At 66.1% G+C, this 57,671-nt stretch carries 43 protein-coding genes (2 of these 43 cut by a window edge); 16 read left to right on the top strand and 27 right to left on the bottom strand.

Translation table 11 applies throughout. From position 1 onward, the window contains the following. The 3 genes from KF886_17470 to KF886_17460 all read left to right on the top strand — a co-directional run. Positions 1-83, top strand: partial view of a Do family serine endopeptidase gene (locus KF886_17470; GenBank protein MBX3179148.1) — the 3' portion only. It extends 1,384 nt beyond the left edge of the window; 83 of the gene's 1,467 nt are visible here — the last part of the coding sequence; its start codon lies off the left edge, out of view; it ends in the stop codon at positions 81-83. 456 nt (positions 84-539) lie between these two features. After that, complete coding sequence (locus KF886_17465; GenBank protein ID MBX3179147.1) at positions 540-6,182, top strand: hypothetical protein; 5,643 nt, start codon at positions 540-542, stop codon at positions 6,180-6,182. Positions 6,183-6,816: 634 nt separating this feature from the next. Further along, a complete protein-coding gene (locus KF886_17460) occupies positions 6,817-7,470 on the top strand; it encodes a hypothetical protein (protein ID MBX3179146.1) in 654 nt (217 codons plus the stop codon). A gap of 87 nt (positions 7,471-7,557) precedes the next feature. Here the strand turns inward: KF886_17460 and KF886_17455 are convergent, their stop codons facing one another. The 3 genes from KF886_17455 to KF886_17445 all read right to left on the bottom strand — a co-directional run bounded on the left by KF886_17455 (position 7,558) and on the right by KF886_17445 (position 13,267). Beyond that, positions 7,558-9,030, bottom strand: a complete 1,473-nt coding sequence (locus KF886_17455) for a DUF1501 domain-containing protein (GenBank protein ID MBX3179145.1) — start codon at positions 9,028-9,030, stop codon at positions 7,558-7,560. A gap of 85 nt (positions 9,031-9,115) precedes the next feature. Continuing rightward, on the bottom strand, positions 9,116-12,028 hold the full coding sequence (locus KF886_17450) for a DUF1553 domain-containing protein (protein ID MBX3179144.1): 2,913 nt from the start codon (positions 12,026-12,028) through the stop codon (positions 9,116-9,118). A 222-nt stretch (positions 12,029-12,250) separates the two neighbouring features. Beyond that, positions 12,251-13,267 (bottom strand): prepilin-type N-terminal cleavage/methylation domain-containing protein, encoded by a 1,017-nt coding sequence (locus KF886_17445; GenBank protein ID MBX3179143.1) that lies wholly within the window; start codon positions 13,265-13,267, stop codon positions 12,251-12,253. Between the two features lie 391 nt (positions 13,268-13,658). On the opposite strand from KF886_17445, the gene KF886_17440 reads away from it, so the two are divergent. Further along, on the top strand, positions 13,659-14,726 hold the full coding sequence (locus tag KF886_17440) for a LacI family DNA-binding transcriptional regulator (GenBank protein MBX3179142.1): 1,068 nt from the start codon (positions 13,659-13,661) through the stop codon (positions 14,724-14,726). Between the two features lie 68 nt (positions 14,727-14,794). Beyond that, a complete protein-coding gene (locus KF886_17435) occupies positions 14,795-15,598 on the top strand; it encodes an acyltransferase (protein ID MBX3179141.1) in 804 nt (267 codons plus the stop codon). A gap of 28 nt (positions 15,599-15,626) precedes the next feature. Here KF886_17435 and KF886_17430 read toward each other — a convergent pair whose 3' ends face one another. The 3 genes from KF886_17430 to KF886_17420 form a co-directional block, all read right to left on the bottom strand. Then, a complete protein-coding gene (locus KF886_17430) occupies positions 15,627-16,901 on the bottom strand; it encodes a hypothetical protein (protein ID MBX3179140.1) in 1,275 nt (424 codons plus the stop codon). 156 nt (positions 16,902-17,057) lie between these two features. Then, entirely contained in the window at positions 17,058-19,427 is a 2,370-nt protein-coding gene (locus tag KF886_17425; GenBank protein ID MBX3179139.1) for a DNA internalization-related competence protein ComEC/Rec2, read from the bottom strand. A gap of 50 nt (positions 19,428-19,477) precedes the next feature. Then, positions 19,478-19,624 (bottom strand): hypothetical protein, encoded by a 147-nt coding sequence (locus KF886_17420; GenBank protein ID MBX3179138.1) that lies wholly within the window; start codon positions 19,622-19,624, stop codon positions 19,478-19,480. Positions 19,625-19,930: 306 nt separating this feature from the next. On the opposite strand from KF886_17420, the gene KF886_17415 reads away from it, so the two are divergent. Both KF886_17415 and KF886_17410 read left to right on the top strand, forming a co-directional pair. Next, the gene (locus tag KF886_17415) at positions 19,931-20,587 is read left to right on the top strand and encodes a PTS sugar transporter subunit IIA (protein MBX3179137.1); all 657 of its coding nucleotides are present in this window, start codon (positions 19,931-19,933) and stop codon (positions 20,585-20,587) included. A gap of 28 nt (positions 20,588-20,615) precedes the next feature. Then, on the top strand, positions 20,616-21,017 hold the full coding sequence (locus KF886_17410; protein ID MBX3179136.1) for a DUF2007 domain-containing protein: 402 nt from the start codon (positions 20,616-20,618) through the stop codon (positions 21,015-21,017). Positions 21,018-21,031: 14 nt separating this feature from the next. Here the strand turns inward: KF886_17410 and KF886_17405 are convergent, their stop codons facing one another. Continuing rightward, positions 21,032-22,357 carry an MFS transporter gene (locus tag KF886_17405; GenBank protein ID MBX3179135.1) on the bottom strand — a complete coding sequence of 442 codons (1,326 nt, stop codon included), beginning with the start codon at positions 22,355-22,357 and terminating at the stop codon, positions 21,032-21,034. Between the two features lie 22 nt (positions 22,358-22,379). Then, positions 22,380-23,264 (bottom strand): SDR family oxidoreductase, encoded by an 885-nt coding sequence (locus KF886_17400; protein MBX3179134.1) that lies wholly within the window; start codon positions 23,262-23,264, stop codon positions 22,380-22,382. A 284-nt stretch (positions 23,265-23,548) separates the two neighbouring features. On the opposite strand from KF886_17400, the gene KF886_17395 reads away from it, so the two are divergent. From KF886_17395 to KF886_17385, 3 genes are all read left to right on the top strand, one after another. Further along, positions 23,549-24,937, top strand: coding sequence for a sulfatase (locus KF886_17395; GenBank protein ID MBX3179133.1), 1,389 nt, complete (start codon positions 23,549-23,551; stop codon positions 24,935-24,937). 171 nt (positions 24,938-25,108) lie between these two features. Beyond that, on the top strand, positions 25,109-26,581 hold the full coding sequence (locus KF886_17390) for an arylsulfatase (protein MBX3179132.1): 1,473 nt from the start codon (positions 25,109-25,111) through the stop codon (positions 26,579-26,581). A gap of 116 nt (positions 26,582-26,697) precedes the next feature. Further along, positions 26,698-27,879 (top strand): alanine--glyoxylate aminotransferase family protein, encoded by a 1,182-nt coding sequence (locus KF886_17385; GenBank protein MBX3179131.1) that lies wholly within the window; start codon positions 26,698-26,700, stop codon positions 27,877-27,879. Positions 27,880-28,017: 138 nt separating this feature from the next. Here KF886_17385 and KF886_17380 read toward each other — a convergent pair whose 3' ends face one another. Continuing rightward, the gene (locus tag KF886_17380) at positions 28,018-29,607 is read right to left on the bottom strand and encodes a PQQ-binding-like beta-propeller repeat protein (protein MBX3179130.1); all 1,590 of its coding nucleotides are present in this window, start codon (positions 29,605-29,607) and stop codon (positions 28,018-28,020) included. A gap of 395 nt (positions 29,608-30,002) precedes the next feature. Continuing rightward, positions 30,003-31,643, bottom strand: coding sequence for a PQQ-binding-like beta-propeller repeat protein (locus KF886_17375; protein MBX3179129.1), 1,641 nt, complete (start codon positions 31,641-31,643; stop codon positions 30,003-30,005). A gap of 320 nt (positions 31,644-31,963) precedes the next feature. Here KF886_17375 and KF886_17370 point away from each other — a divergent pair, with 320 nt between their 5' ends. The 3 genes from KF886_17370 (at position 31,964) to KF886_17360 (ending at position 35,906) form a co-directional block, all read left to right on the top strand. Beyond that, entirely contained in the window at positions 31,964-33,499 is a 1,536-nt protein-coding gene (locus KF886_17370; protein ID MBX3179128.1) for an MFS transporter, read from the top strand. A gap of 302 nt (positions 33,500-33,801) precedes the next feature. Then, a complete protein-coding gene (locus KF886_17365; protein MBX3179127.1) occupies positions 33,802-34,851 on the top strand; it encodes an alpha/beta hydrolase in 1,050 nt (349 codons plus the stop codon). After that, positions 34,848-35,906, top strand: a complete 1,059-nt coding sequence (locus KF886_17360) for an alpha/beta hydrolase (GenBank protein MBX3179126.1) — start codon at positions 34,848-34,850, stop codon at positions 35,904-35,906. Before KF886_17365 ends, KF886_17360 begins: the two co-directional genes overlap by 4 nt. 15 nt (positions 35,907-35,921) lie before the next feature. Here the strand turns inward: KF886_17360 and KF886_17355 are convergent, their stop codons facing one another. The 12 genes from KF886_17355 to KF886_17300 are packed head-to-tail and all read right to left on the bottom strand — an operon-like array spanning position 35,922 to position 50,125. Continuing rightward, entirely contained in the window at positions 35,922-37,262 is a 1,341-nt protein-coding gene (locus KF886_17355; protein ID MBX3179125.1) for a diguanylate cyclase, read from the bottom strand. A 40-nt stretch (positions 37,263-37,302) separates the two neighbouring features. After that, the gene (locus tag KF886_17350; protein ID MBX3179124.1) at positions 37,303-38,700 is read right to left on the bottom strand and encodes a trypsin-like peptidase domain-containing protein; all 1,398 of its coding nucleotides are present in this window, start codon (positions 38,698-38,700) and stop codon (positions 37,303-37,305) included. A gap of 13 nt (positions 38,701-38,713) precedes the next feature. Then, positions 38,714-41,407: a [protein-PII] uridylyltransferase gene (glnD, locus tag KF886_17345; GenBank protein MBX3179123.1), complete on the bottom strand. Its 2,694-nt coding sequence runs from the start codon at positions 41,405-41,407 to the stop codon at positions 38,714-38,716. Next, positions 41,404-42,174, bottom strand: coding sequence for an SH3 domain-containing protein (locus tag KF886_17340; protein ID MBX3179122.1), 771 nt, complete (start codon positions 42,172-42,174; stop codon positions 41,404-41,406). Before KF886_17340 ends, glnD begins: the two co-directional genes overlap by 4 nt. Beyond that, entirely contained in the window at positions 42,171-43,625 is a 1,455-nt protein-coding gene (locus KF886_17335) for a BatD family protein (GenBank protein ID MBX3179121.1), read from the bottom strand. The genes KF886_17340 and KF886_17335 overlap by 4 nt, the downstream gene beginning before the upstream one ends. Beyond that, positions 43,625-44,485 (bottom strand): hypothetical protein, encoded by an 861-nt coding sequence (locus tag KF886_17330; GenBank protein ID MBX3179120.1) that lies wholly within the window; start codon positions 44,483-44,485, stop codon positions 43,625-43,627. Before KF886_17330 ends, KF886_17335 begins: the two co-directional genes overlap by 1 nt. Beyond that, positions 44,482-45,165 (bottom strand): hypothetical protein, encoded by a 684-nt coding sequence (locus KF886_17325; GenBank protein MBX3179119.1) that lies wholly within the window; start codon positions 45,163-45,165, stop codon positions 44,482-44,484. The genes KF886_17330 and KF886_17325 overlap by 4 nt, the downstream gene beginning before the upstream one ends. Next, positions 45,152-46,243: a VWA domain-containing protein gene (locus KF886_17320; protein ID MBX3179118.1), complete on the bottom strand. Its 1,092-nt coding sequence runs from the start codon at positions 46,241-46,243 to the stop codon at positions 45,152-45,154. The genes KF886_17325 and KF886_17320 overlap by 14 nt, the downstream gene beginning before the upstream one ends. Then, positions 46,240-47,289: a VWA domain-containing protein gene (locus tag KF886_17315; GenBank protein MBX3179117.1), complete on the bottom strand. Its 1,050-nt coding sequence runs from the start codon at positions 47,287-47,289 to the stop codon at positions 46,240-46,242. Before KF886_17315 ends, KF886_17320 begins: the two co-directional genes overlap by 4 nt. Then, positions 47,289-48,209: a hypothetical protein gene (locus KF886_17310; GenBank protein MBX3179116.1), complete on the bottom strand. Its 921-nt coding sequence runs from the start codon at positions 48,207-48,209 to the stop codon at positions 47,289-47,291. Before KF886_17310 ends, KF886_17315 begins: the two co-directional genes overlap by 1 nt. Before the next feature lie 30 nt (positions 48,210-48,239). Next, complete coding sequence (locus KF886_17305; protein MBX3179115.1) at positions 48,240-49,121, bottom strand: DUF58 domain-containing protein; 882 nt, start codon at positions 49,119-49,121, stop codon at positions 48,240-48,242. A gap of 17 nt (positions 49,122-49,138) precedes the next feature. Next, positions 49,139-50,125, bottom strand: a complete 987-nt coding sequence (locus tag KF886_17300) for an AAA family ATPase (protein ID MBX3179114.1) — start codon at positions 50,123-50,125, stop codon at positions 49,139-49,141. Positions 50,126-50,534: 409 nt separating this feature from the next. Here KF886_17300 and KF886_17295 point away from each other — a divergent pair, with 409 nt between their 5' ends. Further along, entirely contained in the window at positions 50,535-51,671 is a 1,137-nt protein-coding gene (locus KF886_17295; protein MBX3179113.1) for a response regulator, read from the top strand. Positions 51,672-51,677: 6 nt separating this feature from the next. Here the strand turns inward: KF886_17295 and KF886_17290 are convergent, their stop codons facing one another. The 5 genes from KF886_17290 to KF886_17270 form a co-directional block, all read right to left on the bottom strand. Continuing rightward, on the bottom strand, positions 51,678-53,390 hold the full coding sequence (locus tag KF886_17290; GenBank protein ID MBX3179112.1) for a hypothetical protein: 1,713 nt from the start codon (positions 53,388-53,390) through the stop codon (positions 51,678-51,680). After that, positions 53,390-54,757, bottom strand: coding sequence for a hypothetical protein (locus KF886_17285; protein MBX3179111.1), 1,368 nt, complete (start codon positions 54,755-54,757; stop codon positions 53,390-53,392). Before KF886_17285 ends, KF886_17290 begins: the two co-directional genes overlap by 1 nt. A 2-nt stretch (positions 54,758-54,759) precedes the next feature. Then, positions 54,760-55,047 carry a hypothetical protein gene (locus KF886_17280; GenBank protein MBX3179110.1) on the bottom strand — a complete coding sequence of 96 codons (288 nt, stop codon included), beginning with the start codon at positions 55,045-55,047 and terminating at the stop codon, positions 54,760-54,762. Positions 55,048-55,078: 31 nt separating this feature from the next. Further along, complete coding sequence (locus KF886_17275; protein MBX3179109.1) at positions 55,079-55,570, bottom strand: hypothetical protein; 492 nt, start codon at positions 55,568-55,570, stop codon at positions 55,079-55,081. A 67-nt stretch (positions 55,571-55,637) separates the two neighbouring features. Further along, entirely contained in the window at positions 55,638-56,096 is a 459-nt protein-coding gene (locus KF886_17270; GenBank protein MBX3179108.1) for a hypothetical protein, read from the bottom strand. Positions 56,097-56,252: 156 nt separating this feature from the next. Between KF886_17270 and trkA the strand changes: the two genes are divergently transcribed. Together trkA and KF886_17260 are read left to right on the top strand one after the other, a co-directional pair. Beyond that, positions 56,253-57,596 carry a Trk system potassium transporter TrkA gene (trkA, locus tag KF886_17265; protein ID MBX3179107.1) on the top strand — a complete coding sequence of 448 codons (1,344 nt, stop codon included), beginning with the start codon at positions 56,253-56,255 and terminating at the stop codon, positions 57,594-57,596. Next, positions 57,593-57,671: the 5' end (the start) of a TrkH family potassium uptake protein gene (locus KF886_17260; GenBank protein MBX3179106.1), read on the top strand. It continues 1,409 nt past the right edge of the window; 79 of the gene's 1,488 nt are visible here — the first part of the coding sequence; it begins with the start codon at positions 57,593-57,595; its stop codon lies beyond the right edge, outside the window. Before trkA ends, KF886_17260 begins: the two co-directional genes overlap by 4 nt.

Here is a 57,671-nt window from a genome sequence, read left to right as displayed (position 1 = left end):
AGGCCAAGACCGAGCGCAGCGTATTGCTTCGCGTCCGCATCGACAGCGTTTCGAGCTACGTGGCGGTGAAGATCAACCGTTAAGCCGCCCCCGATACCCATCAAGCCTGCGCGCCCCCGGGATCCCCCCCGGGGGCGCGTTTTTTCAAGATCTTCCCGGTCGCGTGGTACAGCCGCTCATTGGGCGGCGCGTTACCCATTAAGGATGAAAATGGACGGCGGCTTCGCCGCCTGGCAGGCGGGGACGCCTGCGCTCCCAGCCTTTGCCGATTCCTTGTTCGGGTGTGCTGTAATCTGGTTTGTGTGAGGCCGTTGTGGTGACGCTGAACCTTAAGTTTTCGGAACAGGCTGTTCGACGCCCGCCCGCCCATGCAACCGAGTGTCCCGCCCGCGGTATAGGAGCACTATATGCCTTGTCCAAGCGTGGGCCGCCGCCGGGCGCATGATCGAAAATTTCTCGGTGACGGGGCTGGCTTCATGTGCATATAATGGTAGTCGCGGTACGTATCTGACCCTTTTACCCCTGGAGCTGTCCGACCCATGAAACCGTATCCCTCTCTTTTCCGCGCGCTGCTTCCCGCAATCCTTATCGCGGTGGCCTGCACTGCGCCGGTCGGGGCGCAAGATGCGCCCGCGGGCCCGAGGCTCGTGGGGACCTATCCCCTCCCCGGCGAACTCTTCACGGACCGGATTGTCTTCTATTTCGACGCGCCCCTGGCGCCCGTCGAGGCGGCGGACACGCTGATCGGCCTCGATCCCCCGCTCCCCGGCGAATGGTCGCAGGGAACCCACCACGTCGCGCTGGCGGTGCGGGCGGATCAGAATCGGAAGCCCGGGCGCTATCGCGCGGTGTTCCTGCCGGCGCTCCGGGGGACGGACGGCGCGCCCGCGCCACAGCCCGCCGATCCGGTGCAGTTCACGGACTTCGCGCTCGCCCTGGACAATGTCTCATACGGCCCGATTACCCCACAAACCGCCACCATTCAACTGCGCTTTTCCGCGCCCGTGGCGTGGGAGCAGGTCCAGGACCACCTGACGGTGACGGATGTGAACGGCGCAAACGTGGACTTCACGAGCCCGCGACGCGCAACCTCGTCCGCTCACCTGGTGTCCGTTCCCGCGCTGGAAACCGCGCCCTACACCGTCTCGCTGTCCCCGGGCCTGACCGATCACACTGGCCGCTTCCAGACGCGGGCGGCGCTCGAAGCGACCCTCCCCGCGCTGGGTAATTTCGCGCTGAGCAATGTCACCTGGGAGCACGTCGACGAGGAGACCGACCGGATCGCGCTTAAGGTGTCCTACCCGGTCGACGCCTCGCGCTTTCTCGACCATTTTAAGGTAGTCCCGGAAGGTGAAACGGATCCCCTGCCGCTGACCCGGGCCTCCTCGGACGAAAAGGATGTACTTGTCTATCACTTCCCGCGTACCGCGCCGGCCCACAAGGCGCTGCGCTACACATACACGCCGGGCCTCACCCTGGCGCCGCCGCTCTACCCCCAGACCGCCATTACGGGCACGCTCGCATTGAAGCGGGACGCGCTCCGTATCGACTATCACAACTGGGAGTCGCGCGGCGTCGAGTCCCCCCGGCTGACGCTCTACTTTAACGCCCAGGTTGACCCGGAAGACATGAAGGGACATGTCACTGTCACCCCGGCGGTGAACGGCCTGGAAATACGGCCGGGTACCTACGGCGGCGTGGATCTCGTGGCGGAGTGGGTGGAGAAGCAAGCCTATCGGATTACGATCGCCGCCGGCCTCGTGGACCGGGATGACCGGATGGGCGTCGCGCAACCCATACACTGGAATGCGGGCCGGGCCCCGGAACGCAGCGGTATCGGATTTACCCACGAGGGCTTCTACTACTTCCCGCGCCGTCAGGCGGGCCCGCTGACGATTCAGGCGCGCAATGTGAAAAAGGCCAAGGTGACGCTGTATCAACTGTTCCCCTCGAACCTGCCGCGCGCGCTGGAGGATTTCCAGGAGGGCAAGGCGCCGGGGTCCTTCGGCTACAACTTCGGTCGCAAGGTGGACGAGCGGGAAGTCCAGTTTCCCAACGCGCCGGGCGCAACCGTCGACACGACCCTGCCGGTGGCGGACTTTATGCCGGAAGGCCTCAAGGGCATCTTCGGCTTGTCGCTTTCGCCGGGCTACGACTACTACAACACGAAGATCGTCGTCTGGACGGATATCGGCGTGCTGGCGCACTGGCAGGACGGCCAATTCCTCGTGTACGCGCACAATCTCTGGGACCTGACGCCGCTGGCCGGCGCGAAGGTGACGCTGTATTCCGCGAAACACCAGTCCCTCGGCGAAACGCAAACCGGCGAGGACGGCGTGGCGCGCATCGACGGGCTGGACCCCGAACTGGGCCGCCCGCGCGCCGTGATCGTGGAGACGGACGACGACTATACCTTCCTGGCGCTCAATGAGCGCGGCGAGGATTCCGTGGGTTTCGATTACGCCATGCCGGGATACACGGGGGACGGCTACGACGCATTCCTCTACGCCGATCGCAATCTCTATCGCCCCGGCGAGCCGATGCACGTGCGCTGGCTGGTGCGGCAGGCGGATGGGTCCATGCTGGCGGGGGCGCCGCTGAAGCTCCGCGTGGTGGATCCGAAGGACAAGGTGCGCGAGTTTACGCACACCCTCTCGGCCTGGGGCAGCGGGACCGCGGATGTGGAAACCGCGCGCGACTGGCTCACGGGCGCCTACCGCCTGGAGCTGTGGGTCCCGGGGGCGGACACCGCCCTGGCGACGCAAACCGTGAACGTGGAGGACTTCGTGCCCAACCGGATCAGCGTGGCGGTGCAGCCGGGGTCGCCCTTCTGGCTCCCCGGCGACCAGCACGCGGTCACGGTGACGGGGACGCAGCTTTCGGGTGGCCCGGCGCGCGAACGGAAGGCCAGCGCGGCCGCCATCCTCGCGAAGGCGCCCTGGAAACCCGAGGGATGGGCCGAATACACCTTCACGAACGACGCGCCCTATAGCGGCGACGTGCGCGAACTGGGCGAAGCCCAGACGGACGGCCTCGGCAACGCGACCTTCTCCTTCACCTGGCAGCCCGCAAAGGATATGAGTTTCCCGGTCGAAGCCACGCTCCGCGGGGAAGTCTTTGAGGCGGGCGGGCGCAGTGTCGCGTCGCGAACAAAGGCCTTTGTCTTCCCGGCGCCCGAAGCGCTCGGCCTGGCGGTGGCCAGCGGCGCCTCCCCGAACACCGTCGATGTCGCGGTGGCGGCCGTACGCCCGGACGGGACCCCGTCGGACGCGGGGGCGGCCACCGTCACCCTGGAGAAGAAACAGTGGAGCTATTACCTCCGCCGCTATGCCGATCGGAACGAGCCCAACTGGAGCGACAACTTTGCGGCGCTGCAGACGGAGACGGTTTCGCTCCGTGACGGCAAGGGCTCGGTCACGCTGAAGATTCCCGATGGCTATGGCACGTACCGGGTGAAAGTGACGCGCGAAGGATCCTCGCAATACGCCACGCAGAGCTTCTGGGCCTACCGCGGGCAGGCCTACCTGTCGGACGCGAGCCGCCCGTCGCTGATTACACTGACGGCGGACGCAACGGCCTACAACATCGGCGACACGGCCACGGTGCGCGTGGATTCACCTTTTGATGGCGTGGCGATCGTGGTGGTGCAGGGCACGGCCATCGAAAAGGCCTTCACCGTGCCGATCAGCGGCGGCGCGGGCCGCTTCGAGTTGCCGTTGGAAGCCGGTTACCACCCCAATGTATGGGTGGAGACGACCGTGATCCACCCCGTGGAGCCCGGCGCGCCACTGACCCACCCCTATTCGAGCTTCGCCATGCTGAACCTCCCCGTGCGCGACCCGTCGAAAACGCTTCAGGTGTCCTTCCCCGGCCTGCCCGAGGAAATTCGCCCGCTGACGCAACTCGACGTGGCGGTGAACGTGGCGGGACCGGACGGGGCGCCGCTCGCCTCGGAAATCACGCTCGCGCTCGTGGACGAAGGCATCCACCAGATTCTGCAATACCAGAATCCCGATCCGGCGGCCTGGTTCCAGCGGGATCGCCGCCCGGAATACCGCCGCGCGCACTACTACGATCAGGTCGCCTACGATTTCACGGGCGCGAAGATCGGCGGCGGCGAACTCCTCAGGAAAAGGCTCGGCGAAGACGACGCGACCGTGGACGACAACTGGATTAAGCCGCTCGCGCTCTGGTCGGGCGCGGTGGAGACGGACGCCTCGGGTAACGCGACCATCGCTATGGACATTCCCGAGTTCGCGGGCAAGGTGCGCCTGGTCGCGGTGGCCACCACGGGCACGAAGGCGGGCAGCCAGGCCGCGAACGTGACCATTCGGCGTCCGGTCATCCTGCAGGCGACCCTCCCCCGCTTCGCCGGACCGGGCGATACGTTCGAAGCGACCGTTCTGGTTCAGAACAAGCGGGACTTCCCCGTGGTTGCAGCCCTGGAAGCGACGGCCACCGCGCCGCTGGCGATGGATCCGTATTCGCAGCGCTGGGAACTCCCGGCGAATGGCGAGGCCCTCGTGCGCATCCCCATGCGGGCCGAGGACATGACGGGGTCCGGCACGGTCCACTGGCGCATGGTCTCGACCGGCCCCGATGGCGCCACGCAGGATGAATACGCGGAAGACATGCCGCTCAAGATTCAGGCCCCCACGATCTACCAGGTCCGGAGCGAGATGGTCATTCTGGAGCCGGGCGAGCAGCGGGTTTTCCAGAACACCGAATTCCGCGAGGACGCCCTGCTGACGTCGCGCATCACGGCGACGCCCAACCCCCTCGTGCGTGTACGGAAGGCGCTCGACTATGTCGTGGGCTACCCCTACGGCTGCGCGGAACAGACCGTCTCCCGTTGCATGCCGCTCTTCCTGCTGGGCCAGGCCGCTGCGCGCACGGGCGACGGCTGGGAGGCCACGTACTTCCAGCAATTCTTGCAGGCCGGTATTGACCGGTTGGTGGCGATGCAAGCAGGGAGCGGCGGTATCGGCTACTGGCCGGGCGCGCGGGAACCGTACACCTACGGTTCGATCTACGCCGCGCATTTCCTCACGCTGGCGAAACAGGACCCGGCGCTCGCCGTGCCGGATGACGCCTACGAGAAGCTCATGCGCTTCCTGCGCGAGCGGATCCCGCTGGATCCGGCGGCGGGCAGCGGCAGCCTCTACAACTACAGCTACGCGTGCTATGTGCGCGCGCTGGCAAAAGATACGTCGGTGATGGAAGACATCGGCAGCCTGGACACCATCCCGACGCCGACGGCGGCGCGGCAGTGGCTTGCCCTGGCCATGCTTTCGATCAGCGGCGCGGAAGACCAGGTGCAGCAGTATCTAATGCGATGCCCGAGCGCACCGCACGACGCCCGCGAACAGGGCGGCACGCTGAACTCGGCGATCCGGAATGACGCGATCACCCTGATGACGCAGATCGCACTGGACCTGGATCAGTCGCTGGTGCACCCGCAGGCCGAGAGGCTTCTCCGCTATCTGGAGCAGCGCCCCTGGTCCACCCAGGAAGCGTCCTTCCTCATCACCGCGCTGGCGGAATACCTCAAGAAATACGCCGGCGACGTGACCCAGGCGCGCGCGACCATCGCGGCCCCGGACGGGACCACCGAGCAATCGGGCGACTTCCAGTACAACAGCAAGCACGCGGGGCCCGGCGGCGCCTATACCGTCACCAACAGCGGGCCCGCGCCCATTTACATTCATTTTGCAACGGAAGGCATCCTGCGGAACCCGGACGTCCCCGCGGCCTCCAACGGGATTGCCCTGGCCCGCGGCTTCACCGGCAAGTCGGGCGCCGTGGCGCCGGACGCCCTGAAGCACGGCGAGAACTACCTGGTGACCGTGACGATCACCTGCGACGAGGACTTCGAGAACGTCGTGCTGGCGGACCTGCTCCCCGGCGGCCTGGAAATCGAAAATCCGCGGCTGGACGGGACCGCCATGGCGGCCTGGAAGCTGTCCGGCGGCGTCATCCCGTCCTTCCTCGAAATGCGGGACGACCGGCTGATCGCCGCCTTCGACCGGCTCGCCCGCGGAACGCACCGGTTCCACTACGCGGTGCGCGCCGTGACCGCCGGCGCCTTCCACCATCCCGGCGCAAGCGCGGAGTGTATGTATGACGTGAAGTTCAACGGCCGCACGGCGGGGAGCTCGGTAACCATCGCCCCGCCGGATTGATGCACGGAACGGCCTTTGGCCGCAACCAAACAGTCTTGAACCGCGAATGAACGCATAGGAACGCGAATAGGGCTTGCGCCGTGGAAAGCGTCCGGTTCTATAGCCACGCAGTGGCGGGATACCATAGCCCAGGCGCGAGCGAAGCGAGCCCTGGGTTAGCCGCTCTCAATAGTGAAGCCCCAGAGGGGCGGCATAGAAAGATTCTCGCAATTTCCGTTGGCGCAACGACCACTCTCAACGCCATCGTAAATACGCATAGCATCTTATCGAATCGGAGACTCCGGGACCCAAGGCGTCGCCTCGGGAACGTTGGCGCTCTTTGAATTCGCCTGAAAGGGTCGAAGATGCGCCGAAGGCGGGCAGCACAGCCGGACGGGGATGCGTAATTCGGGCGAGGAAGAAATGAACCTTCTGCACTCGACGGGCGTATAGGTGGAAAATAGCATGCCGAAACCGAAAGGACCGCAAAATGTCCGCCACGATACCGCCGGATCGGCGAATGCCCAGCTGCAAGTACTCGTATGGACGGCTCGCCGTGCTTTTCGCAGTTATTGTCCCGTGCCTGCTGGTTCTGGTCGCGCAACTACTGACTTTCGGCAGATGGATTTATCCAACGCCGTCCACTCCGAACCGCATGAAGCAGATGGGTCTGGTGTTCAAAATGTACGCGAGCATGTCCGAGGGGGAGCGCTGGCCGCAACTCGCCCGGAATACCGAAATCTGGGCGCCGGATATTGCCCAGATTTTCCCGGAGTTCCTTTCGGATCCCACAACGCTGGTTGCGCGAGAACATCCGGCGTACGATGCCATTGTTTCATGCCTGAATCTCGCTCTTGCGGAGCCGCGTCCGGACTTCGAGACCGCCGCCGGCCTGATGGCCATGAGCTTCGCATACCTGGATTGTTCGGTCATTGACGAGCCGGGTTTCCGCGCGATGGCCACCGCGCGGCGGCAGGGATTGCTCGATGGGTCGATAGCGACCGTGACGATTCCGGACAGCGCGCAGGCCGTCTTCCCCATGCGTGAGGAAATCGGGTGCGACTTCCTCGGCAGGGCGCCGCAAGACCCCGGCCCCAAACTGCCGGGAACGCAGTCGGCGCGACCGGTGCTGATCGAAACGTGGGGGTGGAAAAACAAGAGTTCTCCCCGGGGGTTCAACGGCGCGCACGTGCTGTACATGGACGGCCACGTTGAGTTCGTCAAACTGGGGACCTTTCCCGTGGTTCCGGAGGTGATGGATGTGCTGAGCGGTATTGCGGGCACTCAGAACGAACTACTTCGACCGTAACATCCTGGGGGGTACAGGCACCCTCGCTTGCAGGCCACTTTTCACGCTTGCGCGACCGAACTCACTGCGGCTTGGGAGCCAGTCCCCCTACGCGATAATCTCCCGGATGGGGTCCGCGCCCTCTACGCCCACGAGCTTCTGGTCCAGGCCGTTGTAGAAGTAGCTGAGGTTGTTCGGATCCAGCCCCAGCTGGTGCAGCACCGTGGCATGCAGGCGCTTGACGTGCAGCCGGTCCTTCACCGCCGCGCTGCCGAGTTCGTCGGTCTCTCCGTAGCTGACGCCCCCCTTGATGCCGCCGCCGGCCATCCACATCGTGAACCCCATCGAATTGTGGTCGCGGCCGGTCCCCTTTTCATATTCCGCCGTGGGCTGGCGCCCGAACTCCCCGCCCCAGATAACGAGCGTCTCGTCGAGCAGGCCCCGCTGCTTCAGGTCCTTGAGCAGGCCCGCGATCGGCTTGTCCGTGTTCCCCGCGTGGTAATTGTGGTTGTCCTGCAGGTCCGCGTGGGCGTCCCAGTTGTCGTCGTTGTGCGCGCCGCCGGAGTAGAGCTGGACAAAGCGCACGCCGCGCTCGACGAGCCGCCGGGCCAGCAGGCATTTGCGCCCGAAGTCTTCCGTGCGCGGGTGGTCCATGCCGTAGAGCCGCTTCACGTGCTCCGGTTCCTGGTCCAGTTCCACCGCTTCCGGCGCGGTGACCTGCATGTTGTAGGCCAGCTCGTAGCTCGCGATGCGCGCCGCGAGATCCGTGTTGTCGACGCGATCGGAAAGGTGCTGGTTATTGAAGTGGTGCAGGTGCTTCAGGAGCGTGCGCTGTTCATCGCGCGACATGCCGCGCACGTTGGAAAGGTTCAGGATGGGATCGCCCTGGGGGCGGAACACCGTCGCCTCGTAGTTCGCCGGCATGTAGCCGCTCGTCCAGTTCTGCGCGCCGCTGATCGGGCCGCCGGTCTTGTCCAGCATGACGACGTAGCCGGGCAGGTTTTCGTTCACCGAACCTAGGCCGTAATTCACCCAGGAGCCGAGTGACGGATTGCCGCTGAGAATGCGCCCGGAATTCATCATGAGCATGGCCGACCCGTGGATAGGCGAGTCCGCGGTCATCGATTTCAGGAACGTGATATCGTCCACGCAGGTGGAAAGGTGCGGGAACAGCTCCGACACCCACGCGCCCGATTCGCCGTACTGCTTGAAGCGCCATTTCGGGCCCACAATGCGGCCCTCGTTCTTGCGGCCGCCCCGCCCCGCCGTCTTCACCTGCACCGTCTTCCCGTCGAGTTTGAAGAGCTCCGGCTTGTAGTCGAAGGTATCGACGTGGCTCGGCCCCCCGTACATGAACAGAAAGATGACGCTCTTCGCCTTTGCCATCGCCATCGCGGGCTTCGGCGCGAGCGGGTTCTGAAACGCGGACACGCCGTCCGCCGCGACCGCCTGGCTGCCGAAGAATCCATCCCGCGCGAGCAGGCCGGTCAATGCGAGCGACGTAAAACCGCCGCCCATGGTGCTGAGGAATTCGCGGCGTGTGCGCCCGCAGAAGGAACCCCGAGGCTTGTCGTTGGCCATTGTTCTCTACTCCTGTGCCTGTCGCATCATCCCGGGGCCGGTGCGCACCGGGGCGATTGGAGGCTGCGGTAGCGCCGCCTTCCGGTCAATCAAGATACATGAATTCGTTCAGGTTGATCGCAAGCAGGCAGAACCGCTCGAAGGCCGCCTGCTCGCCGTGCCCGTGCTTCTCCACCATCTCCGCAATAAACGCGAGGCCCCGGTCCACTTCGGTGTTCGCCGGGGCGCGCTGCGTGACGCGGTTCAGCGCGAGCCAGACTTTTGTCTCCAGGTTCGCGGCGCCCTCCGCCTCGATGCTCGCCGCCAGCGCCTCGGCCTGCGCGTTCACGAATTCGCTGTTCAGCAGGTTCAGCGCTTGCGTCGGCTGCGTCGTGGCGAAACGCACCGCACAACTCGACTCCGTGTCCGCCATATCGAAATCGGAGAGCAGCGGGTCCTTCAGCGACCGCTTCACGTGCGTATAGATGCTGCGCCGTGTGTGGTCCTCGGGGGGCGACGTTCCCCAAACCTTGTCCGGGGTGGAGGAGGTCGCCAGGACGGCGGCCGGCATTGGCGGGTATACATGCGGCCCGCCCATCTTGAGGTTCAGCGTGCGATTCGCCGCGAGCATGCTGTCCCGGATCTCCTCCGCTTCGAGGCGCCGCATGTCGAAGCGCCAGAAGAGGTTGTTGTCCGGATCCGCCGCCAGGGCCTTCGCGTCTCCCTCCGACGACATGCGGTAGGTGTTCGACAGCATGATCAGGCGGTGCATGGCCTTCATGGACCAGCCCTGCGCGATAAACTCGCTCGCGAGCCAGTCCAACAGCTCGGGGTGGGTCGGCGGCGCGCCCAGCGCCCCGAAATCGTTTGAGGTGCGGACAATCCCGCGGCCGAAGTGGTACTGCCAGATCCGGTTCGCCATGACCCGCGCGGTCAGCGGGTTTTCCGGACTGGCCAGCCATTCCGCGAGCACCCGCCGGCGCCCGGGAGTCTTCGCGTCCGGGTCGGGGCTGGGCAACTCGGGCGCACCGGCGGCGAGCACAATGGGAAAGCGCGGGGCGACCTCGTCCCCGGGCACATGCGGGTTCCCCCGCAGCAGGATGTGCGTCGGCGGCACATTCGGTCCCGTGGAGGTGACGGTGGTGGCGTACTTCCCCGGGATCTCGCGCTTCTTCGCCGCGTCGATCGTCTTCTCCAGTTCAAGATAGCGCGACACCTCCGCTTCCGCGAGGATTTCGCGGCCCGTGTCCTTGATCAAGCGGTTGACGTTCAACGCATCGGCGGGGGGCTGCGCCAGCGCCAGCGGTTGCGCCTTAATACCCGGGCCGGACCACGCAATTTCGAGCACGGGCTCGCCGTAGGTGTGGAAATAATCGACCCGGAAGGTGTGGAATCCCGGTTCCAGGGTTATCCGCGCCTCCCCGCTGGTTTCGCCGGTTCCCGCCTGATCGTAAATGCGCTGTCCGTTGACCGTAAGCCGCAGGCCGTCCTTCGCGCGCACGTGGAATTCATACTCGCCCGCGGCGCCCGCGCGCAGCTTCCCCTCGAAAACGAGACCCATCGCGTCCTGGCGGCTCGCCGCCGCCAGGGTCACAAAGTTGTGCTTCAGTTTGCCCTCGTCCTCCGGGCGCAGGGTGTCGAAGTCCGGCAGCGACGCCCAGGTGTCCCGGTAGAAACGGAACGTAAGGTCCGTCAGGTCCGATCGGACGATGCCCGCGGTGTCCCCGCCGCGCGATTCCGCCAGGCGCGCGAGGTAGCCCCGCTCTAAGTCGTATATTTCGCCCCGCAATGCGGAGATCTCCGCTTCTTTCTGGCGCGCCGCGGCGTCGTGGGCCGCCTGCTCCTCCGCATCCATCACATTGGTCAGTTCGGACTGCCGCTGCGAGGACTTAACGTCCTGAATAAACGCGATCATGCTGTAGTAGTCGGAGGCGGGAAAGGGATCGATCTTGTGATCGTGGCACCGCGCGCAGCCGAGCGTACTCCCCAGAAACGCGGCGCTGATGGTCTGCACCATGCCGTCCAGTTCGTCGTAGCGGCCGAGCAGCGGGTCCGCCGGCTCGTCGTCCCAGATTCCCAGGCGATAGAGGCCGGTGGCGATCAGCGCGTCGGGCCCCCCGCCGGGAAGCTCGTCGCCCGCGATTTGCTCGCGGATGAACTGATCGTAGGGCTTATCCTCATTGAGGGCCCGGATCACGTAATCGCGATAGCGCCACATGAACGGCTTCTGGAAATCCCGCTCGAAGCCGTGGGTCTCCGCGTACCCGGCCACATCCAGCCAGTGCCGCGCCCAGCGCTCCCCATAGTGCGGGCTCGCCAGGAGCTCTTCCACGAGCCGCTCGTAGGCGTCGGGCGAATCGTCGCGCTGAAAGGCCTCCACGGCCTCCGGGCTGGGCGGCAGCCCGGTCAGATCGTAGTACGCGCGGCGGATCAGCGCACCGCGGGGTGATGGTGGCGCGGGCGCCAGTCCGGCTTCGTCCAGCTTCGCCTTGATGAACGCGTCGATCGGGTTTGTGGACCAGGCCGGCTCCACAGCGGGCGGTTCCGGGCGCGCCAGCGGCTGGTAGGCCCAGTGATCGGCGCCGCCGCGCGGCCCGTGCTCCTCCTCGGCGGGCGGAACACCGAAATCCGCCCCCTCGGGGTCCCAGGGCGCGCCCAGGCGCACCCACGCGGCCAGTGTCTCGATGTCCTGCTCCGCCAGCTTCCCCGATGGCGGCATCTGGTGGTGCTCGTCCTTGTAGCTGATCATTGCGAGCAGCGAACTGGCATCGGGGTTCTGAAGATCGACCGCCGGGCCCCGCGCCGCGCCGCGAAGCAGCCCTTCCCGGCTCGTCAGGCGGAATTCCCCCTTCACCGTGGGCCGCCCGCCATGGCACGGGAAGCAGTTCGCTTCGAGAATCGGCCGGACTTTTTCGGTGAAGTAACGGCGGCCCTCATCCTCCGCGCCGTGCGCGCTGGATGCGCCCGCAACTATTCCCGCAGAAAGCGCCGCGCGCGCCAACCGCCTCGACCAGACCATAACAGAACTCCAGTGCTCTCCAGATGCGCAAGGACCACAGCGCCGCCGGAACAATAGAACGGGATTAACTCACGCCTGTTAGCATACCCCAGTGTGCGGGCCCCGGCCAAGCCCGAAGCGACGGCCGAGATGCCGGGCCGGCGGGATCGCGGAACGGAAATGGAACGCTCCCCGGCGCGGTCAACGCCGGGGAGCGCAATCAACCCGAGATGGGAGAAATCATCAGCCGGGGTCTATCGAACCATCGATCCACGCCGCCGGCGGATTCACCATGACACTTTCCGGGTACTTGTTGAACGACGCGTGGCCGTCCATCCAGAGCACATTGGATCCACCCGGAATGTGGTTGTAGTGCGACGGCACCGTGGACATCCGGTCCCACATGACCGGCACTTCGCTCTGGGCCTGGGCCGACGCGCCCGGATTGTTGATATCCGTGATGGTAAAGCGTTCGATACCCTCGCGCAGGCGAAGCACCTTCGTGCCGCCGCTGTTCCCGTACGCGTCCACGTTGATGTCATTCTCCGTAACCGCGTTGAATTGGGTGGGATTGGTCCCGCCGCTGCCCAGAAACGCCACATAACCGGCATACAGCGCGGTGAACTGCCCTTCCAGAGCCTCGGACCACTGGCCATTAACGATCACATTCGCGGGGTTCGCGATCGCCACGCCAAAGGGAGCCAGCGCCGCCGCCAAATCCTCCGCCGTCTTGGTCGGATCATTGGGCCCGACGAGGTCCAGGAGGTAGCCAAAGTAGCCGTAGCTGACATCGACCGCGCCCATGCAAGACCCGCCGTGATTACAGCCTCTGCCATTGGCCGTGGTGCCGCCGCCCTGTGATGGCCGGCGGGCGTCCAACAACAGGCTGGTCCCGTCGGCGGCGAAGATATCGCCCACGTTGCTGTCCGAATCGGACGGGCACATCAGAATGGACGGATCGGTGAGATACTCTGGATAGATGGCGATGGTGTAAGGGCCCATATCCCAACGCAGCGATGCCGGCGTGTCGCCATTGGGCGGCAGGACCAATTTCGCCTGCTGCGGCGGCCAGGTCTCGCCTTTGCTCTCATTTGCGTACATCTTGTACACGAGCCCCCACTGCTTGAGGTTGTTCTGGCAGCTGGCGCGCCGGGCGGCTTCGCGCGCCCGCGCCAGGGCCGGCAGCAGGATTGCCGCCAGGATGCCGATGATGGCGATAACCACCAGCAGCTCGATCAGGGTAAAACCTTTCTTGTTCATGATGGCTTTTTCCTTTCCAAGTCCTCGGTTGGTGGACGTACAATCGGCGTATCGGAGCGGCCCGACACAGCCCGTCGCGCCCGTGCGGAACCGCCGCCAGGCGCCCATGCGGTATGCGCAAACACGTGATCGATAACGTGTCTGACTTCAATGTAACAGAAATCTGACATCCCGTCAAGAGCGAATCGCGATTCACATCATCGCGGGAAGAGACTGCTTAATTCCGGCGGGGAGCGGGTACTTACTTGGAAAAAAATGCGTCAAAATTCCAGAAAAACGTGTATGATAAGGTCAGGGAAGGCTAGGGGGGACTTGCCTTTTGGCTAGGTTATCGATAATTATACCGTGGGAGGCGCGCCACCCGAGCGACGTTGGGAAGAGGTGAAAGTGCATGGGAACTACAAGTAAACGGCCCACGATCTACGATGTCGCCCGCGAAGCGGGCGTCTCGGCCAATACCGTAAGCCGTGTAATCAACGGCAAGTCCGGCGTGGGCGACGCCACCCGGCTGCGTATTCATCAGGTGATCGACGCGCTGGGATACCATCCGCACATGGGCGCGCGCGCGCTGCGGGGCCACCAGGGCCGCTGCGTCGGGGTGGTGCAGGCGGCCCGCCCGGACGACATGCCCCTGAGCCATTTCTTCATGGTCTGGCTCCTGGGCGAATTACAGCGGGTCTTCGGCGAGGCCGGTGAGCGCATCTGTTTCGACATGAACCCGCTCGCCGGGTCGCCGGGTGTCGACTACGCGCGAAGTGTCTGGGAAAATCTTTTCTCGGCCTGCGTGATCGCCAGCCCGTTGCCGCTGGGTGATCGCGTCATCGAGCGGCTGCACGCCTCCGGCATACCCTACCTCGTATTCGGGAGGCTGGACACCTTTCCCGAGTGCAGCGCGGCGACGGCGGATTACGAGGGCGGCGCATACACCTGTACGAAATACCTGGTGGACCGCGGGCATCAATCCATCGCGATGCTGCGCGCCTTTCCCAACTACCAGCCCGGCGTGGACCGGCGCCGGGGCTACCTCCGCGCCCTGTGCGAGGCCGGCCTGGAGCCCAGCGAGCGCCTGATCCAGTCCGTGAATTTCCGGAGCACCGACAACGCGCATATCGTCCATCGCCTGCTGGTGGACGAACGCGTCACCGCGCTGGTGGATTGCAGCGGGACCGAGGACTCCTGGAGCATTCGCGAGGGCGCGCGCCGCGCGGGGCGCACGCCGGGGAAGGATTTCGAGATCGTGGTGTGGACGTATTCCAACGACACGGCGGTCATGCGGGAGGCGTGCGCGCACCTCTGGCTGCCCGTGCGCGAGGCGGCCGCCGAGGGGCTCGAACTGCTTGCGGCGTGGCACCGCGGCGAGCGCCAAGGGCCGATCAACCTCCAATACGCCCCCGCCCTGTTTGAGACCATGCCGAACCTGGAAATCACCCACCAGAATCGCCTTTTCGGCCAGCTGTAACATGAAATCTCGCGCGCGCGCGGGCAGTCCGCCATCGCCGCCCCGAGCCAAACCTGGGAGTTGTCCTCGTGTCTATCCACGCAGGGTTCCTGCAGTATGACGTCGCTTTCGGCGATTGGGAGGACAATGCCGAATCCGTCCGCCGTCTCCTTGGCGGCGCGCCGGACCTGGACTTGCTGGTCCTGCCGGAGCTGGCCTTCTCGGGCTACGATTTCCGGGACCGCGACGAGCTGGCATCCCTGGCGGAACCGCGGGAGAACGGGCCCACCGCCGCGCTGCTCCGCGATCTGGCCCGCGATCGCTCCATGACCGTCGTTGCGGGCTACGCCGAACATGCGCCGGAAGGCTGCTACAACGCGGCGATGCTGGTGACCCCCGATGGCGCACTGCGGAATTACCGGAAGATCCACCTCTTCAACCGCGAGCAGCACGTATTCCTGCCGGGCGACGCGCCGCCGCCCGTATTCGAGACGCCCGCCGGACGGATCGGCGTGATGATCTGCTTCGACTGGTTTTTTCCGGAAACCGCGCGCTGCCTGGCCCTCGCCGGCGCGGACATCATCGCGCACCCGAGCAACCTGGTGCTTCCCTGGTGCCAGCAGGCCATGTTCGCACGGAGCATTGAGAACGGCGTCTTCAGCATCACGGCGAACCGCATCGGGACCGAGGCGCGGACGGACCGCAGCCTCGCATTCACCGGAGGGAGCCAGATTCTCGGGCCGCGCGGCGAAACACTGGCGAGGGCCCCGCTGGATGCGCCCGCGCTCGGCCTCGCCACGCTGAATCCCGCCAGCGCGCGCAACAAAGCCATCGCGGACCTCAACGACCGCTTCGACAACCGCCGCACGGAACTCTATCGCGGGCTCGTTTGATCCGATCTCCCGCGCGAACGCCGCAAGGTCACCACTGGCTGCGCGGTCCGCCCCCGCGGGCGCCGGGCCGCCACCCGGTGTAAACGGCCACCCCCAGATTCACCGCGATCGCCAGCCCGGCCGACCAACCAAGCAATACATGCGGATCGCGATCCCGGAGGTCGCGCATCCGAAACGCGAGAACCGCCTGTACGCATCGCTCCACGAAAGTCGGCGGCGGCGCGGGCGCGGCCATGTGCGCGTTGGCCGCGGGCCGGGGCATAGTCAGCACATCGAAGCTGAAGGACGCCAGCCCGGCATCCACCGCGTTCCCTGGCCCCCCGTCGAGCGCGGCGGCGATTCCCGGAGACGGCAGGGGCGTTGGGCCGCGTGCGCCGGACCACACGCCGCTTGCGAGCATTTGATCGAGCGTACGGTAGAAGGCCCCGTTCGCCAGCCGGACGGTACGGCACACCCGCGCGCGCTGGATAGCCGGCCTGTCCTCCGGCGTCGCAATGAGGATATCCTCCATCACAAAATCCAGTCGGACTGGGCGCGCGATCTGATTCTGAAACTCGGGCGGGACCGTCACCCCGGCGGCTTCAAGCCGCGCGCGCACTTCGGACTCGCCGCGCCAGGTAATCGCCGCCTCGATCCTGCGCGGAAGCCCGCCGGCATCCGGATCGATCCAGAGCCGCCAGGTCTCGTCCGGGCCCGAGACCTCCAGCACGGCGCACGGGTGGCCCTGTACCGCCTCCACGCGCGCGCGCAAATCGAGCCGCGGCATAGCGGCCAGATGGCTTGCGAGGGGAGTGCGGGTTCCGGGCGCGAAGCCCAGAAGCTCGAGCCCCCAGAACGCGTGAATCGCGTGCGCGGGAATCCGGGAACCATCCACCTCGTATCGAGCGGCGGCCGCCCGTTCCGCGCCGGGCCCCCATTCCGCGTAGCGATGCCAGCTATCCCCTTCCACGCGCGTCCAGGATCGGATCCAGTCCGCCGCGGTCGACCGGGCGGAATGATGGTTCCGCGTATCGGCCACGATGCGGGAATCGTCGATGTAGATCGTGCTCCAGGTACGCCGTTGAACGGAAGGCGCGCTGAAACGGCGGCGGCAGGGGGTATACCAGGCCCCGCCGTGAATGATCTCGATATCCGCCGTGACCGGCCCCGATGCCGGCGCGCTCGCGGCGAAGGTTTCCAGAAGCGATTCGGGTGTTGGGCCTGCGGACGCCGGGGCCGCAAAGACGGCGGTCACCGCAACGAGCATCCCGGCGCGAACATAATGCCGCGCATCCGTCCACCGTGTTCCCACCGTTACCACCATGCGCCCCGGGCTCCATCCGGTTCAAACAACCACGCAAGACCGCCGTTGCGCCTGGCCGGCTGGGACGCCGGCGCGTGGCGGCCAATCAAATCATAACACAGGCGGCCCCGCGCGCAAACGCTTTTTCGGCTTCGGGAATGCCGCGCGCCGGCGCCGCTAATTCCCCGGCCGCGCGCGCGGCGCAAGCGTGTAGCCGCGCTGTCCGCGCGCTGTCGTTATGATCACTTCCTCGCCGCGCTGCCGGATCCGGATCCCGCCCGCGTGGTCCGTGCGCAGCACACGGATACCGCGCGCATCGTAGCGCGGCAGCACGCCCCGCCCCACCGGCTCGCGAACCGCGCTGCCGCGGGTGGAGATGATCGCGAATCGCGGCGCGGTGGCGTCCAGAAACGCGGGGCCGCTGGAGGTGTGCGATCCGTGGTGCGGCGCCTTGAGAATGTCCACCCGCGGCGCGGATGGCAGCAGCGCGCGCTCCGCCTCCAGTTCAATATCGCCCGTGAGCAAGGCGTTCATTCCGGGCCACGTCACATGAAGCACCAGCGAGATGTTATTGATGTCGGTATAAGTCGCGCCCCGCGGCGGGTGCGCCACGCCGATCCGCGCTCCGTCCACGGGCAGGGAATCCCCGGCGCCCGCGCGCAGCAGCGGAATGCCGGCCTCGGCGCAACGCGCAATCAGCGCCTGCTCGGAAGGGTCATCGGTTCGATCGGGCCACAACACCACCGTCCCGACCCGGATCCGGTCGAGCACCGGAAAGGCGCCGCCAATGTGGTCCTGATCCGGGTGGGTTATCACGAGGTAGTCCAACGCGTCTACGCCCTGCCCCAGCAGCCACGGAACGACGGTGCGGCTGCCCGCGCGAATATACTCGGTCTCGTTGCCCGCGTCGATCAGGAGGGTGGTCCCGCCCGGCGTACGGATGAAGGTTGCGTCGCCGTGGCCCACGTCAAGAAAATCGAGCCCGGCGGGCGGCGCGAGCGGACGCCAGAAGGCCCACGCGCACAGCAGCGCCACGCCGGCGGCGGCGAGCCAGCGCCGCGGGTGGGCGCCCCCGTGGAGCCACTGGGCAAGCCCGATGGCGCCGGCAAGGAAGAAGGCGCAGGCGATCCAGGTGGGGCTGGTGACCTGTATGCTCGAAAGCGGCAGGGCGGCGGCGCTCCGCGCGCTCCAATGGATGGCGGCCACGAGCGGGGCCGCGGCATGGCCAAAAAGGCTCGCGGCGCCCGGCGAGAACGGCGCGGCGGCCACGGTCAGCATGCAGAGCCAGAGCACGCCGCACAGCAGGGGGATCACCAGCAGGTTCGCGACCGGCCCCGCGAGGGGGATGACGTGAAACGCGTGCGCGCTGACGGGATGCGGGAGCACGGACACGCCCAGGGCCGCGGCCAGGTTTTCGCGCACGCCCCGGGGAACCGCCTCCAGGCGCGCATTGATCGGTTCGCAATAGATGAGGATGGACGCCAGGCTGCTGAACGACAGCAGGAATCCGGTGTCCCCGAGCAGCGCCGGATTGGGAACGAGCATGAGCAGCGCCGCGATACCCAGGGCCGTTGGCGCGTCCGGCTCGCGATCCAACAGATCGGCGGCGAGGTACAGCGCGATCATGAGCGCGGCCCGGAAAATGGGCGGCCGCGCCCCGGCGGCGAGCGCGAAAAGGAACACCGCGAGAATGATAACCGCGGCGAGGCGCTTGCGGCTCCGGATCACGCCGCCCAGCACCCACTGAAGCGCCAGGTAGACAATGCCCACGTGAACCCCGGATACCGCAAGAATGTGCGCGGTGCCCGTTTCAAGAAATGGTTGGTAATCCGCTTCGGCGTAGTCCCCGCGATCGCCAAGCCAGACCGCGCGCAAAAAGGGCGCCACCTCGGGCGGCGCGGCGCGCGCGAAGACCTTCGCCTCCCAGTGCCGCAGGCGGGAGGCCCAGTAGCGCGGATCCACCCGGGGCCGGGAAAGCACCCGCACCGCGTCTCCCCGAACGCGCATCGTGCTGTGGACTCCATGGGTCCGGTAGAAATCCTCGATCCCGCGCGTGCCCAGGTTGACGTCGCCCAGGAGCGGATCGATCCGGCCCTCCACCGCGATCCGCTCCCCCGGGTGCACCGCGCGGCCGGGATCCGACCAGCGAAGCACCACGCCACCGGCCACCGGCGAGGGCTCGCCCGACGCCCATACCCGATCCGCCGCGAGGCGGACCGCCATGTAGGTCGTGTCCGGGGTGTGGACGGACGTCTGGGTAACCCGCCCCTCGATCCGGTAAATCGCGCCCGGATGATCGCGCGCGTGCGCGCTGAGCGCATCCCCCTGCCGCCCGGGCCGCTGGCCGATTTCAAGCGCAACGCCGAGCCCGAAAAAAACCGCCGCAATCATCACCCCGTCGCGCCAGGGCCGGGCGCGGGCCAATTGGTGGATTGCGATCAGCAGCGCAGCGCAAACCCCAACCCAGGCAAGCGAAAAGCCGGGCTGCCCCGCGGCCAGAATGCCCGCCGCCAGCGCCCCGGCGGCCCAGACGACAGGCCGGTTCACCGGAGCCCTTCCCGCACGGCTGTCCCCCCTACCGTCCGCACCGTGCCCGCCTAGAACCCGAAAAAGCCCAGGATGCGAAGCAACACCAGGAAGAAGTTGTAAACCGCCGCCTCGGTGTTGTCCTGCGACAACATGCCGCCCAGCAACTGGGCCTCAATAAACTGGTAAAAGCGCCCCAGCGCGTCCAGGATGAACATGGAGTATCCTCGTCCGGGTAAATACGTTCAAATCGTAATAGCACCGCCGTCATCCTACCCCGGCGGCGCGATTGAATCAAATTGCGGCGCGCAATGGGTATGGCCCGTCGAAAAGTCCGGCCTCGGCGTGGATCGGCATGGGGATCGGAGCGACGCACCTTCTTAGTCATGCATTTTCTTGCAAACGGTCACATTTGATTGCAAATCGTGTAGCATGATGTGAATACTTGTGGTATACTGTCTGGGCGATGGGCCAACGCTGAACGCGGCGACCCCGGCGCGCCAACTATGCAAAGGCGAATAGAAATGAGCGAACACGAAATCCTGACCCTCGAAGAAGTGGCCGCCTACCTCCGCGTCTCCGAGCGCACGGTTTACGACTGGGCCAACAAGGGCGAAATCCCCTGCGGCAAGATCGGGACCACCTGGCGCTTCAAACGCAGCGAGCTGGAGAAGTGGGTCGACGCGCGCCTGACCGCGTCGAAAAAGCCGGTGCGCCCGGAATCCATTGCGCTGCGCGATCTGCTGGCGCCGGAGCGGGTGCTACTGCTCGATTGCGACAGCAAGGAAGCGGCGCTCAACGCCCTGGTCGACGCCCTGGGGCGCGCGCCGCAGGTGAAGGACCCGGAGGAGCTCCGCCGCGAGGTGTTCGAGCGGGAAACGCTCATGAGCACGGGCATCGGCTTCGGGATCGGCGTACCCCACGTCCGGCTTGCCTCGGTCAAAGATCTCGTCCTGGCCGTGGGTGTGAACAAGCGGGACCTGGAGGATTACGCCTCCCTGGACGAGCGCCCGGTGCGGATCATCTGCATGGTCGCCGCGCGCGAAAACCAGCACGCGCAATACCTCAAGGCCCTGGCCGCCATCAGCAATCTCATGAAGGAGGCGGAGGTCCGCGACGCCCTGTTGTCGGCGGAAGACCCCGCGCGGATCTACGCGCTGCTCACGCAGGGTGAGGCGTAGCGGCGGCCGGACTCCGAACGAATCTCCCATGAGCGAAATGGTGGAACTCCAGCGATACCCCAACAGCGCCCACGCGGCGCTCGTGCGCGGACGCCTTGCGCAGGACGGCATCGATGCGCGCATGCTCCGTGGCAGCCGCTACCAGGCCATGGGCGGTTCCGGGTGGATCCTGCGCGTTCCGACCGAGGATCTGGCGCGCGCCCGCGCCATCATCGATTCTATCTCCGCCGAAATCGACCTCGACGAGTACATCGATCCCCGCGACCAGAGCCGCCGCCGCTGCCCGGCCTGCCGTTCGGTCATGCTGTCCCGCGCGCCGCTCGCGGGCTGGCGGCGCGGCGTCGCCTGGGCCACGCTCGGTCTGGCGCTGCCCTTTCTCGAAAAGCTGTTTCAATGCCGGAAATGCGGCCAGGCGTGGCGCGCGCGATAACGGATGGCGGTGCGCTACGACGGATCCGGGCAAGTCTCCTGCGGATTACGCGCGATCCAGCCGAGCAGGGCAATGATCGCCGGCAGCACGAGACAGCCCAGCGTCACGGCGCGATACGATCCGAACAGGTCGTGCCCCTTGCTGAACAGATACGGACCCGCCGCGCTCGCATAAACCATAACGGACATACTCAACCCGCTGATCGCACCCAGGTGCCGGCGTCCGTAGAAACGTGGAAAAGGAACCGTCGACATCGTGGCGAACAGCCCCCCGGCGAAGCCGTGCCCGAGGATAAACGCCCAGCGCCCGATCGGGGAGCCCAGATCCGCAAGCCCCGCCATTCCGACCATCTGCATCGCCATCATGAACCCGAGCAGCCACTTGAGGTGGATACGATCGCTCAGCCACCCGCCTACCACGTTCGCCCCCACGCTGAAGAAGGCCATCGGGACAAAGACGGCATAGGCGGCCGCCCGATCCAGCCCCGCCTCCGCGCCGAGCGAGGCCATATGGAACGTGATCGCGGTCATCACGAGACCCTGCGCGGCCGGCGCGGCGGTATAGGCCCAGAACGCCAGCGTGCGCCGCGCCTCGGCCAGCGTAAACGCGCGCGGCTCGGCCGTGAACCCACCCGGCGGGGGATCGCCGTTCTCGGGCAGCTTGATTCCGTCCATGGGTAGCCCGCAGGCCTCCGGGGTATCCCGAAAGAACAACAGCGCGACGGCGGTCATCCCCAATCCGGTGATCGCGGCGAGCACGACGGCGGCGCCCTGCCACCCATGCGCGTTGAGCAGGTAGTTGAGAAAGCTCGGGCTGGAATTGAAGGAAAAGGCGGTAAACACCCCCATAATCGCGACCGCGCGGCCCCGGTAGCGGTTGAACCACTTACCAATCGCCACGCGCGAGACCATCGTCAGGCACCCCTGCCCGAAAAAGCGCAGAAAGAGGAAGCAGAAGAACACCGCAAGCATCGGCGCCAGGGTCCCGCGAAATGGAATCGCCGCGGAGATAGCGGGGAGGTTCGCGAGGAAGATCAGGCTGAAGCCGAGGCCGACGGACGACATCACCGCCATGGGCCGGATGCCAAACCGGTCCACCCCCTTACCGGCCCGGGTGAGAAAGAGGCCGCTGCCAATCGTCCCGAGGGCGTAGGCGAGGCTGAGTTCACTCCGGGTCAATCCGAGCACATCGATCAGCGCGTCGGTAAAGATGCCCACACCCATCGTCTGGCCCGGGATGCTGCACACGATTCCGATGGTCGCGACGCCGAGGAGCACCCAGCCATAAAAGAACGGCAGGCGCGCGGGGGCAAACGGGATGTTGGACCAATTCAATTTCATTCCATGCTTTCAGATAGACACTTCAGGAAGCGGTCGAATCACCGCGCCTCCGCCGCGCGATCAGCGCGCCATAGCCCTCGCGCCAGGTCGGGTAGCGAAACCGGTATCCGCTGTCCAGCAGCCGCTGGTTGCGGTAGCGCCGGTTCCCGCCCCGCTCCGATGGGCGGGCGCCCGCCTCCGCGGTATCCAGCGCCGCCGGTTCCGGCAGGCCGAGTTCCGCCGCGATCCAGCGCAGCAGATCATTCCTCGGCATGGGCGCGCAGTCCGTCGCCAGGTACAGCGGCGCAATAGAATCCAGCCCGATCAGATGCGCCAGGACGCCGGCGCAGTCGTCCCTGTGGATGTGGTTGAGGCAACGATCATCGTTGGGGTCCAGGCGCGCCGTACCCTCCGCCACGCTGTCGATCAGCCGCGTGCGGCCCGGGCCGTAGATGCCGCTGAAGCGCACCGCGGCCGCGGAACAGGGCAGGTCCCGGAGCAGGGATTCGCCATCGAGCAGCGCCTGAATGGTCGGGCGCACCGCCGGCGTAGGGCTGTCTTCATCGAGCCAGGACCCGTCATCCTGAGAATAGACGCCCGTGCTGGAGGTGAAAAGCAGGCGATTGAGCGAGGTCTGCCCCGCCAGCGCCGCGGCGACATTCCTGAGGCCGGTGTAGTAGGCCGCTCGGTATCCGGCTTCGCCATAGGTATCCGCGCTTGCGGCGTACACGGCGGCATCAAGCCCGCCCGGCAGGCCGCGGAGGCTTTCCGGATCCAGCAGGTCCGCCGCGACGGGCGCAACGCCTTCCGGCAGCGCCGCCGTATTTCGGCGCAGGCCATACACCGTGTGGCCCGACGCGACAAGCTGCCGCGCGAGCTCGGATCCCACGTAGCCGCAACCGGCAATGAGTATACGCATGGCTGGCAGGTCTCCTGGGCTTGCGGGTGCGGGCGGGGCGCGGTTCAAAGCGAAATACGGATCACACCCAATGAAATAGAGCGGAACTATGCGCATGCCGGCCCCCGAATGCGGCGCGTTGTAGTCGGGAGTATAGCACGACAACGCCCCGCGATGCAGTCCTTGAGCCGCGCGCGGGCCTCCGTTATAGTGATTCCCGGCAGGCTGCCGAATTGGAGTACGACATGAAGCGACGAACCTTTCTATCCACCCTCGGCGCGGGTCTGGCCGCCGGCCTGGGCGCCCCGCGCGCGATGGCCGGCGATCCGCCGCGCCCCAATATTCTCTGGCTCGTGTCCGAGGATACCTCCCCCGATCTGGGCTGCTACGGGAATCCCCTCGTCCACACGCCGCACCTCGACCGGCTCGCGGAGCAGGGCGCGCGCTACGACGCCGCACTCGCCACCTGCCCCGTGTGCTCGCCGGCGCGTTCGGCAATGATGACCGGCATGTACCAGACGAGCATCGGCGCGCACAACCACCGCAGCCACCGGGAAGACGGCCACACGCTGCCGGAACCGGTCCGGGTGATCACACACTACTTCCGCGAGGCGGGCTACTTCGTCACCAACGGGCGCGGAACGGATTGGGAGCGCCCCGGGAAAACCGACTGGAACTTCACCCCCAGTGACAGCCCCTTCGACGGCGCCGACTGGGCCCAACGCGCGCCGGGCCAGCCCTTTTTCGCGCAGTACAACTTCTCCCTGACCCACCGCGATTTCGTACGCGACCCCGAGCGACCGATCGATCCGGCCCAGCTCGAACTGCCGCCCTATTACCCCGACACCCCCCTCGTCCGGCGGGACTGGGCGGATTATCTGGAGTCCCTCCAGGTGCTCGATCGCCAGATCGGGGCGCTCCTGAAGCGGCTGGAGGACGAGGGCCTCGCGGACAACACCATCGTCGTCTATCACGGCGATCATGGACGCCCGCATGTGCGCGACAAACAGTGGCTCTATGAAGGCGGTATCCGCGTGCCGCTGATCGTGCGAAAGCCCGGCGGCGCGGGCGCGGGCAAGGTTTCAAAGGACCTCGTTTCCCTCATCGACCTGGCGCCCACGATGATGCGGTGGGCGGGCATCACGCCGCCCGCGCACCTGCAGGGGCAGGCCCTCGAAGACATCGCCCAGCGCGAGTTCGTCGTGTCCGCGCGCGACCGCTGCGACGAAACCGTGGACCGGATCCGCTGCCTCCGCACGAAGCGCTACAAATACATCCGGAATTTCTACCCGGACCGCCCCTACACGCAGTTCAACGCCTACAAGAAACTGCAATACCCCGCGCTCGGCGTGCTGGAGCAGTGGAAAGCCGAAGGAAAACTCAACGAGGCGCAGCAGGCCTTCATGGCGGAGCGGCGCCCCGAGGAGGAACTCTACGACTTGAGGGCCGACCCGCACGAGCTGGAGAATCTGGCGAAGAACATTGAATACAAGCAATTGCTCGAGCGGATGCGCGGCCAGCTCGACCAGTGGATCGCGGACACCAACGATCAGGGCGCCCTCCCCGAGCCCGCCGCCGTGACAAATCACTGGCTGGAAGAGGCCCGCGGGCGCTTCGAGAAGACCATGCAGCAGCGCGGCCTGGCCGTGGACGCAACGCCAGTGGATCACGTGGCGTGGTGGGAGAAGAAGCTCCTTGGGTAGGTGTTGAGCGTACGCGGGGACCGCTGAACGGGCAGTTGTAGCACAAAGTCGCCATGGCGCCTGCACGCCGTTTCCCGGATACACCGGCTCCATCCCCGGCGCCCATTTCGAGACACCATCATGGAACAGCGATTCTGTGGCGCGCATCCGCAACGAAAAGAGGAAGATTAGATGCATTCTCAAAGGCTTCATGTGCTTTCGGCCCTCGCCGCAACGTTCATGATCGCGCTCGCCCTGCCCGTCTCGGCGGAACGCCCCAACATCGTCTACATCCTGGCCGACGATCTCGGCTATGGCGACGTCCGCTGTCTCAATCCGGAGTCAAAGATCCCAACCCCCCACATGGACCGGCTCGCGGCGGAGGGCATCGCGTTCACGGACGCGCACTCGGGATCCGCCGTGTGCACCCCCACCCGCTACGGCCTGCTCACGGGCCGCTACGCGTGGCGGACGCGCCTGAAAAAGCACGTGCTCTTCGGCTATTCGCCGCCCCTCATCGATCAGGGCGAGCTGACCGTCGCGCAATTCCTGAAAGATCAGGGCTACCACACGGCGTGCATCGGCAAGTGGCACCTGGGGCTCGGATGGCAGACCAGGGACGGTTCCGCGCTCACAGACGCCACCGATCTGACCGGCGAGAACATCGACTTCGCCCTGCCCTTCACCCACGGTCCGCTGAACCTGGGCTTTGACTACTTTTTCGGCATCTCGGCCTCGCTGGACATGCCGCCGTACGTCTATCTGGAGAATGATCGCGCGATCGCCATTCCCTCGGAGATGAAGCCGACCACCTTCCGCGAGGGCCTCACGGCGGACGGCTTCGAAACCGTGAACGTGCTGCCGGACCTGACCGACAAGGCAGTGCACTACCTGCGCGATCGCCGCGCGACGGCCCCGGACCAGCCCTTCTTCCTCTACCTCCCGCTGACATCGCCCCATACCCCGGTCGTTCCCGCGCCCTTCGTGAAGGGCTGGAGCGACGCCGGGGAGTATGGCGATTTTGTCGCACAAACCGATCACACCGTCGGGGAGGTGCTGAAGGCCCTCGACGCCCTGGGCGTCGCGGAGAATACGCTGGTAATCGTCACCAGCGACAACGGCTCCACCGAACCCACCGAAAAGATGGTCGGTGAATTCGGCCACCGCCCGAACCACCACTTCCGCGGGCGCAAGTCCGACGCCTGGGAAGGCGGCCACCGCGTGCCCTTCCTCGTGCGCTGGCCCGCGAAAATCAAACCCGGTATCCGCACGGATGAGGTCACCTGCCTCACCGATCTCCTGGCGACCGTCGCCGATATCCTCGACGCGCCCCTGCCGCCCGGCGCGGGCCAGGACAGCGTCAGCATGTGGCCCGCCCTGCTGAACAGGAAGCGCGACACGCCGCTTCGCGAATACACCGTGCACCATTCGATCGACGGGGCCTTCGCCCTGCGGCGGGGCCCCTGGAAATTCATCGACGCCCCGGGCAGCGGCGGCTGGAGCAGCAACGGGCCCAACAAGCCCGAGCCCGACGCCCCGCCGGTGCAGCTCTATAACCTCGGACAGGATATCGGCGAACAGCGCAACCTGTGGGAAGCGGAGCCGGAAAAGCTGGCCGAGCTGCGTGCGCTGCTGGCCGCCTGCCAGGGCGGGGACGCCGAATAGCGACGCGCTCCCGGCCCGAATCGGTTGGATTCCCCGTCCTGCGCGCCCTTATACTACGGCGTTTCTGAACCCCTGAACCCATCCGGCCCGGCCGGTTTCTCTCTGGAGGCTTCCCCATGAGCATCACGTCGTTCACGCCGCCGCAGCGCACCCTGATGGGCCCCGGCCCCTCCGATATCCACCCGCGCGTGCTGGCGGCGATGTCGAAGCCGACCCTGGGCCATCTCGATCCCGCTTTCATCGAGATGATGGACCAGATGAAACAGCTCCTGCAGTACGCCTTCCAGACGAAGAACGAAATGACCCTGCCGATCTCCGCGCCGGGCTCCGCGGGCATGGAGTGCTGCTTCGCCAACCTCGTGGAGCGGGGCGACAAGGCCGTCATCTGCAAGAACGGCGTCTTCAGCACGCGCATGCTCGAAAACGTGGAGCGCTGCGGCGGCGAGGCGATTGTCATTGAGGACGAATGGGGCCAGCCCGCCGACCCGAACAAGCTCGAAGACGCGCTGAAGGCGAATCCGGGTGTCAAGATCGTGGGCGCGGTGCACGCGGAAACCGCGACCGGCGCGCGCTCGGACGTGAAGACGCTCGCGGAAATCGCGCACCGGCATGGCGCGCTGATCATCGTGGACGCGGTGACCTCCCTCGCCGGCATCGAGCTGCGCGTGGACGACTGGGGCATTGACGCCATCTATTCGGGCAGCCAGAAGTGCCTCTCGTGCACGCCGGGGCTGTCCCCGGTAAGCTTCGGCCCGCGCGCGCAGGAGCGGATCCAGGCGCGCCAGAGCAAGATCCAGAGCTGGTTCCTCGACCAGACGCTGGTGATGGGCTACTGGGGCAACGGCGGGGGCAAGCGCGCCTACCACCACACCGCCCCGATCAACGCGCTCTACGCCCTGCACGAAGCCCTCGTGCTGCTTCAGGAAGAAGGCTTGGAGCAGTCCTGGGAGCGCCATCTTTTCAACCACAACGCCCTCAAGGCCGGCCTGGAGGCCATGGGCCTGGAACTGCCCGTCGACCCCTCCTGCCGCCTCCCGCAGTTGAATGTCGTGAAAATCCCCGACGGCATCGACGACGGCGCCGTCCGCACCGCCCTGCTCACCGAATACAGCCTCGAAATCGGCGCGGGCCTCGGCGCGGGCGCCGGCAAGGTCTGGCGCATCGGCCTCATGGGACACGCCAGCTCGAAAAAGAATGTAATTCTCTGCCTGACCGCGCTCGACAGCGTCCTGGGCCGCCTCGGCGCGCCCATTCACCAGGGCGCCGGCGCCCGGGCGGCCCTGGCGGTCTATCGCTGAGGGCCACCAAGGACATATAGGGGCGAAAACGGCATGCGGGACGGATGCCGCACGGGCCCCGACGGAGAAGGGCCGCGCTTCTGGTAACCGGGGGTCTGATGCGCACCGGGCTACGAAAAGCGCCGCGAGATGGCAGCCTTACCGGCCCTTTTCGCCGTTGAGGCCCTTGTTCGCAATCGCATGGAGCTGGCCACGGATAAAGGCGTACACCACGCCGTTGGCGGCGATGGGCCCGGTCTCGCTGCCACCCCGGCTGCTGAACAGGACCTCCTTCTTCCGGCCCGCCGCGAAGACCCAGAAGGAGTGCCTGGTGTTCACGTAGACCTTCCCATCGGCCACCAGCGGATTGCCCCAGATCTCGTGGCCCGTATCGTGATCCCAGTGGAGCGCCCCGGTCTTCGCGTCCAGGCAGTACACGCGCCCGGCCAGATCGGCCGCGTAGACCAGGCCATCGGCGATGGCCACCGTGCTCATGCTCCGCCCAATGTTTTCATAGCGCCAGACCAGGCCGCTCTCGCTGATGTCGCCCGACCCCCGTGCGTCAATACAGCTCAGGGCGCCTTTGCCGAGGCCGTGGAGGGGATCGCGGCCCGTGAGCGTGTAGACCTTGTTGTCGTAAAACACCGGGCTCCCCAGAATTTCGCTCGGGCCAACGTACGTGCCGTCACTGGCGTTGAAACCCTCCAGGTTGGCGACGTAATCCTTCAAGGCTGAATTCCCGCCGCGGGTCTGCGCCCTCATGGCTGCCACATCCTGCTTCAGCCTCACTCTCCGGGCGTAGGCCCTGTGGTCGCCCCGTCCATACTCGATAGCGTTGCCTGCGGGGTCGAAACGGTAGTGGGGCGGATTGGCATCGAAACTCCAGACGGTCTTCAGGCGGCCGGAATCTCCTCTCGCCGGCCCCAAGGCTTCAAACGCATAGCAATAGCCGTCGCTCCCACCCAGGAAAACAAGGTCGCGGTTGGCCACGGAGCCGAAGGAAGGCGGCGCCCATTGAGCGTGGAAGAGATTCCGGCTGATGGCGGTATCATCGACTGCCAATAGCTCCCCCGTATACTTGTTCAGCGCGATGAAAGCGGGCGCATCGGGGTTCACCGCGTCCGATGGCCCCTCCCCGCGGTAACGGCCGATCCCATTGGAGGTACTCGTGTAAACCACGTCCCCCACGATCAGGGCCGAGCAGCTGCCCACGTCATGGGGCGCCACATCCAGTTCCCGAGATATGTCATATCGCCAGAGGATGTCTCCGTCTCCGGGCAGCAGCGCGACAGGAGCTTTTCCTTCCCCCGCCATGTAGGTCGCCTCCTCCAGAAAGGGGCCATCATTGCCATCGGCCTGCCCTTTCACATCCAGGCACAGGAGGTCATTACCGTTCGTTATCACATAGACCCGGTCTCCGTCCACCGTGGGTGAGGAGCAAATCCCCCACCGCTGTTCCTCGACGAACGCGAGCTCGGGGTATCCCTGGGTGCGCTCCGGGCTGAGCAGAGTCCAAAGCCGCGCCCCGGTCGCTTCATCCAGACATACGAGCACGCCCCCCTTCACGCCATCAAAGCGGTCATCGTCACGCAGGGCCGCCGCGTTGGTCCCCACGTAGATTCGGCCCGCCGCCACGGTGGGGCACCCGAAAGCCACTTCACCCAAGGGCGCGACCCACCGGATGTTTTCCCCCGTCTTTCGGTCGAAGGAGATGGGTAGTTCTTTTGTCTCCGAGACGTTTCGCCCCAATGGACCCGTCCAACGGGGCCAGTCTTCGGCAACGGCGACCGATAGGGACAGGAACACCGTCAGGAAGCCACAGAAACAGCGGTGTCGCGTTTTGCGCAAAGTGAAACGACTATTCACAGGAGAAATCCTCATAGTCCCCAGTACGCCCGGGCTGACCCGAGGTTCATTTTCCCGAAAACTTTCATCCATTGTGAATTGCCCTCGTATTCCGCCACGTTGGCCATAGCCTCACCATGGCACTTGAGATTCTTGCCAGGGGGCCACCAAGGACATATAGGGGCGAAAACGGCCTGTGGGACGGATGTCGCTCGGGCCCCGACGGCGAAGGGCCGCGCTTCTGGTAACCGGGGGCCTGATGCGCACCGGGCTACGAAAAGCGCCGCGATATGGCAGCCTTACCGGTCCTCGTCGTTGATGTCCTCTACGTCCTTTTTCACTATCGCCCAAAGCTGGCCACGGATAAAGGCGTACACCGCGCCGTTGGCGGCGATGGGCCCGGTCTCGCTGCCACCCCGGCTGCTGAACAGGACCTCCTTCTTACGGCCCGCCGCGAAGACCCAGAAGGAGTGCCTGGTGTTCACGTAGACCTTCCCATCGGCCACCAGCGGGTTGCCCCAGATCTCGTGGCCCGTATCGTGATCCCAGTGGAGCGCCCCGGTCTTCGCGTCCAGGCAGTACACGCGCCCGGCCAGATCGGCCGCGTAGACCAGGCCATCGGCGATGGCCACCGTGCTCATGCTCCGCCCAATGTTTTCATAGCGCCAGACCAGGCCGCTCTCGCTGATGTCGCCCGACCCGGTGGCATCGATACAGCTCAAGGCGCCCCGCCCGAGCCCGTGCAAGGGATCCCGGCCGGTGGCGACATAGACGCGGCCCTCGTGGAAAACGGGGCTCGCCAGAATCTCACTCGGCCCAACGAAATTCCCGTCGCCAGAGTTGAAGGCCTCCACGGGTTCGCCCGCGCGCACCTTGTTCCGGTAGACCCGGAGATCCCCTTGATAGTAGTAGATAGGCTTGCCGTTGGGATAGCGCTGGTAGTGGGGCGGATTGCAGTCGAATCGCCATCGATTCACCAGCTGTCGAGGCGCCGGCCCATCGCCGCCCGAGCCGGATAGCGCTTCGAAGGCGTAGCAGACGCCGTCGTTGCCGCCGAGGAAGATGAGGGTCTCCCCGCCCACCTCGGCCTTGGTGGCGGAGCCCCATTGGGCGTGGAACAGGTTTTCGCTGAGGGACACACCCTCCCGCGCCAGATAGGTCCCGCTGCCCTTGTCGATCGCAACAAACGCCGGGGCCTCACGATTCAGCGCGTAGACGGGACTGCCCTCCCCGATCCCATTGGAGGTCGCGGCATACAGTACGTTGCCATGGACCAGCACAGAGCTGCTCGCCACATCGTGGGGCGCCACCTCCAATTCCCGGGGGATGTCGTAGCGCCAGAGGATGTCCCCGTCCATCTCCGGGTTCAGCGTGACCGGTTCCCGCCCCTCCCCCGCCATGAAGGCGGCCTCGTCCTGAAAGGGGCCATCGTTCCCATTCCGTAGCCCCTCCACATCGAGACACAGCAAGTCGTTGCCATTGGTGACAACATACACCCGCTCCCCGTCCACGGTGGGCGACGAGCAGAGCCCCCAGCGCTGGTGGATCATATGGGTGCGCTCCGGGTAGCCCTCCGTGCGCACCGGGGTCGCCAGGGACCAAAGCCGCGACCCCGTGACCTCATCCAGACAGACCAGCACGCCCCCGTCCAGGCCTTCGAAGCGGGGGTCGTCGCGCAACGCGGCCATGTTCGTGCCGATGAAGATTTTGCCCTGCGACACCGCGGGGCTGCCGAAGGCCACCTCGCCCAGGCGAACCGACCAGCGGATATTCTGCCGGGAACTCCGGTCAAATTCCCCCGGCAGAGCGCCCGTATCGGCCGCATTGCGCCCGAGCGGCCCGGTCCAATTGGGCCAATCGGCCGTGGCCGCGGCAAGCGCCAGGGCGGCATTCGCTCCCAAACCAATCCGTATCACCAGCGGCGCGAATCGTTTCGCCATCGTATTTCCTCGCATCGAAGGGGCCGGATAAAACAGGCCTGAATCACTATACGCCGCGCCGGCCGAAAAGGTTCAATACCGGCGCCCGCGAATCCACGCAAATGCCAGCGCGTACGCGACAAGTCTCGCTCCTGAAACGGGGGCCAGTCCCCGGCTCCAAATCTCCCGCTAACCCGACTTGAACCCCGCCGCGGCAATGGGTAGTATTTCAGCGTGTATTGGGGAGAACCGCAAGCCCGACGGCTGCCGTGTGCATGCGGGCCCTTCTCGCCCCCGGTTTTCATTTTCACGGTTTCAACCAGCAGCGAAAGGTACCATCCATGAGTGCACAGCAACCCGCACGCATCGAAGCGCACCAGCAACGTTTGTTCTGGGGCTGCTTCATTGCACTGATTGCCACGGCATGCGGCTTCATTGTCCGCGTAATGATTCTTAACGAGTGGGGCGTTGAGTTCAACCTGAGCGAATCCGAGAAAGGGCAGATCATCGGCGTCGGCTTCTGGCCGTTCGCGGTGAGCATCGTGCTGTTCAGCCTGGTCATCGACAAGATAGGCTATAAGGCGGCGATGATATTCGCCTTTGTCTGTCACGCGTTATCCGCCGTCGTGACCATATTCGCCACGGGCTACGAAATGCTCTGGATCGGCACCTTCATCGCCGCCCTGGGCAACGGCACCGTGGAAGCCTTCATTAATCCCGTGGTCGCAACCATATTCCACCGCGAAAAGACCAAGTGGCTGAATATCCTCCACGCGGGCTGGCCGGGCGGCATGGTGCTCGGCGGCATCATCGCGGTGTTGCTCGGGGTCGTCGGCATCGACTCCTGGCAGGTCAAGGTGGGCCTGATCCTCATCCCGACGATCATCTACGGCGTCATGCTGATCAACCAGGAATTCCCGGTGCACGAACGCGTGGCCTCTGGCGTGTCCTACCAGGCCATGCTCAAGGAAGTCGGCATCATCGGCGCCCTGATCGTCTCCAGCCTGATGACGATCGAAGTCTGCCGCTTCTTCGGCATCGAGAACTACTACGTCCGCGGCGCGATCGCCCTGGCCCTTACCGGCGCCTACGGCTTCTACGTCAAGTCCCTGGGCCAGCCGCTCTTTATCTTCCTCCTCTTCATCATGATGCCCTTGGCCACCACCGAACTCGGTACGGACGGCTGGATCACCTCCCTCATGGAGAACGCCATGGGCGTCTACGGCCTGCCGCCGGTGACCGTGCTGCTGTACACCTCCGTGATCATGATGACCCTGCGCTTCTTCGCCGGACCGATCGTCCACCGCTTCTCGCCGATCGGCCTGCTCATGGGCAGCGCGGTCGTCGCCATCCTGGGCCTCGTCTTCCTGTCGAAAGCGGCGGGCATCGGCATCCTGCTGGCCGCCACGCTCTACGCCTTCGGCAAGACCTTCTTCTGGCCCACCATGCTGGGCGTGGTCGCCGAGCAGTTCCCCAAGGGCGGCGCGATGACCCTGAACACCATTGCCGGCGTCGGCATGCTGGCCGTCGGTATTGTGGGCGCGCCCTTCCTCGGCTACTTCCAGGACAACTCGATTTCGACGCACCTGCAACAGCAGCGTCCCGAGCTCTATGAAGAGTACACCACCGAAAAGACGTGGGCGCTGGGCCATGTCAACGCTCTGGACCAGGAGAAGCTGAAGGCGGCTTCCGAGGAAGACCGGGAGCTGGTGATGGGCCTCGCCGAGACCGCCCGCAAGAGCGCGCTGATGACCGTGGCCATCTTCCCGTGCATCATGCTGGTCTGCTACATCATCCTCTTCTTCTACTTCAAGGCGAAAGGCGGCTATAAGGTGGTCCACATCGACGAGCCCGACGAGGCCGTGTACGAGAGTTAGCGCCTCGCCAACCACACAGTTCACCCCGCGCGACCGCCCGGCGCGCGGGGTTTTCTTTTTTTTCGGCAACAATTCGGGCGCTTTGCAGGATCGTGGACATTCCGCGGCGGGGTGAGCCCAAGCGATTGAATGGCCCGGCGGGGTCTTTCGCGCCCCCGAGTTCCGAGGACTTCAAAGTCGCCGGATCCATCCGGGCCGCGCGTGCGCGCCACTGCGCCCCCCCATCCCGCTTGTTCGCTCCCCGGCGCGCGTGCCAGAATAACGCGCGCTTATCCTTTCCACGCACCGGGGACCCTCGTCCGATGAAAAGAGTGTTTTTCCGCATTGCCGCCGCCGCCATTGCGCTGCTCGCCGCCGCGGGCGGCTGGTGGTATTTTCTCGACGGGCGCGGCCCGGCAATACGCACCGATCTGGTGCGAATGCCCGCGGAATTCGGTCCGCCGCCGCCGGGCTACCCCACCGAGAACGCGCTGATGCTGGCGTACGTAACAGGCACCCTGGACCTGCTCGATCGCGAGGCGCCCGTGCCGGTCCCGGAAGGCGTGATTGAGGAACTCGACATCGAGTACGGTCGCGAGGGCGACATATCGCTGAAGCTGGACCTCTACCGCCCCGCGGCCAGCGACGCTCCGCTCCCGGCAGTCCTCTTTATTCACGGCGGCGGCTGGACGGGCGGGCGGCGCTCGGACTACAAGATCTACACCGCGCGCCTGCCGCTTCGGGGCTACGTCGCGGCCACGATGAGCTACCGCCTCGCGGACAAGCACGCATTCCCGGCGTGCGTGTCCGACACCAAGTGCGCCGTGCGCTGGCTCCGGGCGAATGTCGCGCGCCTGAACATCGACCCGAACAAGATCGCCGTGGCGGGCGGATCGGCGGGCGGCTACCTGTCCATGATGGCGGGCTACAGCAGCGGCGTGGAGGACCTCGAGGGATCCGGCGGCAATCCGGACGTAAGCAGCCGCCCGGACGCCGTGGTCAACCTGTACGGCCCCACGGACCTGACCACGCCATACGCGCGAACCCATCGGACAGTCACGAACTTCCTGAAAACGCCGTATGACGCCGATCCGGACCTGTACCAACGCGCTTCGCCCCTGTTTCACGTGGATTCGGGGGATCCGCCGACCTTTATCATCCAGGGCGCGCTGGACTCGCTGGTGACCCCGGATCAGGCCGACGCGCTCGCCGAAAAACTGAAGGATTCCGGGGTCGAATACTGGTACGACTGCTATCCCGGATGGCCGCACACCATGGATGTGGCGCGCCCGGTGAATGATCGGGTTCTGGAGACGATTGACGCGTTCCTGCGACACGTCTTCGGGGCGGAGACAAGGGAAATCCCGTCATGATGCGAACGATAGGAAAAATCTGCGGCGCGATGCTCATCCTGGCGCTGCTGGGCGCACTCTGGTGGCTCTTCATCGACTCGGCCCCGCCCCCCCGACGCCCGGACCTCGTCCGGGTTCCCGCCGAGTTGGGCCCGCCGCCGAAGGGCTTCCCCACGGAAAATGCGCTCCTGGCGGCCTTCGGCCTGAGTTCGATCGGCCTGATGGATCTCGATCTGGTGGATATGGACGCGTCCGCACCTGAGGTAGAGGGCATCGCCGTACGGAAAGACATCGTCTACGGCATGGGTGGAGATACCGAATTACAGCTGGATCTATACACGCCGGAAGGCCTCATTGAGCCAGCGCCCGGCCTCATTTTCATCCACGGCGGCGGCTGGCGCAGCGGAAAACGGCAGGACTACGCCCTGTACACCAGCCGCTTCGCGCGGCACGGCTACGTGGTGGCCACGGTCTCCTATCGCCTTCGCGAAGCGGGCTACTTCCCGAATAGCGTCGAAGACGTCAAGGCCGCGGTGCGCTGGATGCGCGCGAATGCGGCCGAGATTAACGTCGATCCCGATCGCATTGCGGCCATCGGCGGTTCCGCGGGCGGGCACCTGGCGATGATGCTCGGCTACACGAGCGACGTCCCCGAGCTGGAAGGAAGCGGCGGAAATCCGGGCGTGAGCAGCGCCGTGCAGGCGGTGGTGAACATCTACGGGCCCGTGGACTTCTCGGTCTACCCCGAGCGCGATCACCGGCTGGTTACCACCTATCTCCAGGGCCGCTACGAGGAACGCACGGAAATCTACGAGCTCGCGTCTCCGATCTTGCACGTGGACCCCTCGGATCCGCCGACGCTGATTATTCATGGCACGCTGGACACCCTGGTGCCTGTGACGCAATCGGATCTGCTCGCGGAGAAGTTCCAGGAACTGGGCATGGCGTACTGGTACGACCGTATCGACGGCTGGCCGCACGCGATGGACGTCGCCAACCCCGTCAACGCGCGCGTGGAACAGGTGGCCGTGGCGTTTCTCCGGGAAGTTTTCGAGACCGCGGCGCCGGAGCGGTGAGTTCGCTCCGCGCGATCAGGGCGCGTGGCAAGTGGCGTTCTTGCCCTGGGCCTTCGCGCTGTACAGGGCCTTGTCCGCGGCTTCCACGAAATCGCTGGCGGCCATCCCCGGCCTGAACTCGGCTATGCCAATACTCATGGTCGTGCCGTAGCATTCCAGCTCCGAGAAGGCCAGGTGCATGCGCGCCGCGACGGCGGCCGGCCCGCCCGGCGAGAAGTTGTGCAGCAGCACCGAGAACTCGTCCCCGCCGCAGCGAAAACCTTCATCATACGCCTTGATCCGTATGCTCCGCTTAATGACTTCACCCACGTTCTTCAGGAGCATATCCCCGGCCTGGTGCCCGTGGGTATCGTTGCATCGCTTGAAATTGTCCAGATCAATCGTGAGCAGCGCCAGCGGCGAGTTTTTCTCGGTTGCGCTCGTCACCGCCCACTCAAGCCGGTTGGTGAACGTTCTCTTGTTGTAGAGGCCCGTGAGCGCGTCTTTTTGCGCGGCCTCCTCAAGTTCACGATCCGTCTCGCGCTTTTCGGTAATGTCTCGAAACGCCAGGAACGCGAACTGCTCGCTGTCCGCGGTGACCATCGTCACCGTCACATCAAAGTGGAGTTTCTTACCGGAGGGATGCTGGACTTGAAGATCCCCGATGGTCCCCTTGCCCGACCGCGCGCAGAGCAACATCCACTGTTCAAAGCGCTCGCGATCGTGGCCGGCGACAAGTTCGCCGAAATTGCCGCCCAGAAGATCCTCCGCGCTCAGGCTGAGCACCGAGCAAATGGCGTCGTTTGCATCCTCGATCCGCCCGCCCTCCATCCGGATGAGCAGCGTCCCGTCCATACTCAGGTCAAAGAGGCTCCGGTACTTTCGGTGCGCCACCAGCAGGTCGTGCCGCAGGTACATCTCTCGCAACACGCGGATCAGCTTCGCCTCGAGCTCCGCCGGAAGAAACGGCTTGTTCAGGAAATCGCGCGCGCCCTTGTGAATGACCTCCACATAGGGAAAGTCATCGGCGTAGCCCGTCATCACGAGCACATTCAGATCCGGATCGCTTTCCAGCGCCTTCTCGATGAGTTCGAATCCGTGCACCCCCGGCATCTTCATGTCGGTAAGAAACACGTCGTATCGCTCCCGCGCCAGCAGCGCCAGGGCCTCCGTCCCCGAGCTCGCCGTGCGGACCCGGCACTGGAATGCGTTGGCAATCACCCGCTCGATAAGCGTGACCACGCCTTCCTGGTCGTCGGCAACCAGGATCCGCGCCTCCCGCATCCGCTCGGTGTCGCTCCGGCGCGGATCTCCAGACTTCGCGCGCCGATCGCCCCACGCGCGCTCCAGGCTCAACCCCTCGTTGTTCAATCCCAATTCTCCCAATCCTTCCTGAACCGCCCAAACCTGCTTCCGGTCACGGAACCCGGATAACGGTGATGTCCTGGCTCGCGCTTCCCCGTGCAAATCGAACCAGCAGCGAACTGTTCGTTCCAGTGCGTTCCTTCACCAGCTTCCGGAATGCCTCAACACTCGTAACCGGCTCCCGATCCAATTCGGTTATACGGTCCCCCGCGCTGATTCCGGCATTGTCGGCGGGGCTGCCGGGCATCACTTCGCTCACGAATAAGCCGCCGTCGGACTCCGCCAATCCGAGCTTCGCGCGGAGTTCCGGATCGACGGCCTGAAGACGCATCCCGAGCACCGGCGCCTCGCGCATCGGGGTCTCGGCCGCGTTGCGCCACTCATCGAGGGTCGTCTGAATCTCCACCGTCTCGTCGTCCCGCCAAACCTCGATCATGACGGTGTCCCCGGGGGTCATGGACGAAATCTTCCGGATCAGGCTGCTCGTATCCTGCACGATTTCGCCGTTGACCTTACGGATCACATCGTAAACCCGGATGCCGTCACGCGCGGCGGGCGTGTCCGGCTGCACTTCCTCCACCACCGCGCCCTGTTCGTCGGGCAGGCCCAACACGGGCGCGATATCGCTCCCGACATCGTCGATGCGCACGCCCAGAAAACCGCGCCGGACCTTGCCGTCCGAAATCAGATCGGGAACAATGTTCTTTACTTCATTGACCGGAATCGCAAACCCGATGGAGTTCGCGCCCCAGATGATTGCAATGTTGATGCCGATGACATCGCCGTCGATGTTGCAGAGCGGCCCGCCGCTGTTGCCCAGATTGATCGCGGCGTCGGTCTGGATCAGGTTCTGGAAGCGGATGCCCTGTTCCTGCAAGCCCCAGAGGTTGTTTCGGCCGAGCGCGCTGATGTGCCCGAACGACAGCGACCCATCGAAGCCGCGCGGGCTCCCCAGCGCGATGGCGAACTGGCCGACTTTCAATGTGCTTGAATCCCCAAGCCGCGCGGGCGTCAGCGTTTCGGAGGTTTCAATGCGGATCACCGCCAGATCCGTGTCCGGATCCGCGCCCACCACGGTGGCGTCGTACCGGCGCCCCGTCCACAAGAGCACTTCGATGCGCTGCGCGTCGGCGATTACGTGGTTATTCGTGACAATGTGCCCCTCCGTGTCGTAAATGAGCCCGCTGCCCGTGGAGCGCGGATTCTCACGCGGCAGCCCGCCCTCGGGAAGCGGGACGCCGAAAAAGTGGTGCAGTTCGCGCAGGCTTTCCCGCGCCTCGCTGCTGAGGCTGCCCTCCGTTTCGATAGACACCACCGAAGGCCGCACTTCCTCGTGGAGGCGAACAAAGCTGTCTTCTATCTCGCGAAGGATGGGGCTTCGCGCGCCGGCCGGAACCAGCAGGGCCCCGGCGGCCAGCGCGCAAGCCAGCCATCGTTGCGCAAACTTCATTGCCATACTCTCCTTAGCCGCCCGCCACAGCCAGCGGGCGGATCGCGGTTTCCAGACCGGCGCGTACCGCCGCCTGAACCGCGGGATCGGTGATTTTGGAGCCGTCCAGCCGCACATAGAACGAGTCTCGCACCTGCCGCGCATCGGTCACCACATGCGAGGAGAAGAAGTCGATGCCGTGACCCGCGAAGACGCAGGCGATATCGTAGAGTAAGCCGGTTCGGTCCCCGGTTTCAATCTCGACCACGGTGTCTGTCTTTGAACATTCGTTGTCGAAGCTGATCCGTGTCGCCACCGGGACCCGGGGCTGGTGCAGGGCGAAGAGCCGCGTCCTCGATTTGTTGACGTATTCCTGCACGCTGCCGCGTTCGAGCAGCACGTGAAACAGCACCTGTTTGAGCGCCTCGAACTGCCGTTCCGTCAATGGGCGGCGGTTCACCGCGTCCGTCACGGTAAAACGGTCCACAATGTAACCATCCGGGGCCGTAAACACCAGCGCGCGCTGCACATCCAGCAATTGCGACGCAAAACTGCCCGCAATGCGCGAGAAGAGCCCGTGGCTGTTCTGCGTGCAAACCACAATGTCGGTCGTCCGGGTGCCTTCGTTTTCGACGCCCAACACCGCAAGCCCGTGGATCCGGGCCTCCGCGATACACCGGAGGTGATCCGCAATTTGCTCCGGGCTGAAGGCGACAAAGTAGCGCTCGCCCATCTGCACCAGGTGCGGAACGACCTCGCTCCGGAGCGGCGCGGGCGTCGCTTCGGCGACCGCGCGCGCCTTGGGCAGTGTCCAGTAGGCCTCCGCGGCCACCGGGCGCCCGAGCAGGATGCGCTCCGTTTTGAGATACAACTTCCCGAGCAGGGCCCCTTTCCACTCCGTCCAGACATCCGGCCCGACGGCGGAAAGATCCGCATACGAGAGCAGCAGGAGCGCCCGCAATCGGTCGGCGGTCCGGACCGTCGCCGCGAAGTTACTCACAATGTCGAGATCGTCGGTGTCCCGGTACATGGCGATATGGTTCATCAGCATATGGTGCTCGACCAGAAACACGATACGGTCCGTGTCCTCCTCGGGTAGCCCCATGCGCCCGCAGATCCCGCGCGCCAGCCGAACGCCCTCCTCGACATGTTCCTCGCCGCCGGCCTTGCCCAGATCGTGCATCAGGATCGCGAGAATCAGCACGTGCGGATCCCGCAGGTGTTCGAGCGCCGTCTGGAGCAGCCGTCCGGTGGCGCCTTCGAGGCCGGGTATCGCGCCCACCGCCTCAATCGCCCGGAGCGTGTGCTCATGCACCGGATAGCTGTGAAAGTCTTCGTAGCGAACGACCCCGTCAACCTCCGCAAACTCGGGAATGTAGGCCCCGAGCAGCCCCGTTTCCGCCGCCTGGCGCAACGCGAGGCCGGCCTGCAACGGGCGGCCGCAGATGGCCGTAAAAAATCGGCGCACCAGATCGTTTCCGCGAAACGCCGCGTCGACCAGCCCCAGGTTTCGGGTCACCGCCACCTGGCTCTTGTGGGAAAGTGGGGCGTTGCGCCGACCGCTCTCCCAGATCACTTCCATCAGGCGCGGCGGGTTCTCCGCAAACCACTGCGGATCGTGATTTCCGATCCACAGCTCGCCCCGCACCACGTCTATCCGTCCCCGCGGCGTAGTTTCGCGGGCCGCCGAGCCGGAAGGCATCGGATTCGTAATGCCGACAACCATCCGCAGCAAGCGCCGGATCGCCCGGGCCGCGGTGTAGTAATCCTGCATCAGGCGATCGATCGCCTGCCGCGCGTCCTCGCCGTACCCCAGGGCCAGCGCGACATGCTTCTGGAGGACGAAGGTCAGTTGGTTCTCGCCCTTGCCCGTGTGAAAGTGCAGTTCATTGCGAATGCGCCAGATAAAATCCAGGCTTTCCTGAAAAAGCAGGTTGTCCTCGGGCGCCAGTTCGCCGAGATGCTCCAGATCGTCCAGCGACAAGCCGCCGCGCGTGAGATGCAGGATCCAAAGTGCGGTGTGATAGTCGCGCAAGCCGCCCACCCCCTCCTTCAGATCGGGCTCCGGTTCATAAAGGTCGCGCCCGACGCCCGCGCCCGGCCCGGTATCCGCCCGTTCCCGAAGAAACGCGAGCAGGGCCGCGCGCTGCTTCGAAACCACGGGTTCCAAGGCCCGTTCGAAACGCGCGAAGACCGCCGGATCCCCGGCCAGAAAACGCGCGTGCAGGTAACTCGTGAGCGCGGTCTGCTCGGTCGCCGCAAGCCGGGCCGCCTCCTTCACTTCCTGAAGCACATACCCCGACTTGAAGCCCACGTCCCAGAACAGTGGCACGAGGTAGGTGTTCAGCGCCTTCAACTCGGAATCAAGCCGTCCCGTATACAGCAGGCACACGTCCAGATCGGAATGCGGGTTCAGCTCCCCCCGGCCATAGCCCCCGAGCGCGCACGCAGCAATCCGTTTGCGGAGCCGCGCGCTCGCCCCCACTTCCGCCAGCGCAAGCCGAAGAACACCCCGCACCAGGTCGTCCGCCAGCGCGGTCAGTTGCGCCACGATGCCGCGTCCCGACCCGCGCGCGAGGTGGGCCGCCTCGATGCGCTTCCATTCGGAACGGTAGTGGTTCCGGATTGCCGCCAGGCGCACTTTCGGCGCGGCGGCGCGGAACGTGTCGGGATCGTGCTCCGCGGCCTGGACGAGGTCGCGAAAGGAGACAGGCGCATCGGTGCTCACGGGACTTCGGGATCTTTCCGGGTTGCATATACGTCAAACGGGGGGCCCAGGCTGGCCAGATCGGATCGCGGAATCCAGCCACGGAGGCCGTCCGCCGTCTCTACGCGGGCCCAGCCCGGCTCGCGGGCGTCCACGATCACGCGATCGCCGGCTCGGAGCACGGTCCGAACCGCGTCGCGCGCGTCGGGGCCATACCGCGCCTCGGATTCCGGCGCGACGACGACCGCCGCCGTCCGCATTGGCTCGGGCGCCAGCAGCGCGCCCGCGCACAGGAGCAACAACGCCGCCAGGGACGCGGTCTTCCAGCGCGTTCCGGGGCGGTGAATGCCCCCCCGGAGCGCCATCGCCAGTATACCCCAAAGCAGGATCCAGAGTCCCGCCAGGCCCCACCGATACACCGGCCGGGAGAGCCCCGGAACCGGGGAGGGGCTCCAGCCGTTCAGCGCGAATCCCTCCGGCCTATCGCGCCGCTCCGGCATGCCGTCCAGCACGGCATCCAGCGATCGGGCCGCGGGTTCGAAGCGGGCGTCCAGCGCGAGGGCGCGCTCGTAGTTGAGTACCGCCCAGCCGGGCTCTCCCTGGTGATGCCAGGCGCAACCCAGGTTGTAATACACGTCGGCGTTGGCGACGCCGGATATCGCGAGCTGCTCCCAGGCCTGAATCGCCGCGGGCAGGTCGCCCGCCGCATAGGCCGCGTTTCCCCGCTCGAAAAATGTCGTGTACACGTCGCTGCCGAGGCACAGTAAAAGCACAAGCGCGCTGCTCATCGGGCGCACCTCCACCACCCGGAACGCGCTTCGGAACCCAACGCGGCTCGAGCGCGATCCCCAAGCCCTTCGAGGGTGGCGTTGTCCCCCGCATAGCGCGCCCGGTCGCAAGCCTCCAGCAGCGACATAAGTTCCCCCGCGGCATCCTCCCCATCGCCGCCCGCCAGCGCGGATCGCATCTCCGTCACCGTCATGCCGGCCAACGCCACGCCGGTCCGTTCCGACAGGATGTCCCGAAGCGCGGCACGGAGCGCGTCGGCCGGATGCGGGTCGGCCAGCGCGGCCGCAATACGAACGCCTTCGCCCGGCGTGCGCCGCCGCCCCCGCCACGATCGCGTGGTCAGCCCCCCGCGCCAGGCCCAAAGGATCCAGAGCGCGAAGCCCACCGGCGGAAACGTGATCGCCAATGGCCAGATCCGGATGCGATCGCGCCGGACGCGCACGCGCTCCAGGTGCGTCACAATCGGCATCCGGCCCTCGCGGACCACTTCCAGGGCGCTCGTCGCGCCGTCCCCCGACCCGCCGATGACCACCAGCGCGTCGGCCTCGCCCGAAGGGGCGATCTCGATTGATAGTGGAGGGGTGCGGGCGATCCGATACCGCCCTTCAGCGGGCGAGAAGTACGGGTATACGACCGGTGGGAACTGCCGCGAACCGGCCCCCACCGGCATGAACTCATAGCGAAAACGGCGCGAAAAGACCCCGTCGTCGCCACCGCCGGGTGCGGGCTCTTCGACGGGATTGCCTATCCGATACCACGATGCCGCCGGCATCTCGGGCGGCAGCGCGCTCTCCGGATTCCCGGTCCCCGAAAGGATCACCGAGACCGTTACGGGCACGCCCTGCCGCATTTCGTGGGACTCGAACGCCATCTCCAATTCCAGCTCGCCCACAGCCCCCTGGAAGCCGTCTGGCGGCGGCGGGAGCGGACGAACCCGCACGCGGATAGGCGCCGTGGCCAGATCCAGGTCCGCCGCGCTGACGCCCGTTGAGGTATAGCCGCGGGCCGACCCCGTCCAGGCCCACGCCCCGATGGTCAGTTCGCCGGCGCGCGCGGGATAGAGGCGCTGGTGATGCAGGGTCACGGAGTACAGCGCGCCATCGCGGGCGGTGGTGGTGTGTTCCACGGTCAGCCCGCCCGTGTAGAAACCCTCGGCGGACGGCAGGCGCAACCCGGCGATCCGCTCCCGGGGCTGCACGCGCACGCCCCGCAGCTCCAGTTCCCCGTATTCCAGCGTCAAGGTAATCGCTTCGCCCAGATAAACGCTGTCGCGGTCCACGCGCGCGTCGATGTAGACCGCGTCTTCGATCATCGGGCCCGGATCGGCGGCGTCTTCGGATGCCGGCTCCGCCACTTGCGCTGTCGCGCACTGATAATGAGCCAGCACCACGAAAATCAGGCCCCAGGCCGATCTCCGAGAACACGCGGCGGCTGTCGAACGCAATGGCATCACCACCAGGCCCCCTGGATGACCACGTCATAGCGCCGGTTTCGCGCGTTCTTCTGCTCGCGCATGTCCTCCTCTTCGAGCGCCCGAAGTATCGCCTCCAGCGCCGCGGTATCCGGCGTTTCCGGGGCGGCCCCGTCCGCGTAGCCTTCCGCTGCCTCGGGCGCGTTCGGCTCCTCCGCTTTTTCATCCTCCGGCGGCGCCGCCTCCAGCGTCCAATCCGGTTCCTCGTCCGCTTCCTCGCCGGGGCCGCCCTGGCCCGATCCGCCGCCCGAGTCGCTGCCCGCCGAAGCGCTGCCGGGCGCCGGATCGCCCGAGGGCTGCTCCCCGCCGTCGCGGCCCGAACCCCGTTGCGGGGGCTCGGGCGCCTGCGCGACACTGACGACGACGATCAATTCGCCGTCCGGCATGCCAAGCCCGCGAAATACGATGCCGTGGCCGCGCGCGGCCCGCCCCGAAACCGCCAGCGCCTCCACCGTCTCACCAGCGTCCGTCAGATCGACCGACGCGACAAATAGCACCTCGTCTTCCTCGTTAATACTGGATGGCGTGAACGTCACCTGGTACCGATCATCGATGGGCGCGGCCGTCTCGACGCCATACGGGGCCTCCACTTCCTCGAAGCGGTACTCGCGAAACGTATTCCACGGCAGGGCGCTCAGGTACTCCTCCAGCGGTTCAAGCGATGGATCGAAGTGGGGTGTGGCCCGCTCTTCACGCGTCGCGCGGATCGCCAGGATCCGGACCAGCTCCGGGGCGGCCAGCGTCTCCGGCGCGGCAGGCGCATCGGGCGCGGCCCCCTCGGGCGCCTCCTGGCCGATCAGGCCAAGCAATAGCAGCGTGGCGGCGTAAAGCGCGTTCATTCGTCCGCCTCCGCGCCGCCCGGGCGCAATACCACCGTGCTCCCGTCCACCACTTCGGCGGTGGCCCCGGGAATCGCGGTGGTGACGCTCTCCACGGCGACGATCTCGCCCGGCAACTTGTCTTCGGATCGCTCCTCATCCTCCTCGGGATCGCGCGGCGGGTTCTGCAGGAGCGTATTGAGGCGGTAGCGCGCATGATCGAGGTTCCGCCGCGCCCGCTCCAACTCGGGAGACCGCGCCGCGCAAGCCTCCAGCTCCGCAACCGCCGCGCGCAGGTTCGCCACGCGCTCGTCATAGCCCGTCCGGGGGTCAATCGTCGCGTCCATCATGAGCAGACATGTCGCCGCATTGTACGCGGACGCGGCGGCGAAGGCCTCGGGAGCGGCGGACGCGGCCCAGGCGAACATTTCGCGGGCCGCGCGCAGGTGATCCGCGGCCACCGCCGGATCGCCGGACGCCATTTGCTCCCCCGCCGCGGCGGCCATGCACCCAATGGCGAACAGCAGCTCGGGCGCATCCGGATGCTCGACGCGGGCTTCGCGGCACACCCGCAGGGCATCGGCGGGCTGTCCCGCGGCGACCAGCCGCGTGGCGCGCGCGATGGCGTCATCCACCGGCCCCGCGCCAGCCGGGGCGGCGGCCAGGACAAACGTTATGAAAAAACGGCTAGGCCAGCGCATGGTCGGCCTCCTCGCGCGTGCGGCGCGCCGAAACACGATGCGCCAGACGCGGCATCAGCACCAGCCAGCCGCCCTCACCGGCAAAACAAATCAGGGCCGCGGCCAGCGGCCAGCGGTACTGGTTGGGCTGCCGGTGCGGGGCGCTATCTGGACCGCCCGGGCCGCCCAGCCGGGCAAGCTCCCGCCCGATCGCGTTGATATCGTCGTTGCCCAGGGTGCTGCGCACATACACGCCCTGGCCCGCGATCGCAATCCGGGAAAGTCCCTCTTCGTCGAGCACCGACCAGTGCGTGCTTCCATGCCGGTGCGCCGGCTGGGTCCGCTGCATCCACTGGGGCAGGCTCACTTCGGCGCCCGCCGGATCCCCGACCCCCAGCACGGCCACGCGGGCATAGTCCGCGAGGCGTTCCGCCGCCGGAACCGCATCGCCGCTCACGGCCTCGCCGTCGCTGATCAGCAGGACGATCCGGTCGCCGGGAACGGTTCCGTAGCCACGGCCCAGGCCATCCTCAAACACTTTTTCCGCCTCGGCCAGCGCCGATTCAATATCCGTGCCTTCCACCGTCAGCGTGTCGGTCCCCACCGATTCCAGCACGGCGCGGAAGTAGGCGTGATCGCGCGTCAGCGGGCATTCCAGCGCCGCCGCGCCGGAAAACGCAATCAGGCCAAAGCGATCCGCCGGGTAGCGCTCCAGCAACATCTGGATTTTGTCGCGCGCGCGGGCCAGGCGGCTCGGCGCGATATCCGCCGCATTCATGCTCTCGGAGGTGTCCAGCAACACAAGGATTTCCCGGCTCGCGGCGGAGGGGCCGGCGGCGGGCGCGCCCCAGCGCGGACCGGCAAGTGCGGCGAGCAGCAGGGCGGCGCCCGCGAGGATCAGCGCGTTCAGCGGAAGCCGCAGCGCGGGGTGGTATCCGCGGACGAGGCGGGACAGCAGCGGCGCCTCGGCGAAGGCGTGGAGGCGTCGCGCGCGGCGGCTTTCCAGGCGCGCGAGGATCCACGCCAGACACGCCAGCACGATCGCGCTGTAGGCGGCGAACAAAACAAGCGTCTGCGTGTCGTGGGTGAACGCGATCATGGCAGCACCTCGAACCAGGCGCGGCGCGAAAGCGCCGACGCGCCGATGACCAGGCCCCCGAGTACTATCCAGGGCGCGTGGGCCTCCTGGTAATCGTAGAGCGACCCCGCGTCGATTTCCGTAGCTTCCAGCCGGTCAATTTCCTGGTAGGCCTGCTGGAGCGACGCCACGTCCGTGGCCCGGAAGTAGGCGCCGCCCGTGAGACTGGCGATGCGCTGTAACGCGGCCTCGTCCACAAGCTGGCCGCGTGTCCGCGCGCGCGCGGTGACCGAACCCATCTGCTGGGCGTCCTTCACGGGGCCCACCCCCAGGGTGTAGATCCGGATCCCGAAATCGGCCGCGATCTGCGCCGCCGTCATGGGATCCAGCTCGAAGCGGTTGTTCACCCCGTCCGTCAGCAGCACCATCACCTTCGATTTCGCCTCGCTCTGGCTCAGGCGCCGCGCCGCCAGGCCAATTGCGGATCCAATGGCCGTGCCGTTCTTGCCCCGATCCTGCTGGGAGACGGGCTCCGCCCGTTCTATCGCATGTTCGAGGATGGCGTAGTCCAGCGTCAACGGGCACGCGGTCCACGCAATGCCCGCATACAGGATCAGGCCGAGCCGATCGGCCCCGTAGCGCTCCTCGGGTACAATCCGGCGGTTCTGGATGAAATTGGCCACCGCGATCTTCGTCACATCGAGCCGGTTCGCGGGTTGCGCTCCAATGTAGAAATCCTGTTCGGCCATACTGCTCGACACATCGACGCACAGCATGATATCCACCACGCCCGCGCGTTCGCCGCGCGCGCGAAATCCGTTCAGGGGGCCGGCCAGCGCCACAATGAGGAGCAGCAGCCCCGCGCAGCGCAATACGGGGGGGATGAGCCGCGCCGCGGACGGGCGATCGCCCGCCTGACGGGCCAGGCGGTCCGCCGTGGAAATACGGATGGTAGCCGGGGCGCGGGTTCCCAGTTCCAGCGCCAGCAGCACCAGCGGCAATGGCGCAAGCCAGAGCCAGCCGGGCTGCGAGAGCGCCGTGAATGTAAACCAGGCCGAAGGCGTCATCAGGCGGCCCCCCGCATGCCGTCGCCGCCGGATTCTTCCAGCAGCGCCACCAGCGCGCGCACTTCCGCGATGGCCGCGCCGCACTGTTCCCAGGGCGGGCGGACACCCGCAAACTTCACCCGGTCGGCGTCGCGAAGCTGCCGGCGAATGCGCCGCCTGGTCTCGGGGGCAAGCGGCAATTCGGCCAGCGGGCCCTCGGTGAATTCCGGGGTGGATTGCTCCAGGGCGGGAACCCCGAAGCGACGTCCGAGGTACGTGCGCAGAATCAGCGACAACGCAACATAGATCGCCTCGATCTCAACGCCGTCCGCATGCAGCGCGGCCTCCAGTTCGTCCAGCCGCATGCGTGCTTCGGCCAGCGGGTCCAGCGACCGGGTTCGCGCGGGCCAGCGCAACGCCGACCGGAATCGCCACGCCGCCGCGCCCAGGACAAGCACCGCCATCAGTATCAGCGCGACGGGCCAGCCCCGATCCGCCGCGGGCGCCGCGAGGTCCGCCGGAAACAGAAGCCCCTGCGCCACCCGGACCTCCGATTCTTCCTCGGGCGTCAGGGCGCGTACCGACAACGCGGCGGGTTCTACGGTCGCGGCGGGCGCGCCATCCGCCCGGACCGATACCGGCGGCAAGAGAAACGTCCCCGGCCCGATGGGCGCGATATCCCACACGAATTCGATGGATTTCCGGCCCCCTTCCAGCGCGCGTTCGGCGGGCTCCCGGGCGACCAGTTCAAGCCCGGGGGCCTCCAGCGCGGCGGGTTCCACGTCTATCGCGGCTTCCGCGGGCGCCTCCACCACCACGCGGTAGTCCGTGGTCCGGTGAAAGGGAATCTCCGCGGCGCCGAGCGCGCCACGCGCGGAAAGCGCCGGCGTCTCCGCGGCCGCGACCTGGAGTAACGCTATGAACAGGGCGGAAAACATCATTGCACCAACTGTACCATCCCGCCCGCCGGCCTATGCGAGCATGCGCCGCTCACGCATGCGAAAAAAACGGTGAAGCGCGCCGATATAGGGCGTATCGGTTTGCAGTTCAATCAGGTCAACCCGCAGCCGCTTGAAACAATCGCTCCGGCGCGATCGCCGGAAAGCGCCATCGTCTTCGTAAATCTCCCGCAATCGTCGGCGCCCTGTGTCCGCAAGATACACCTGCCCCGTTTCGCTGTCTTCCAGCGCGATCAGGCCGGCGTCCGGCAGGCTGAACTCCCGGGGATCGTCGATCGCAACCGCAATCGTGTCGAACTTTCGGCTCGTAATCCGCAGCGGCCCCTCGAAGTCGCCCGACATGAAATCCGAGACCAGAAAGACGATGGCGTGCCGGGGCGCCACCTGGTTGAGGTAGTGCAGGGCCGCGGCCACGTCCGTGCCGACGCCATCCGGCTCAAAAAAAAGGATTTCACGTATCAGCCGGAGGATATGCTTTCGGCCCTTGCGCGGCGGCACGAAATGCTCGGCGCGATCGGTGAAGATCAAAAGCCCCACCTTGTCGTTGTTCTTGATGGCCGAATAGGCCAGCACCGCGCACAGCTCCGCCGCCAGTTCACTCTTCAGGCGGGCCCGGCTCCCGAATCGTTTCGATCCGCTCGCGTCCACGGCCAGCATCACGGTCTGCTCGCGCTCCTCCGCCATCACCTTCACGTGCGGCTGCCCCGTGCGCGCGGTGACGTTCCAGTCAATAGCGCGGACATCGTCCCCCGGCACGTATTCGCGGACTTCCTTGAACACCATGCCCTGCCCCTTGAACACGCTCTCGTATTGCCCCGCAAGCAAATCATTGACCACGCGGCGGCTGCGGATGTGTATCCGCTGGATCTGCTGCATCACATCGGCTGGGATCACGGCAATCGCCCTCCGGCTCAGGGGACCGGCACGGTTTCGAGAATCTTCTTGATCAGGTGCTCGGCCGAGATGTTCTCCGCCTCCGCCTCGTAACTCTCTTTTACCCGGTGCCGCAGCACGTCCATCGCAATCTGCTTCACGTCGTGCGGGTACACATTGCCCTGGCCCTGCAGGAACGCCATGGCCCGCGCGCCCTGCTGGAGGTAGAGCGTCGCGCGCGGCGAAGCCCCGTACTCGATAAGATGGCCGATCTTCAGCCCAACGGATTCCGGGCGCCGGGTCGCGTGGACGATATCGACGATGTAATCCTTGGCCTTCGGGTCGACATAAATCTCGTTCAGCAGCGTCCGCGCCTCCAGCAACTCATGGCGCGTCACCACCGGGTCCACCTTCTGCCGCCGGAGCAGGTCCACCCGGTCCATGATCGCGCGTTCCTCCTCCCGGGTCGGATACGTGATCTTCACCTTGAGCATGAACCGGTCGATCTGGGCCTCGGGCAGCGGGTAGGTGCCCTCGTGCTCCAGGGGATTCTGCGTCGCCAGCACCATGAACGGCTCCTGCATCGGGAATGTAGTATCGCCGATCGTCACCTGCCGCTCCTGCATCACTTCGAGCAGCGCGCTCTGCACCTTCGCCGGCGCGCGATTGATCTCGTCCGCCAGCAGGATATGCGCGAAGACCGGCCCCTTCTTCACGCTGAAATCGCCCGTCTTCGGGTTGTACACCTCCGTGCCCACCAGGTCCGCCGGCAGGAGATCGGGCGTGAACTGGATGCGCTTGAAGCTGCACGCCAGGGCCTGCGCCAGCGTGGTCACCGCCGTCGTCTTCGCCAGACCGGGCACGCCCTCCAGCAGGATGTGGCCATTGGCCAGCAGGCCCACCAGGAGCCGATCCACCATGTAGCGCTGGCCCACCAAAACTTCGCCCATGGCCTGCCGGAGCCGGGCCACCAGGGGCGCCTGCCGCGCCACGCGCTCGCGAATTTCATCTACCGGGGATGTCATGCGCACTGCTCCATATTCCGACGCCAGACGTGCTCCGGGCCGCCGGCCGTCTCCTGCCGCCCGCCCGACTAACTGTACCAGTTCGCGCCGCGCTTTCCCAACGCCAGCCCCGAGAATACTCAGGCCCAATCCCACATCACCCGCCCCGCCCCCTCGAAGCGCCATACAATTCGCGTACATTCGTGTGCATTCGCGGTTCAAGTTCATTCGGTTGCGGTCAATGCCCGCCGTGCGCCAAGCGCGTTACCCGCACTACCTGAACGCCCAACCCCGGACTGAATGCGCAATTGCGCGAACTGTGAAAACGTGATACCATGATTTCTCGGATTACCGGGTATAAGGGGCGCCGGTTGGCGGCAGATCATGCCAGCCTCTTGCGCATCAAGCAGTTATCACGAGGTAGAACGTCTTGCTCAAAGACAGAAACCGAACGACGCGCATTCTGGTTGTGGATGACATGCCCGAAAACGCCATGGTGCTGCGCAGCTTCCTGGAGCCATTGGGGTACCGGGTCGAATACGCCGCGCATGGCGAAGAGGCGCTGGATCGCGTCGACTCGGACCCGCCGGACGTCATCCTCCTCGATATCGCCATGCCCGGGATGAACGGCTTCGAAGTATGCCGGCGGCTTAAGCAGAATCCGGACACGGTTCACATCCCCGTGGTAATCATCACCGGCATGGCGGACAAAGAGACCAACGTTGAGGCCGTGAAGTGCGGTGCGGACGATTTCCTCATAAAGCCCTTCGATCGCATCCTGCTGGAAGCGCGGATTAAGAACTCCTCCACCACCAAGCTGCTCCATGATCGGCTCGTCGAGTACAAGAATGAGCTGGAACGGAAGGTGAAAGCCCGCACGCAGCAGGTGGTTCAAACCCAGCAGGTGACGGTGTTCGCTCTCGCCAAGCTTGCGGAATCGCGCGACAACGAGACCGGCGATCACCTGGAGCGGATGCGATCCTACGCGCGGGAACTCGCCGCCGAAATCATCACGCTCGACAAGTACCGGGACACCTGCGACGAGAGCTACGCGCAGGCGATTTACCAGTCGACGCCGCTTCACGACATCGGAAAGGTTGGTATTCCGGACAGCATCCTGCTCAAGCCGGGCAAGCTGACCGAGGAAGAGTTCGAGATCATGAAGCACCACTGCCGCATCGGCGGGGATACCCTGCGCGCGGCGGATATCGAGGCCGGCCGCGACTCCTTTCTCGCCATGGGGCGCGATATCGCGTACTATCACCACGAAAAATGGAATGGATCCGGCTACCCCTTCGGTCTGGCGGGCGAGGCCATCCCGCTTTGCGCCCGTATCGCCGCCCTGGCGGATGTCTATGACGCGCTTTCGTCGCGCCGCCCCTACAAGGAGCCCTTCGATCACGAAAAATCGCGCGCGATCATCCTCGAAGGCAGCGGCACGCACTTCGACCCGGACATTGTAAACGCCTTCCTCGGTCGGGAAGAGCAATTTCTGGCGATTCGCGCAAAGTTCGACGGCGAAGGCCGCCTGGAAGCGCTGCAACCCCTGCTCAAGCAATACCAGTAGGCGCGATCAGGGCGCTGCAAGCAGGCGAAGCGCCGCGCGTAAGGCCGAGGGAGCGCTCTCGGGCCAAGGCCCCTCGGCGGCGGGCATGTTGCCCCCCTCCCACCCTTCAAGCAGCACATCCCACCGCGACAACCCGCTCCCGGAATCCATCGTACGCACCCACAGGGCGGCCCACGGCGCTTCGCCGGCCTGTTCCTCATCGCGGTTAAGCTGCCGGAAGCGGATGCGGGAGTACAGCTCCTCGCGGCGATCCGCACAAACTCCGGGCTCCGGCTTTCCGCGGAGTTCCCCCAGCAATCGCGCGCTCTCAAGCCCGAGGTACTGCGTCTTGAGCAAGGCCATGGACACCGTCTCGGAGGCCGCCCCGCCGCGAAGAACCCGGCCCGCGCCCGGGTCCCGCGCCAGGAATCCGGCGCACGCCGCGAGCGCGGCATCCGCGCGGGCCGCCCACGCCGCTCCGGCTTCCGGGCCCAGATGCGCGCAATGCCGCCAGGCCGCCGCAAGCAACCACGCGGCGGACTCGGGGGCCGCGGGACGGTCCAGCCGCGCGCGCATTCCCGCCGTGTAGAATTCCGCCGGGAGGGACCCCGCCGGATAGCCGCTCCGGCTGTCCAATCGCACCCGATCAATCAGGAAATCGAGCGCCCCACCGGCCAGGTCCGTATACCCGGCCCCATCCAGCGCGGCCACCGCCCAGGCCGTGTCGAAGACGGACACCGTATCCCCCGAAGGAATGGAGACCGGGCTGGAAACCAGGGCGCCGCTCGCCCGATCAACACAGATCAGGAGATCGAGGAGATCGCGCCGCGCGCCCGCGCTCAGCGACGCCGGCGCCATCGAAAGCCACGCGGCGCCCGCGTCCTCCGTTAACGGCCTGGCGGCCTGTACCCCGTCAATCGCGGCCGCCGCCGCCCGCGCATCTTCGCCCGCGCCCAGTAACATCGTATACACCGCGCGGTCCCCCTCGTACACCGGCTCCAATACCCATTCTGCGTACGCCGGGCCAACCACCGCCGTGCGCGTGTCTTCGCCGGCTGCCGGCTGGGACTCGAATTCGCCGGCGGGCGCCACGCTGGCGCACGCCACGGGATTGAGCGGCATCGCCTCCCAGTAGACGCCGTCGTCAAACGCCCGCCAGGACGAAGCCGGCGCTTCCGCCGCGGCAAGGGAATGCGCGCGCGCCCAAGTGTCTCGGCCCGGCGCGCGGGGCCGAAAGTCGGTCGCCGACTGCCGCTCGGGGTCATAGTACGTAGCAAAGCCTCGCCGCCCGGCGGGCTGAGCGCCCAGCGATTCGCCACCCGGCGTCCTGGACGTGACCGGCTCAATCTGCTGGCGCCACGCGACCCGCATATCGCGCGGATACCCCTGAAGCGACAGGGCCACCGCCACCACCGCGACGTCCGGCAGGGCAAAGACCCTTTGCACGGCGTACCGGCCCGGATCGTTCGTTTCAAACCGTGCTTCCAGTACGACGGAGTCCGGCGCCTCGTAACCCGTCCGGGCAGACGAGCCGAGCGCCCGCCACGATTTCCCTTCCCGCATCAGCCAGCCGCCACCGCCCCAATGATTGGGCGCGCCCGGACCCGGCCAGTTCAACTGGGCCATGCGGCCTTCCGCGTCCAGGCCGGCGTACACGATGCCGTTGCCCGTTACCCACGCCACTTCGGGAGGTGCGGCGGCGGCAACGAGCAGGCCCGCCGCAATGAGGATCGCGGCCATCAGGCGCCGCCCGCGTCCCGCGCGAGATAACCGGCGCCGGTGATCGCCCCGTCCCGCTCTTCGAGGCGCAACTCGAATCGGCCCCAACCGCCGAACGCGTCCAGCAGGGGGATGATCTCCCTTTCCACATCCCGCCGGTTCCAGCCCGGAATCCACTCCGCGTCGGCGGCTTCCCGCAGGATGGCCCGCGCCGATTCACTGGCGCGCAACCAATCGAAGCGCGCCGCCAGTACCGCCTGAGAATCCGGCTGGAATGTGGCCGCCAGCTGGCGGGGCATCAGGTGTTCGTGGCTCGTCCGGAAAAGCGCCTCCGGCCTGGACACCATCCCCCACGCCCGCGCCGCCCCCTCCACCGGGACCAGCCATCCGGGGGTCTCGTCCCACTGATGCGGGACGCGTAGCGCCTCGGCCCAGGGCTCAGCCGTCTCCACGCCGGGTCCAAACTCGGACCAGACCACCTCCGCGGTAAGCGATTCTCCCGACCAGCCCGCCGCGAACAGGCCCGCCGCCCACGCGTTCTCGCGCGGCGGGACGAGCTCCACCGGCGTAAAGGCCCGCCACCAGGCTTCCGCATAGGCGCGGATGGCGTCGGCTTCGGGAAGACGCGCCAACAAGGGCGCGACGGCCCCGATCGCCTCGGGCGCAAATCCGCCGCGGCACGCGACCCAGCCCGCCGCGTCATCCCATCCATCCGGCGCGCGCATAGGCGGCCCGCCTGGCGGCTGGTGCAGGGAAAGATCGAGTGCGAAAGGCAGACCGTCGGCGGCCTCCAGACGCAATGAGGCGCGGTTCGCCGGCCAGGCCAGCGCCACCGCCCGCCCGGAGCCGGCTTCGCCTGACAGCGGTTGCCCTTCCCGTTGCATCCGGTCCAGGTACGCCGGCGACGACGCGATCAGCAGGAAACCGTCCCGCCAGCCCGCGGCCAGCTCGCGCGCGAACGGTGCGCCATCCTCCAGCGGTTGAACGGGGCTGCGGACCACGCTGGTCAGGCGCAGGAGCAATCCGGGGCGCAGGATGAGGCACCAGTCCTCCCCTTCACCGCCGATCGCGGCCTGATACCCCGCCCAAAGGCGCATCCGGGACGGGGTCGGGCGAATCCCGGTCATTTTCCGGATGGCCACCTCGATCGCCCGCAGGGCGTCCGGCGCACTCGCCTCAAAGGAATCCGCGGCGGGCAGCGCGGCCAGTCTCTCCCAGAAATCGGGCGCATTGGCGACCTGCGCCTCCCAGGTCCAGCCGTCCAACCTAAATCCCGCGCTGCGGGCCTCCTTCAGGCGCGCGTCCGCCGCGACCAGCAGGAAGCATGCGAGCCCGGCAAGGGCCAGGGCCCGGCGATTCCACCCCCGGCTTTCCCGCGGCGCGGCCATGGCTAGCGCGCGCTCTCCGCGCCATCGCCCCAGATCGCATCCCGGTCGCGCGTACGCCGGTCTTCGATCATCGCGAGTTCATGCGCCAGTTCGTCCTTCAGCGCGGAATAGGCCGCGTGGGAATCGGCGACCGCCAGTTTCCCCTCATAGTCGATCCGCAGGGCCGCGGCCTGCGCGTCGTACTTCTTGTCCACTTCGGCCAGCGCCGCTTTTTCCGCGTCGCTGAGGGAGCGAATGGGACCGGAGGCGGCTTCAAGGCGTTCCAGGGCGAGTTCGTAGGCAGTTTTCACGATAAGGCTCCTTCGCTTCGCGGGCGCGTGACTAAAACGAGAATTCATCATCCAGCACGGATGAAATGAAACGCTCCACCGATATCGGAAAGTACCGGTTGTCGGGAGATATCAGCACGCCCGTCGTTATGTCTTCGCGGCGCTCCAGATCGTCCAGGCAGCGCGACAGCAGGCTGTCAACGGACTCGTTCCTATGTTCGATCGTAAGGTATTCGGACTTGCAATCCACCGGGCGCTCGGGAAAGCCCAGGAAGCCGAAGACGCGCCCGGAAATCTCGAGATCGACGTTGTCGCTTCCGAAAACTTCCTCGTAACTCGGCGCATAGTGGGAGGGGCGGATCACGAACCGCCGCGAAACCTGCACCTTGCCGCTTACGGTCGTGGCCTCGTAGCCGGACTCGAACGAGGGCCCCAGGCAGATATACGGCAGCTCGTGGTCGCCGCGCACAATGCCGTAGGTCGGCTTGCGCACGATGACCGTGCGGCGGAAAATGCTGCGTATTTCTTCGGGATTGAGACCCATGCCGCTACCCTGTGCCGCCCGGGGTCCGGCGGCGTGATGGTGAACCTATGCCCCGGTTGCCCGTAGCTTAGCGGATGCCGTCTTCCAGCGCAACCAGCCCGCACTCGAGGATCTGAATTGCGTCGCCCGTCTGATTCATCTGGTACAGGACCGCCACCGTGGCGCCAACCGGCAGCGTTTCCCAATACGGCGCCGGAATCCGGAAATCGGCCCGCATACGCCGATCATTTTCGAGGGTGACCTCAATGGTCACCAAACCACCGCCCTCCGCGCCCGTCTCCCCGGGGCCGCGCTCGGCGATGACGCCCGTGCCCCGGCGCACGCGCTCGAACGCATAATCCGAGGTGCGATTCAGGTTTACGGCCACCTGGGCAAGCAATACAATCGCGATGGCCCCGGTTAGAATGACGAACGCGCGCTGGCCGCGCGAAAGCGGCGGCGCGATCGGGCCCTGCCGGCGCCAGGGGGTTTGTCGCGCTTCCAGCGCGCCGTCCACCGTGCCCTCACGGGTGTATTTCGTGGCCATTTCAACCTCTCCAATCCGGCCCGCGGCGCGTTGCAGACATCCCCCGGGCCTCTTCATCATACTACAGAAACCGCCAAAGCGTTTGACTCCAGCGCGCGGTTTGTAGGACCATGCGGGGCTTGCGGTGTCCGTAGCGCGGGAAGGGTCCGGACTGACATGAACATCTTTATCGCCGGCGGCGGGCGGGTCGGATACCACCTCGCCCGCCTCCTGAGCACCGAACACCAGGACGTAACCGTCATCGAGCAGAATCCGGACATCGTCGAGCAAATCGACTACGCCCTGGATGTGAGCACGGCAACGGGCGACGGCTCGTCGATCATGCTGCTGCAATCCCTGAACGTCGGCTCCGCCGGACTCTTCGTGGCCAGCATGGGCAACGACGAAAAGAACCTCATCGCGGCGGCCACGGCCAAAGGCCTCGGCGCGAAAGTGGCCGTCGCCCGGGTGGACAGCCCCATGTACATGGAATCCAACATCCTGTACGAGACGGTCCTGGGTATCGATTATATCCTGAGCCCCGACTCCCTGGCGGCCCTGGAGATAGCCAACTACATTGAGCACCCCGGCATTCTCAGCGCACAGGACTTCGGCAAGGGCAAGGCCCAGATGCTCCAGGTGCGCGCGGCCAAATCCCCCACCCGAAACGGCAAGACCCTGAAGGATGTCATTCGCCCCGGCAGCGGCGTCTTGCTCGGCGTCATCGAGCGGGACGGCAAATGCATGATCCCGCACGGCGACTCCATTGTGGAGCCGGGCGATCTGGTCACCTTCATCGGCACCCACGAGAGCATCGACCAGATCCAGCGCCTCTTCCACGGCGAGGAAGTGAAGCCGCGGCGGGTGGCCATCATGGGCGGCGGCACGATCGGCCTCCGCCTCGCCCAGGCCCTCGAAGACAAGATGAAGACGGTGAAAGTATTCGAGCGGCACGAGGAGCGCGCCCAGCGGCTCGCGGAAAAGCTGGCCAGGGCCAAAGTGGTCTGCCGCGACGCCACCTCGCGGGTCGCGCTCGAACAGGAGCACGTGGACACCATGGACATGTTCGTCGCCGCGACGGGCGACGACGAGCGCAACATCATGGCGGCCGTGCTCGCGAAGGAAGTCGGCGCGCGATCCGTTGCGGCCATCGTGCACCAGCCAGATTTCGCGCCGCTGGTGAAACGGCTGGGCATCGATCTGGCCGTGACGCCACGCGCCTCCATTGCAACGCGGATCATGAAAATGATGTACCGGGGCGATGTGACCTCCCTGGCGGTCCTCGGCGAGGGCCAGGTCGAAATCGTGGAAATGGCCGTGCGCGACGGCGTCTCGGTTCTCGGGCAGCCGCTCAAGGACCTGCGCATGCCGCGCGGCGCCCTCGTCGCCACGATCATTCGAGGCGACTCGGTCCTGATCCCGAGCGGCAATGACGCCATCATGGCCGGCGACTCCGTGATCGTCATCGCAGCGGCCAAATCCCTCGACGCGGTCCGCAAAACCATGACGAAACGGCCATGAACTACCGGCTCGTCGCCAAGTACCTGGGCCATTTCACCGTCGCCGTGGCCCTCCTGATGATTCCCTCGGCCATAT

The sequence above is a fragment of the Candidatus Hydrogenedentota bacterium genome (genome assembly GCA_019637335.1).
In the GTDB taxonomy this organism is placed as follows: Bacteria; Hydrogenedentota; Hydrogenedentia; order Hydrogenedentales; family JAEUWI01; genus JAEUWI01.
Note: the sequence above shows the minus strand (reverse complement) of the source record. Positions and strands in the feature narration are given on the sequence as shown.

What these genes read in the sequence shown, in the direction of transcription:
- KF886_17465 (MBX3179147.1), top strand. Translation starts at nt 540, where the DNA reads ATGAAACCGTATCCCTCTCTTTTCCGCGCGCTGCTTCCCGCAATCCTT.
- KF886_17460 (MBX3179146.1), top strand. Translation starts at nt 6,817, where the DNA reads ATGAAGCAGATGGGTCTGGTGTTCAAAATGTACGCGAGCATGTCCGAG.
- KF886_17455 (MBX3179145.1), bottom strand. Translation starts at nt 9,030, where the DNA reads ATGGCCAACGACAAGCCTCGGGGTTCCTTCTGCGGGCGCACACGCCGC.
- KF886_17450 (MBX3179144.1), bottom strand. Translation starts at nt 12,028, where the DNA reads ATGGTCTGGTCGAGGCGGTTGGCGCGCGCGGCGCTTTCTGCGGGAATA.
- KF886_17445 (MBX3179143.1), bottom strand. Translation starts at nt 13,267, where the DNA reads ATGAACAAGAAAGGTTTTACCCTGATCGAGCTGCTGGTGGTTATCGCC.
- KF886_17440 (MBX3179142.1), top strand. Translation starts at nt 13,659, where the DNA reads ATGGGAACTACAAGTAAACGGCCCACGATCTACGATGTCGCCCGCGAA.
- KF886_17430 (MBX3179140.1), bottom strand. Translation starts at nt 16,901, where the DNA reads ATGGTGGTAACGGTGGGAACACGGTGGACGGATGCGCGGCATTATGTT.
- KF886_17420 (MBX3179138.1), bottom strand. Translation starts at nt 19,624, where the DNA reads ATGTTCATCCTGGACGCGCTGGGGCGCTTTTACCAGTTTATTGAGGCC.
- KF886_17415 (MBX3179137.1), top strand. Translation starts at nt 19,931, where the DNA reads ATGAGCGAACACGAAATCCTGACCCTCGAAGAAGTGGCCGCCTACCTC.
- KF886_17410 (MBX3179136.1), top strand. Translation starts at nt 20,616, where the DNA reads ATGAGCGAAATGGTGGAACTCCAGCGATACCCCAACAGCGCCCACGCG.
- KF886_17405 (MBX3179135.1), bottom strand. Translation starts at nt 22,357, where the DNA reads ATGAAATTGAATTGGTCCAACATCCCGTTTGCCCCCGCGCGCCTGCCG.
- KF886_17395 (MBX3179133.1), top strand. Translation starts at nt 23,549, where the DNA reads ATGGCCGGCGATCCGCCGCGCCCCAATATTCTCTGGCTCGTGTCCGAG.
- KF886_17390 (MBX3179132.1), top strand. Translation starts at nt 25,109, where the DNA reads ATGCATTCTCAAAGGCTTCATGTGCTTTCGGCCCTCGCCGCAACGTTC.
- KF886_17385 (MBX3179131.1), top strand. Translation starts at nt 26,698, where the DNA reads ATGAGCATCACGTCGTTCACGCCGCCGCAGCGCACCCTGATGGGCCCC.
- KF886_17375 (MBX3179129.1), bottom strand. Translation starts at nt 31,643, where the DNA reads ATGGCGAAACGATTCGCGCCGCTGGTGATACGGATTGGTTTGGGAGCG.
- KF886_17370 (MBX3179128.1), top strand. Translation starts at nt 31,964, where the DNA reads ATGAGTGCACAGCAACCCGCACGCATCGAAGCGCACCAGCAACGTTTG.
- KF886_17365 (MBX3179127.1), top strand. Translation starts at nt 33,802, where the DNA reads ATGAAAAGAGTGTTTTTCCGCATTGCCGCCGCCGCCATTGCGCTGCTC.
- KF886_17360 (MBX3179126.1), top strand. Translation starts at nt 34,848, where the DNA reads ATGATGCGAACGATAGGAAAAATCTGCGGCGCGATGCTCATCCTGGCG.
- KF886_17350 (MBX3179124.1), bottom strand. Translation starts at nt 38,700, where the DNA reads ATGAAGTTTGCGCAACGATGGCTGGCTTGCGCGCTGGCCGCCGGGGCC.
- KF886_17340 (MBX3179122.1), bottom strand. Translation starts at nt 42,174, where the DNA reads ATGAGCAGCGCGCTTGTGCTTTTACTGTGCCTCGGCAGCGACGTGTAC.
- KF886_17335 (MBX3179121.1), bottom strand. Translation starts at nt 43,625, where the DNA reads ATGCCATTGCGTTCGACAGCCGCCGCGTGTTCTCGGAGATCGGCCTGG.
- KF886_17330 (MBX3179120.1), bottom strand. Translation starts at nt 44,485, where the DNA reads ATGAACGCGCTTTACGCCGCCACGCTGCTATTGCTTGGCCTGATCGGC.
- KF886_17325 (MBX3179119.1), bottom strand. Translation starts at nt 45,165, where the DNA reads ATGCGCTGGCCTAGCCGTTTTTTCATAACGTTTGTCCTGGCCGCCGCC.
- KF886_17320 (MBX3179118.1), bottom strand. Translation starts at nt 46,243, where the DNA reads ATGATCGCGTTCACCCACGACACGCAGACGCTTGTTTTGTTCGCCGCC.
- KF886_17315 (MBX3179117.1), bottom strand. Translation starts at nt 47,289, where the DNA reads ATGACGCCTTCGGCCTGGTTTACATTCACGGCGCTCTCGCAGCCCGGC.
- KF886_17310 (MBX3179116.1), bottom strand. Translation starts at nt 48,209, where the DNA reads ATGATGTTTTCCGCCCTGTTCATAGCGTTACTCCAGGTCGCGGCCGCG.
- KF886_17300 (MBX3179114.1), bottom strand. Translation starts at nt 50,125, where the DNA reads ATGACATCCCCGGTAGATGAAATTCGCGAGCGCGTGGCGCGGCAGGCG.
- KF886_17290 (MBX3179112.1), bottom strand. Translation starts at nt 53,390, where the DNA reads ATGGCCGCGATCCTCATTGCGGCGGGCCTGCTCGTTGCCGCCGCCGCA.
- KF886_17285 (MBX3179111.1), bottom strand. Translation starts at nt 54,757, where the DNA reads ATGGCCGCGCCGCGGGAAAGCCGGGGGTGGAATCGCCGGGCCCTGGCC.
- KF886_17275 (MBX3179109.1), bottom strand. Translation starts at nt 55,570, where the DNA reads ATGGGTCTCAATCCCGAAGAAATACGCAGCATTTTCCGCCGCACGGTC.
- KF886_17270 (MBX3179108.1), bottom strand. Translation starts at nt 56,096, where the DNA reads ATGGCCACGAAATACACCCGTGAGGGCACGGTGGACGGCGCGCTGGAA.
- trkA (MBX3179107.1), top strand. Translation starts at nt 56,253, where the DNA reads ATGAACATCTTTATCGCCGGCGGCGGGCGGGTCGGATACCACCTCGCC.